General features: G+C 59.7%; 53 protein-coding genes and 1 tRNA gene (1 of these 54 running past the window's edge). 26 read left to right on the forward strand and 28 right to left on the reverse strand.

The genetic code is table 11. The features are described from left to right. The first annotated feature begins 111 nt into the window (after window positions 1-111). Both HB393_RS15920 and HB393_RS15925 read left to right on the forward strand, forming a co-directional pair. A complete protein-coding gene (locus HB393_RS15920; RefSeq protein ID WP_213806347.1) occupies window positions 112-888 on the forward strand; it encodes a slipin family protein in 777 nt (258 codons plus the stop codon). 45 nt (window positions 889-933) lie between these two features. After that, entirely contained in the window at window positions 934-1,545 is a 612-nt protein-coding gene (locus tag HB393_RS15925) for an SPOR domain-containing protein (RefSeq protein ID WP_213806187.1), read from the forward strand. Here the strand turns inward: HB393_RS15925 and HB393_RS15930 are convergent. From HB393_RS15930 to HB393_RS15970, 9 genes are all read right to left on the reverse strand, one after another. Continuing rightward, entirely contained in the window at window positions 1,538-2,266 is a 729-nt protein-coding gene (locus tag HB393_RS15930) for a lysophospholipid acyltransferase family protein (protein WP_213806188.1), read from the reverse strand. The two genes, HB393_RS15925 and HB393_RS15930, sit on opposite strands and share 8 nt — an antisense overlap. Window positions 2,267-2,316: 50 nt before the next feature. After that, a complete protein-coding gene (gene mpl / locus HB393_RS15935) occupies window positions 2,317-3,768 on the reverse strand; it encodes a UDP-N-acetylmuramate:L-alanyl-gamma-D-glutamyl-meso-diaminopimelate ligase (RefSeq protein ID WP_213806189.1) in 1,452 nt (483 codons plus the stop codon). A 14-nt stretch (window positions 3,769-3,782) separates the two neighbouring features. After that, window positions 3,783-4,736: an LD-carboxypeptidase gene (locus HB393_RS15940; protein WP_345945242.1), complete on the reverse strand. Its 954-nt coding sequence runs from the start codon at window positions 4,734-4,736 to the stop codon at window positions 3,783-3,785. Next, window positions 4,733-5,536 carry a diaminopimelate epimerase gene (gene dapF / locus HB393_RS15945; RefSeq protein ID WP_213806190.1) on the reverse strand — a complete coding sequence of 268 codons (804 nt, stop codon included), beginning with the start codon at window positions 5,534-5,536 and terminating at the stop codon, window positions 4,733-4,735. The genes HB393_RS15940 and dapF overlap by 4 nt, the downstream gene beginning before the upstream one ends. A gap of 5 nt (window positions 5,537-5,541) precedes the next feature. Continuing rightward, complete coding sequence (locus HB393_RS15950; protein WP_213806191.1) at window positions 5,542-6,246, reverse strand: MgtC/SapB family protein; 705 nt, start codon at window positions 6,244-6,246, stop codon at window positions 5,542-5,544. 36 nt (window positions 6,247-6,282) lie between these two features. Beyond that, entirely contained in the window at window positions 6,283-8,010 is a 1,728-nt protein-coding gene (locus HB393_RS15955; RefSeq protein ID WP_255551216.1) for a glycosyltransferase family 39 protein, read from the reverse strand. Further along, the gene (locus HB393_RS15960; RefSeq protein ID WP_213806192.1) at window positions 8,003-8,935 is read right to left on the reverse strand and encodes a PfkB family carbohydrate kinase; all 933 of its coding nucleotides are present in this window, start codon (window positions 8,933-8,935) and stop codon (window positions 8,003-8,005) included. Before HB393_RS15960 ends, HB393_RS15955 begins: the two co-directional genes overlap by 8 nt. Before the next feature lie 93 nt (window positions 8,936-9,028). After that, window positions 9,029-9,889, reverse strand: coding sequence for an S-methyl-5'-thioadenosine phosphorylase (gene mtnP / locus HB393_RS15965; protein ID WP_213806193.1), 861 nt, complete (start codon window positions 9,887-9,889; stop codon window positions 9,029-9,031). A gap of 53 nt (window positions 9,890-9,942) precedes the next feature. Next, window positions 9,943-11,535, reverse strand: a complete 1,593-nt coding sequence (locus tag HB393_RS15970) for a hypothetical protein (protein ID WP_213806194.1) — start codon at window positions 11,533-11,535, stop codon at window positions 9,943-9,945. A gap of 61 nt (window positions 11,536-11,596) precedes the next feature. Between HB393_RS15970 and HB393_RS15975 the strand changes: the two genes are divergently transcribed. From HB393_RS15975 to ribF, 4 genes are read left to right on the forward strand one after another with little or no spacing between them, the layout of a single operon-like run. Continuing rightward, entirely contained in the window at window positions 11,597-12,628 is a 1,032-nt protein-coding gene (locus HB393_RS15975) for a folate-binding protein (protein ID WP_213806195.1), read from the forward strand. Between the two features lie 34 nt (window positions 12,629-12,662). Beyond that, window positions 12,663-13,280, forward strand: coding sequence for a DUF1844 domain-containing protein (locus HB393_RS15980; protein WP_213806196.1), 618 nt, complete (start codon window positions 12,663-12,665; stop codon window positions 13,278-13,280). A 3-nt stretch (window positions 13,281-13,283) separates the two neighbouring features. Further along, window positions 13,284-14,102, forward strand: a complete 819-nt coding sequence (locus HB393_RS15985) for an MBL fold metallo-hydrolase (protein ID WP_213806197.1) — start codon at window positions 13,284-13,286, stop codon at window positions 14,100-14,102. Continuing rightward, on the forward strand, window positions 14,099-15,100 hold the full coding sequence (ribF, locus tag HB393_RS15990) for a riboflavin biosynthesis protein RibF (protein WP_213806198.1): 1,002 nt from the start codon (window positions 14,099-14,101) through the stop codon (window positions 15,098-15,100). Before HB393_RS15985 ends, ribF begins: the two co-directional genes overlap by 4 nt. On the opposite strand, the gene HB393_RS15995 is transcribed toward ribF, so the two are convergent. The 3 genes from HB393_RS15995 to HB393_RS16005 form a co-directional block, all read right to left on the reverse strand. Continuing rightward, a complete protein-coding gene (locus tag HB393_RS15995) occupies window positions 15,072-17,534 on the reverse strand; it encodes a PBP1A family penicillin-binding protein (RefSeq protein ID WP_213806199.1) in 2,463 nt (820 codons plus the stop codon). The genes ribF and HB393_RS15995 overlap by 29 nt on opposite strands. Window positions 17,535-17,737: 203 nt before the next feature. Further along, window positions 17,738-18,970: a S41 family peptidase gene (locus tag HB393_RS16000; RefSeq protein ID WP_213806200.1), complete on the reverse strand. Its 1,233-nt coding sequence runs from the start codon at window positions 18,968-18,970 to the stop codon at window positions 17,738-17,740. Between the two features lie 126 nt (window positions 18,971-19,096). Further along, window positions 19,097-19,173 (reverse strand) — tRNA-Met (locus tag HB393_RS16005). 127 nt (window positions 19,174-19,300) lie between these two features. Between HB393_RS16005 and kdsB the strand changes: the two genes are divergently transcribed. Continuing rightward, on the forward strand, window positions 19,301-20,053 hold the full coding sequence (gene kdsB, locus HB393_RS16010) for a 3-deoxy-manno-octulosonate cytidylyltransferase (RefSeq protein WP_213806350.1): 753 nt from the start codon (window positions 19,301-19,303) through the stop codon (window positions 20,051-20,053). A 310-nt stretch (window positions 20,054-20,363) separates the two neighbouring features. On the opposite strand, the gene HB393_RS16015 is transcribed toward kdsB, so the two are convergent. From HB393_RS16015 to coaD, 7 genes are all read right to left on the reverse strand, one after another. Further along, entirely contained in the window at window positions 20,364-21,041 is a 678-nt protein-coding gene (locus HB393_RS16015) for an HAD-IA family hydrolase (protein WP_345945243.1), read from the reverse strand. Beyond that, window positions 21,038-22,501 carry a phosphoglucomutase/phosphomannomutase family protein gene (locus HB393_RS16020; RefSeq protein ID WP_213806201.1) on the reverse strand — a complete coding sequence of 488 codons (1,464 nt, stop codon included), beginning with the start codon at window positions 22,499-22,501 and terminating at the stop codon, window positions 21,038-21,040. Before HB393_RS16020 ends, HB393_RS16015 begins: the two co-directional genes overlap by 4 nt. Window positions 22,502-22,560: 59 nt before the next feature. Continuing rightward, the gene (locus tag HB393_RS16025; protein WP_213806202.1) at window positions 22,561-23,718 is read right to left on the reverse strand and encodes a mannose-1-phosphate guanylyltransferase; all 1,158 of its coding nucleotides are present in this window, start codon (window positions 23,716-23,718) and stop codon (window positions 22,561-22,563) included. Between the two features lie 72 nt (window positions 23,719-23,790). Next, a complete protein-coding gene (locus HB393_RS16030; protein WP_213806203.1) occupies window positions 23,791-24,987 on the reverse strand; it encodes a pyridoxal phosphate-dependent aminotransferase in 1,197 nt (398 codons plus the stop codon). 169 nt (window positions 24,988-25,156) lie between these two features. Then, window positions 25,157-26,245: a RelA/SpoT domain-containing protein gene (locus HB393_RS16035; RefSeq protein WP_213806204.1), complete on the reverse strand. Its 1,089-nt coding sequence runs from the start codon at window positions 26,243-26,245 to the stop codon at window positions 25,157-25,159. 64 nt (window positions 26,246-26,309) lie between these two features. Then, entirely contained in the window at window positions 26,310-26,927 is a 618-nt protein-coding gene (locus tag HB393_RS16040) for a class I SAM-dependent methyltransferase (RefSeq protein ID WP_213806205.1), read from the reverse strand. 131 nt (window positions 26,928-27,058) lie between these two features. Continuing rightward, on the reverse strand, window positions 27,059-27,565 hold the full coding sequence (gene coaD / locus HB393_RS16045) for a pantetheine-phosphate adenylyltransferase (protein ID WP_213806206.1): 507 nt from the start codon (window positions 27,563-27,565) through the stop codon (window positions 27,059-27,061). Window positions 27,566-27,698: 133 nt separating this feature from the next. On the opposite strand from coaD, the gene HB393_RS16050 reads away from it, so the two are divergent. Genes HB393_RS16050 through HB393_RS16060 form a run of 3 tightly spaced genes read left to right on the forward strand, consistent with a single transcriptional unit; the run spans window position 27,699 to window position 29,540 of the window. Beyond that, window positions 27,699-28,289 (forward strand): sigma-70 family RNA polymerase sigma factor, encoded by a 591-nt coding sequence (locus HB393_RS16050; RefSeq protein WP_213806207.1) that lies wholly within the window; start codon window positions 27,699-27,701, stop codon window positions 28,287-28,289. Then, window positions 28,286-28,861, forward strand: a complete 576-nt coding sequence (locus HB393_RS16055; protein ID WP_213806208.1) for a hypothetical protein — start codon at window positions 28,286-28,288, stop codon at window positions 28,859-28,861. Before HB393_RS16050 ends, HB393_RS16055 begins: the two co-directional genes overlap by 4 nt. Window position 28,862: 1 nt before the next feature. Continuing rightward, on the forward strand, window positions 28,863-29,540 hold the full coding sequence (locus HB393_RS16060; protein ID WP_213806209.1) for a Spy/CpxP family protein refolding chaperone: 678 nt from the start codon (window positions 28,863-28,865) through the stop codon (window positions 29,538-29,540). Window positions 29,541-29,612: 72 nt separating this feature from the next. On the opposite strand, the gene HB393_RS16065 is transcribed toward HB393_RS16060, so the two are convergent. Beyond that, a complete protein-coding gene (locus HB393_RS16065) occupies window positions 29,613-31,010 on the reverse strand; it encodes a cation:dicarboxylase symporter family transporter (RefSeq protein ID WP_213806210.1) in 1,398 nt (465 codons plus the stop codon). A 234-nt stretch (window positions 31,011-31,244) separates the two neighbouring features. Here HB393_RS16065 and HB393_RS16070 point away from each other — a divergent pair, with 234 nt between their 5' ends. The 5 genes from HB393_RS16070 to HB393_RS16090 all read left to right on the forward strand — a co-directional run bounded on the left by HB393_RS16070 (window position 31,245) and on the right by HB393_RS16090 (window position 37,914). Further along, the gene (locus HB393_RS16070) at window positions 31,245-32,582 is read left to right on the forward strand and encodes an amino acid permease (protein ID WP_213806211.1); all 1,338 of its coding nucleotides are present in this window, start codon (window positions 31,245-31,247) and stop codon (window positions 32,580-32,582) included. A gap of 144 nt (window positions 32,583-32,726) precedes the next feature. Next, entirely contained in the window at window positions 32,727-33,254 is a 528-nt protein-coding gene (locus tag HB393_RS16075) for a GNAT family N-acetyltransferase (RefSeq protein WP_213806212.1), read from the forward strand. Window positions 33,255-33,522: 268 nt separating this feature from the next. Beyond that, entirely contained in the window at window positions 33,523-34,047 is a 525-nt protein-coding gene (locus HB393_RS16080; protein ID WP_213806213.1) for a GNAT family N-acetyltransferase, read from the forward strand. A gap of 720 nt (window positions 34,048-34,767) precedes the next feature. Further along, window positions 34,768-35,433, forward strand: coding sequence for a nuclear transport factor 2 family protein (locus tag HB393_RS16085; protein WP_255551219.1), 666 nt, complete (start codon window positions 34,768-34,770; stop codon window positions 35,431-35,433). A gap of 87 nt (window positions 35,434-35,520) precedes the next feature. Further along, on the forward strand, window positions 35,521-37,914 hold the full coding sequence (locus HB393_RS16090; protein ID WP_213806214.1) for a PAS domain S-box protein: 2,394 nt from the start codon (window positions 35,521-35,523) through the stop codon (window positions 37,912-37,914). Between the two features lie 302 nt (window positions 37,915-38,216). Here the strand turns inward: HB393_RS16090 and HB393_RS16100 are convergent, their stop codons facing one another. The 3 genes from HB393_RS16100 to HB393_RS16110 all read right to left on the reverse strand — a co-directional run bounded on the left by HB393_RS16100 (window position 38,217) and on the right by HB393_RS16110 (window position 41,837). Then, the gene (locus tag HB393_RS16100) at window positions 38,217-38,486 is read right to left on the reverse strand and encodes a hypothetical protein (protein ID WP_213806216.1); all 270 of its coding nucleotides are present in this window, start codon (window positions 38,484-38,486) and stop codon (window positions 38,217-38,219) included. Window positions 38,487-38,511: 25 nt separating this feature from the next. Beyond that, on the reverse strand, window positions 38,512-40,479 hold the full coding sequence (acs, locus tag HB393_RS16105) for an acetate--CoA ligase (RefSeq protein ID WP_213806217.1): 1,968 nt from the start codon (window positions 40,477-40,479) through the stop codon (window positions 38,512-38,514). Window positions 40,480-40,628: 149 nt separating this feature from the next. Then, window positions 40,629-41,837 (reverse strand): OFA family MFS transporter, encoded by a 1,209-nt coding sequence (locus tag HB393_RS16110; protein ID WP_213806218.1) that lies wholly within the window; start codon window positions 41,835-41,837, stop codon window positions 40,629-40,631. Window positions 41,838-42,169: 332 nt separating this feature from the next. Between HB393_RS16110 and HB393_RS16115 the strand changes: the two genes are divergently transcribed. After that, window positions 42,170-42,376 (forward strand): hypothetical protein, encoded by a 207-nt coding sequence (locus HB393_RS16115; RefSeq protein WP_213806219.1) that lies wholly within the window; start codon window positions 42,170-42,172, stop codon window positions 42,374-42,376. Here HB393_RS16115 and HB393_RS16120 read toward each other — a convergent pair. After that, window positions 42,373-42,963, reverse strand: coding sequence for a YetF domain-containing protein (locus tag HB393_RS16120; RefSeq protein ID WP_213806220.1), 591 nt, complete (start codon window positions 42,961-42,963; stop codon window positions 42,373-42,375). The two genes, HB393_RS16115 and HB393_RS16120, sit on opposite strands and share 4 nt — an antisense overlap. Before the next feature lie 155 nt (window positions 42,964-43,118). Further along, entirely contained in the window at window positions 43,119-44,087 is a 969-nt protein-coding gene (gene galE / locus HB393_RS16125) for a UDP-glucose 4-epimerase GalE (protein ID WP_213806221.1), read from the reverse strand. 380 nt (window positions 44,088-44,467) lie between these two features. Here galE and HB393_RS16130 point away from each other — a divergent pair, with 380 nt between their 5' ends. Together HB393_RS16130 and HB393_RS16135 are read left to right on the forward strand one after the other, a co-directional pair. Beyond that, the gene (locus HB393_RS16130) at window positions 44,468-45,553 is read left to right on the forward strand and encodes an energy transducer TonB (protein WP_213806222.1); all 1,086 of its coding nucleotides are present in this window, start codon (window positions 44,468-44,470) and stop codon (window positions 45,551-45,553) included. Window positions 45,554-45,655: 102 nt separating this feature from the next. Then, a complete protein-coding gene (locus HB393_RS16135; protein ID WP_213806223.1) occupies window positions 45,656-47,575 on the forward strand; it encodes a hypothetical protein in 1,920 nt (639 codons plus the stop codon). A 399-nt stretch (window positions 47,576-47,974) separates the two neighbouring features. Here the strand turns inward: HB393_RS16135 and HB393_RS16140 are convergent, their stop codons facing one another. The 3 genes from HB393_RS16140 to HB393_RS16150 form a co-directional block, all read right to left on the reverse strand. Then, a complete protein-coding gene (locus HB393_RS16140) occupies window positions 47,975-48,568 on the reverse strand; it encodes an outer membrane beta-barrel protein (protein ID WP_213806224.1) in 594 nt (197 codons plus the stop codon). A 237-nt stretch (window positions 48,569-48,805) separates the two neighbouring features. Continuing rightward, entirely contained in the window at window positions 48,806-49,285 is a 480-nt protein-coding gene (locus HB393_RS16145) for a hypothetical protein (RefSeq protein ID WP_213806225.1), read from the reverse strand. 212 nt (window positions 49,286-49,497) lie between these two features. Next, the gene (locus HB393_RS16150) at window positions 49,498-50,421 is read right to left on the reverse strand and encodes a LysR family transcriptional regulator (protein WP_213806226.1); all 924 of its coding nucleotides are present in this window, start codon (window positions 50,419-50,421) and stop codon (window positions 49,498-49,500) included. Between the two features lie 131 nt (window positions 50,422-50,552). Between HB393_RS16150 and HB393_RS16155 the strand changes: the two genes are divergently transcribed. The 8 genes from HB393_RS16155 to HB393_RS16190 form a co-directional block, all read left to right on the forward strand. After that, window positions 50,553-51,806 carry a 2-isopropylmalate synthase gene (locus tag HB393_RS16155; protein ID WP_213806227.1) on the forward strand — a complete coding sequence of 418 codons (1,254 nt, stop codon included), beginning with the start codon at window positions 50,553-50,555 and terminating at the stop codon, window positions 51,804-51,806. A gap of 133 nt (window positions 51,807-51,939) precedes the next feature. Then, complete coding sequence (gene leuB, locus HB393_RS16160; protein ID WP_213806228.1) at window positions 51,940-53,046, forward strand: 3-isopropylmalate dehydrogenase; 1,107 nt, start codon at window positions 51,940-51,942, stop codon at window positions 53,044-53,046. Window positions 53,047-53,280: 234 nt separating this feature from the next. Next, window positions 53,281-54,012, forward strand: coding sequence for a hypothetical protein (locus tag HB393_RS16165; protein WP_213806229.1), 732 nt, complete (start codon window positions 53,281-53,283; stop codon window positions 54,010-54,012). Continuing rightward, window positions 54,009-55,457 carry a 3-isopropylmalate dehydratase large subunit gene (leuC, locus tag HB393_RS16170; protein ID WP_213806230.1) on the forward strand — a complete coding sequence of 483 codons (1,449 nt, stop codon included), beginning with the start codon at window positions 54,009-54,011 and terminating at the stop codon, window positions 55,455-55,457. The genes HB393_RS16165 and leuC overlap by 4 nt, the downstream gene beginning before the upstream one ends. 113 nt (window positions 55,458-55,570) lie before the next feature. Then, window positions 55,571-56,209, forward strand: a complete 639-nt coding sequence (leuD, locus tag HB393_RS16175) for a 3-isopropylmalate dehydratase small subunit (protein ID WP_213806231.1) — start codon at window positions 55,571-55,573, stop codon at window positions 56,207-56,209. Window positions 56,210-56,214: 5 nt separating this feature from the next. Next, window positions 56,215-56,718 (forward strand): hypothetical protein, encoded by a 504-nt coding sequence (locus HB393_RS16180; protein WP_213806232.1) that lies wholly within the window; start codon window positions 56,215-56,217, stop codon window positions 56,716-56,718. A 58-nt stretch (window positions 56,719-56,776) separates the two neighbouring features. Then, window positions 56,777-57,421, forward strand: coding sequence for a hypothetical protein (locus HB393_RS16185; protein ID WP_213806233.1), 645 nt, complete (start codon window positions 56,777-56,779; stop codon window positions 57,419-57,421). A gap of 10 nt (window positions 57,422-57,431) precedes the next feature. After that, window positions 57,432-57,671: the 5' end (the start) of a hypothetical protein gene (locus HB393_RS16190; protein WP_213806234.1), read on the forward strand. Its footprint extends 318 nt past the window's final position; 240 of the gene's 558 nt are visible here — the first part of the coding sequence; it begins with the start codon at window positions 57,432-57,434; its stop codon lies off the right edge, out of view.

Raw genomic sequence — 57,671 nt, forward strand, 5'->3', positions numbered from 1 at the left:
ACCCAGCTCCTATCAGCCGTTATCCCAATAATCACCGTTACGCCGTCCTCCGCACCTCTGCTTTACAATCGCACTGGCCGCGAATCCAGCCGGCCCGAGGTGCAGCATCCCATGTCCATCCCACTTTTATTTGCTGTCGCCATCGTCGCTCTCTACTTCTTCAGCTCCATCAACATCCTCAAAGAGTACGAGCGCGGAGTCATCTTCCGCCTCGGCCACGTCAAACAGACCGCAGCAGGTCCAGGTGTCGTCTTCATCTTCCGCCCCTTGGACCAGATCGTCCGCATCTCCCTCCGTCAGGAGGCCATGGAAGTCCCAGCGCAGGACGTCATCACCCGCGACAACGTCACCCTCAAGGTCAACGCCGTCATCACTCTCCGCGTCGTCGACCCCACCAAGGCCGTCATCGAAGTCGCCAACTACATCTACCAGACCTCGCAGTTCGCCCAGACCACCCTGCGCTCCGTCCTCGGCGAAGTCGACCTCGACGGCCTCCTCGCCCACCGAGAAGCCTTGAACATCCGCATCCAGAACATCATCGACGGCCACACCTCGCCCTTCGGAGTCAAAGTCGTCTCCGTCGAGGTCAAACAGGTCGACATGCCCGAGTCCATGCTCCGCGCCATGGCCAAACAGGCCGAGGCCGAGCGCGAACGCCGCGCCAAGATCATCCACGCGGAAGGCGAGTTCAACGCCGCCGCCAAACTGGTGGAAGCCGCCGCACTCATGGCCACCCAGCCCATGACCCTGCAGCTCCGCTACCTCCAGACCCTCACCGAAATCGGAGTCGAGAAGAACACCACCATCGTCTTCCCCCTCCCCATGGAACTGATGAACTTGCTAAACCGAACCTTGGTACCAAACACCGGCGACACAAAAAAGGACTAAAAATAAGAAAGAGACTTTGGCAGTGAACGAAGAGGCATTGAGATCTTGGACCGCTCTTACAATCCGGACAGCTACGACGACCCCATCGAACACGACCGCGAGATCTCTCTCGGCACCCCGACGATCCTCGGCATCTTCTTCGGCCTCGCCCTCATCTGCGCCCTCTTCTTCGGCCTCGGCTACAGCATGGGTCGTCACTCCGCCCAACCCGTAGTCAGCACCGCCGAACCAGCCACCGAAACTCCCACCACAAGCTCCGCCACCAAGCCACCCTCCGGCCTCCCCGGCGAAACCCCAGCCCACGATCAAGCCGACGTCCCCGAAACCGCCCCCGAGCCCAAGGCCAAGGTAATCCCCGCCGTCGCCTCCATCCCCCCACCCCGCCCATCCGCTCCCGTTGAAAAACCAGCTCCAACGCCAGCAGCCGCACCAGCCTCCACCGGAACCATCATCGTCCAGATCGCCGCTGTCTCTCACCGCGAAGACGCAGACGTCCTTCTCACCACCCTGCAACGACGCGGCTACAACGTAGTCATCCGCCAGGAACCCCAGGACAAGCTCCTGCACGTCCAGGTCGGTCCCTTTCCCACCCGCAAGGATGCGGATGCGATGCGCCAGCGTCTCCTCGCCGACGGCTACAACGCCATCGTCAAGTAGCCTGTGGCTCCAAAGGCTGCATCTCCACCGGCAAAGCCGCCGCAATCGCCGCTCGCACCGCCCGCATCAGATCCTCCCGAGTCGCATACTCCGACGACTCAATCACCGGAAGTAGTTGCACACGCGCCACGCCGATAGTGATCGCCGCACTCCCCTTCCGCATCATCGACTCCGTCCCCGAAACCGCAATCGGAACGATCGGAGCCTGGGTCTCCTGCGCCAGATAAAACGGACCTTTCTTGAACATCGAAAGCCTTCCGTCCAGCGAACGAGTTCCCTCCGGAAATACCAGAATATGCAGCCCGGAACGCAGCGCCTCAGCCGCAGCCTGCACGCTCGCTCGCGCTGCCTCCCGCTTCTGCCCTCGCTCCACCGGCACAAACTGCCCCATCCGCATCGCCCGGCCAAGAATAGGAATGCTCATCAGCTCCTTCTTCAACAGCACCGAACTTCGCCCCGGAAGCGCCGGCAACACCACTGGAGGATCCAGGTTCGACACATGGTTGCACATAAAGATGCAGCTCCGACCCGCCGGAACATGCTCCAACCCACTCACCAGAATACGAATCCCAGCCGCACGCACACCGGCGCGGGCGATCCACATCGCCACCCGATACATCGGGCCGATGTCTCCAGTCAGCAGCGTGTAAGGAATTCCAATCAGACCCGCTATCGGACCCAGCGTAACGTAGACAAAAAGTAGCTTCAGAGTAGCGAACATTCCACTTTGCAGAATACCGCACCGCAAGCAGACCTGCCCGTCTTGGCCATCTAGACTCTGCTTTCCAGTGCGGCGAGCGCCCTCGGAAGTTTCTCGTAGATGCCGCCAAAGCCACCGTTGGACATGATCGCAACAACATCGCCCTCGCGCACCTGCTCCGTCAGCACCGCGACGATAGCATCCGCATCCGCTGCTACGATCGCCGGAGTTCCAGCACCATTCAAGCTCGCTACGATCTCCTCCGGAATCAGCCGCTCCTGCACAGGAATGCTCTCGGACCGGAACACCGCAGCCAGCACAACCCGATCCGCAAGCGCCAGACTCTCCACCAGAGCCGCCGCAAACACATTCCTGCGCAGCGTGTTCGACCGCGGCTCCAAAACCGCCCACAAGAGCCGCCCCGGATACCTCTCCCGCAGCGCCCGCAACGTCTCCCGAATCGCCGTAGGATGATGAGCAAAGTCATCGACGACCGTAACACCCCCGACCTCCGCCCGCACCTCCAACCGCCGCTTCACGCTCTTGAAGCTTGCCAGCGCCTCCTGGATTGCTTCCAGTGGAACTCCCTGCCCCGCCGCCAAAGCCGCCGCGGCAGTCGCATTCAGCGCGTTGTGCTCCCCCGCCATCGGCACCTTTAAATCGGCAAAATGGACTCCACCCCGCGCAAGCTTCCACTGTGTCCCGAACTCATCATGCCGCAGTTCGGAGACATGCCAGTTGGAAGCTGGATCAAATCCATATCGCTCCACCGCACAAAACGCCTTTGCGACACACTCCCCTACATTCGTACTGCCGTCAAAGGCCACGATGCGCCCGCGTCGCGGAATCAGATTTACAAACCGCTTGAACGCTGTCTTCACAGCCTCCAGATCGACATAGATATCCGCATGATCGAACTCGACGTGCGTCAGGATCGCCGCATCCGGAAAGTAGTGGAGAAACTTCGGTCCCTTATCGAAGAAGGCCGTGTCGTACTCGTCTCCCTCAATCAGGAATGGTTGCCGTTTTTTACCATCTCCGATGGCCCTTACCCGGAAGCTATTGCCAAAATTCTCCGCAACCCCGCCGATCAAAAACGAAGGCGCCCATGCCTCGTCCTGCCGCGACGCGACCTCATAGATCCACGCCAGCATGCTCGTCGTTGTCGTCTTCCCATGCGTCCCAGCGACTACCAAAGACTCCCGCCCCATCAGAAATTCATCGTGCAAAATCGCCGCCATGGAACAGAACGGAATCCGCGTATCGAGCACATACTCTAGCTCGACATTGCTCCGCGAGATTGCATTCCCAACCACTACCAGATCGGGCCGCGGTTCGAGATTGATCTCCGCATAGGGCTCATGAACCGGAATTCCAAGCTCCGCAAGCATGTCGCTCATCGGCGGATAAGCTGCGGCATCCGATCCCGTGATCTTATGGCCCTGCAGCTGCAGCATCCCCGCCAACGACGCCATCGCCGTCCCACAGATGCCGATCAGATGAATGTGTTTTGTACTCTGCATCGCCTCTTTCAAACCTACCCCTTAACAGCCGCTTCAAGAAAGTGCAGTTGAGGATTCTCCGCATTCGACAGATCCAGTCTCACCCGTACGTTCAACGGCAGCGTAATATTCGGCGCGCTCACATGCCCGCAGCGCAACCCGATCGCGATCGGGCCTTCGAAGTCTCGCAATGAATGAAGAATCGCACGCTCCAATAGATCCGCCTCCTCAGCCGAGACACACTGCTCCATATTGCCGAAGACAATCCCGCGCACGCTGTCTAATCGCCCCGAGTATCGCAGATGAAGCAGAATCCTATCCCACTGGTAGGGCTTCGTCCCGATATCTTCCAAAAACAATACGCTATTCTCCGTCCGCGCAGCATACGGAGTTCCCAAGCTCTGCGCCAGAATCGAAAGGCAACCGCCGAGCAATAATCCATCCGCAACACCGGGCTGCAGTACTCGCAGTCCATCCGTCGCACCCAGCATCCAATCCGTCGCGCCCTCCAGGCACTGCGTCCAGCTTGGTAGATCGACTCCGTCATCGCGCGCAAAGTCCGCGGCCACCATCGGTCCATAAAACGTAACTAAATTAGCTTCATTTTGCAGCCAGCAATGCAGCGAGGTATGGTCGCTATATCCGATAAATGCCTTCGGATTCGCATGAATCAAATCCGCGTCCAGATACGGCAGCAGCTCAGCCGAACCCCATCCGCCTCGCGTACAAACGATCCCATCGATCTCCGGATCGGCAAACGCCGCATGGAGATCTGCCAGCCGCTCCTCGAGCGTCCCCGCATAGTAGAGCGGACCACGATCCAGAGCATGGCCGCTGAGCACTGTCTGATAGCCAAGCGCCTGCAACCAATCCAATCCGCGCTGCACTCGCTCAGGCTTCGGCGTACTCGCAGGCGATAGCACCGCCAACCTCGCTCCTAATCTCAGAGCCGCTGGCCGCACCGTCTTGCTCCCAGTAGTCTCGCTCACAGCCCAAACACCTCGCCAACACAAACAATCTCCGCCGGTCCAGTCAACTGCATGACTTGATCGTTTGCCGGCCAAACCGTTCGCTGGGCGCCACCCTCTGCCAAAGCAGTTAGGCTTCGGTCAACACCGGCCAGCACCATCGCAGCAGCAGACGAAGCACAAGTCCCCGTACCCGAAGAGGTCGTCGGACCGCATCCGCGCTCGAAGATCCGAAACGCGATCTCTCCGCTCGAGATCACTCGTACAAACTCAACATTCGTTCCATGCGGGAACAACGGGCTCGTACTGATGCGTCCGCCAACCTCCTGCCACGCCTGCCCTTGAACGCTGAAGTCCTCCGTATCTACCAGAATCACAAAATGCGGATTCCCAACGTTCACCATCGCGCCGGCCACGTTCCCCAGCCCATCCACCACGATCGTGCGCGGCATGACACGCGGCACACCCATCTCACTTTCGATCAGATAATTCGGATCGGCAGCCTCAATCACGCGGCAGGTCCTTACTCCCCCATGCGTCCCCAGCGCGACCTCCTTAAGGCCTTCGCTCTTCGCCAGCCACGCAGCGACGCATCGTGTGCCATTGCCGGAGAGCTCCGCCTCGCTTCCGTCTGCATTGAAGAGCCGCAGAAAAAACTCGCCGCCAACCCGATGCTCCAGAAACTCAATACCATCGGCCCCGACGCTGGTGTTACGCGAGCACAACTTCCGCGCCAACTCGGCGTGCCTCCGCCCAGCCAGCGCTTCTTCAATGATCAAAAAATCGTTACCGCACGCGTGCGCTTTTACAAATGGAATCATGCTTCCTATTCTTCCTCAGAGTCGCGATAAACGACTACCTGGTTCGTCATCGCGCTCGCTCGTAGCTCAGAGATAAGCCGTTCGTGCTTCTTTTTGTTACACACTACAGCAAAGGTGACCCTCTGCAGAGTAGCGACCGTAGATCGATCGATAATATTCAAACGGACGCCTGCCCCATCCAGTACATGCAGGATATCCGTATACATCGCCATCTCGTCCTCGCCACGCACCTCATACAACATCGAATACCGCGTCCATCCAGTGAACGCCTCAAGCCAGCCGATGCACAACAGCGAGAACAGAACGATCACCGTCGCCAGAGCCGCTTCAATATAAAGTCCGGCACCGCACGCCATTCCGATCGACGCCACCACAAACACCGTCGCAGCGCTGGTCAGTCCCAGCGTTCGATTCCGCGTATGCAGAATCAACCCCGCGCCGAGAAACCCGATTCCCTGAACGATATTCGAAGCCACCCGGCCTTTATCGGGATTCCCTTCACCCGCCAGCACGGCAGACAACAGTGTAAAAAATGCGCAGCCCATGCAGAGCAGCATGTTCGTCCGCAGGCCCGATGCCTTATGCCGCCACTCCCGCTCCAACCCAATCACTCCGCCCAGCAGACAAGCCATCAGCAGCCGCGTGGCTGTGCCCGTAGAGAGCAGTTCTTGGTCGATCTGGCTGAAATTAAACGAGCTTGGAATGTACATGAGTCTGGAGGAGATACTAGCATTCCAAGCCGCCGCCTAGTGGGTTGGCGACGGCTTATAAACATCCGAGCGATAGATCCGCGCACAAGGCTGCCCGCTCGTACACAACACGGTCAGCTCCGTAAGCCCGTCAGGATGCTCCGTAACAGCGTGCGAGACCGGGTCCCCGGCGATTGCCACAACGTACTCTGAGCGTGCAGCGGGAGCATCCAGCGCCGCCTTCCAACTGTCGTAGTCCCCTTCGTTCAGCGTCTGCCGCAGCGGAATCCCTGCCTGCTGCAACGCCCCGATATGCTCCGAGTTGAACATCAGAATCGGTACACCCGCAGGGAACGACTTCAACTCTCTCGCAACCGCCGCCTCAAACGCGACCCTTGTCACCGCGTTCACTTGTCCCTCTTTTAGAACCAGTGGAATCTTGTACATCATCCCAATCGTGCTCAGCACTACGAGCAACATCGCCACGGGCTGCAGCAGCCTCGCTCCCAGCGGCAGTGTCGTCTTCCACCGTCCATCGAGCCAATCCAAAGCCAGCATCGAGAAGACTACCAGCGCCGGAAGCAGGCCCATCCCGTATCGTGCGTTGTAGAACGAGTGCGGCCAAAGCTGCGGAATGAAGATCGGCACAGAGCCATACGCGATCGAGTAGACATAAAACGGCAGCGGCACCCATAGCAGCGCCGAAGCCCATGCCACGCCGCGCCGCACCATAACCACCAGCCCGGCGAGCGCCGCGACCATCACAGCAAAGCCAGTCTCCCAGACCGCGGTATCAACCTGCGCCGTTCGCGTGTAGAACAGCAGCGCCCACGCGGGATTATGCCAACCACGGTAGTGCCGCGAGCCAGGCGGCGAAGTCTTCTTCTCGATCGCCGCCGCCGAGTAAGGCCCGCGCATAAAGTCGAGCGCATCATGGAAGAAATGCTGGTTGTAGGCAAGCCAGCTCAGCGGCCCCGCGACCGTCAGCACGGTAAACACCGTGAACGAAGGAACCACCCGCCGCCACAAATCCGGGTTGCGCGATAGAGTCCACGTAAGGACACACCATACCGCCGCGCCCATGATCCATCCGTCGTACCGTGTGAAGACCGCCGCCACAATCAGCAGCGCAATCCCCACCAACTGCTTCGCCACCCGAACATCGCGCTCCGCCTGCACAGCGGCGACGCACTCCATCGTCAGGCAGGTCAGCCAAATGATCTCTGCCAGAAACAGCGGCTCCGTCATCGCCGTGGTCGAAAGATAGAGCAGGTTTGGATTCAGCGCGTAGAACATCGTGGCCACCAGCGCCCACCGTTGCGTCATCATCCGGCGCGCAAGCCGATATAGTCCGATCACGCTCAGAATGTAGCAACCCAGTGACGGCCAAGCCCCTGCAAGACCGTTCTGCCACCACTCCATATTCCGCACAAAGGGCAGCATCAGAAGATGCGGCAGCGGCAGCCAGACACCGCCAAGCTGCGCCAGCCCCGGGTTGCGCGAATCGAAGATACGCCGCGCTATCCCCAGATGAGCGACCGCATCGCCATAGAGCAGAACGTAACCACGCGTGTAACACACTACAAACGCGACGAAACTCGCCACCACCGCAGCCAGCGCGATGGGAAACATCTCTTCCCGGGTTGCAGGGTGCAATCCACCTGGCAGCACCTCTACATCGTTCGGCGGTGTTCCCCCGCGGAGCACACCTGCTGCCAGACGACCCCGCCGTCGCCTCCCGCTGGGAGTCCACTTCGGAGTCGTCTTCGGGGCCTGATTACTCAAGGTGCGAGATCTCCCGGAACAACTGGAAGCGCGCCTCGATCTCTTCGCGGCTCACCGACTGGAGCCGTTCCGTACCGAACCTCTCCACCGCAAACGAACCCATCACGCCGCCATAGAACATCGCCGACCGGAACACCGCCGGCGTAAACTCCGGCTGCGAAGCCAGGTACCCGTAGAACCCACCTGCAAACGAATCGCCCGCACCCGTCGGATCGACCACCTCTTCCAGCGGAAGCGCCGGAGCACGGAACGGCATAGAGATGGAGGAAGCACCAAGGAAAGAGCGGTCGCAGAAGAACGCAGTCGCGCCATACTCGCCATGCTTGACAACCAGAATCCTCGGCCCCATCGCCATCACCTTGGACGCGGCCTTCATCAGATTCTGCTCGCCCGAGAGCATCTTCGCCTCGCCATCGTTGATGAGCAGAACGTCCAGGCCCTTCAACACCTTCAGCAGGCTCTCCCGATGATCCGCGATCCAGTAATTCATCGTATCGCCGCAGACCATGCGGACGTCCTTCATCTCGCTCCGTACCCGTGCCTGCAACACCGGATCGATGTTCGCCAGAAACAGGTACTCGCTGTCCGCATACGCCGCCGGAATCTTCGGCTCAAACGTCTCGAAGACGTTCAGGTCGGTGCCCAGCGTCTTTGCCTCGTTCAAGTTCCCCACATAGGAACCCGTCCAGTGAAAACTCAGCCCGGGAGCCCGCTCCAGGCCCTTCGTATCGATGCCACGGTCCGTCAGCACCTTCTCATGCTGCGGAGTGAAGTCCTCCCCCACCACCGCGATCACCCGCACCTGCGTGAAGTAACTCGCAGCCAACGCGAAATGAGTAGCCGCTCCACCCAGGCAGTGATCCACTGAACCGTGCGGCGTCTCAATGCTGTCAAACGCCACCGAACCTACAACGAGAATTGACATAATAAGTTATATTCCTCTTGAAAAAGCCACTCGAATCAGAACAAATCAGCCCGGCACAGCGTACGGCCGGCTATACAAAGATGGAACACAACCCTAGAGATATTTATCCAACAACAGCCCGAGGCGCTTCTTCGTCTCCGCCGGAATCACCTTGGGATCCGTCAGGACGGCATACTTCAGTGCAGATGCACAGGCACAGGTCCGATCCTTCGGCATCGCGGTAATCGCTGCCTTCACAACCTTCGCCGCGTTCTCCGCGTTCTGGTGCAGCACCGCTACGATCTGGTCGACTGTTACGTCATCGTGCCCTTCGCGCCAGCAATCATAGTCCGTGACCATCGCCATGGTCGCGTAGCAGATCTCCGCCTCGCGAGCCAGCTTGGCCTCCTGGAGGTTCGTCATGCCGATAACATCCGCGCCCCAGCTTCTATATAGGTTCGACTCCGCACGCGTAGAGAACTGTGGCCCCTCCATGCAAACATACGTACCGCCGCGTTTGCCCACCACACCCACTGCCTCGCAGGCATCCACAAAGGACTTCAGCACCGTCCCGCAGACCGGATCGCCGAAACCGACATGAGCCACAATCCCGTCACCGAAGAAAGTTCCTACCCTGGCAAACGTACGGTCGATGAACTGGTCCGGCATCACAAAATCCGTCGGCTTGTGCTCCTCTTTCAACGAGCCTACCGCCGACACCGAGAGAATCCGTTCTACTCCCAGCATCTTCATTCCAAAGATATTCGCGCGAAAGTTCAGCTCACTCGGCAGTAGCCGGTGTCCCCGCCCATGTCGCGCCAGAAAAGCCACCTTGCGACCTTCGACCTCGCCCAGCACAAAGGCATCGGAGGGCTCTCCAAACGGTGTCGTAATCCGCTCTTCCCGTACATTCTCCAGCCCAGGCATGGAATACAGACCGCTGCCCCCAATAATCCCAATCTCTGCTTTATTCAATTACCCTGCTCCTATTGCTATAACTTGCGTGAATGTCAGGAGACACCACCGAATCAGTGCCCAGTCGAGTATATCGTTGCTGGAATCGCAGCCTTCATCAATCCAAAACTGGAAAGCCCCTGCACCATTCCCAATGAAAGCTCGTGTCCTGCCGGTCGTCCCACCTGTGGCGCTTGACCGACCCCCACTACCTGCAACGGCCCATCCGACTGCACCGCGGCGATCTTGTCCCGCAGCTTCCGCGCCAACGACAGCTCAAATCCCTCGCCCACAAAGACGCTCGAACCCGAAATGGAGATCAGCACGTCCCCTTCTTCGGTCGAATACACCTGTTCCGAATCATCCGCCTCATCCGCGGACCGGCGTACCAGATGCGCATACTTCCGCGCCAACTTGGCCGAATAGACCCGCATAAACGTCTTCGCCGAATCGCGGTTCCTCCAGTGCGACACATACAACAGCGCCAACGATGCGGTTGACTCCCGCTCCGCCGCCGTCACCGCCGACTTACGCTGCGCAGCAAAGTACACACCGCCGTTCCACGCCGGAGACAGCGCCTCGGCGATCGCCTGTCCACCAAAGAGCTCCGTCAGAATCTGTACATCCAACTCGCCCATCACGCCAAGGTCGTAAGGAAGATACTCCGCCTCCAGCAAGGGGTGGATATCCGGCAGCCGCAGCACCGGAACAGGCGTGTGTGCCAGATACACCTCTGGCGTCATAATCTCGAAGCTCGAGGACGGCGGATTGGTCAGCGTCCCCGCAAAAGCCGCCTCCTTGCCGCCCTTCACCAGCACTGCCTGCTCAAAGCTCAACCCATCGCCATAAGGAAACAAGAGCGACCTCTGCAACAGCAGAGGAGCCCGTGATAACACCGGCGATCCACTCGAGTTCGCCACCGAATCCTTCAACCGCGCCGCCAGCTCCGGAGCATCGACCAGCGACTTGCCCGCCGGACGCAGCGTGTAGTCGATATAGGTCACCATCGCCTGTCCTTCGGCGACCGCGCTCCGCGCCGTCTCTGCTTCATCCGTCTGCAGATGCCGGTTGTCCTCCTCCATAGTCTTCGCAATGCCCTTCTCTTCGACATCCGACCACTTCGTCAGGTCGACCCGCTGATCCTGGAGAGCATGCGTTAGCTCGTGCGCCAGCACCGGCTTCTGTTCCTCCGGCTGAATCCAGTCCAACAGGCTAATCGTCTTCGTCTTATTGTCATAAAAGCCAGCGATCTGCTCCGTCAGCAGAGCCACCAGGAACGGCCGCAGATGGAAGTCCCGGTCCAGCAACCCAAACTTCTTCAGAACGATTTCGGCGTGCTCCAGCTTCCTGGCCCCCTCGTCCTCCGCGAACTTCTTCTCCAGGTACTTGTTCACTTCGCTCCGCGAGATGAGCTTCCGCTTCACCGGATGCACGATAGGCAGCTTCGTATCCTCGCTCACAAAACCTAAAATCTCATCCACCGATTTGAAGAGCTCCTTTGCCTGCTCCTTCGTCATCGGCGTCGAATTGGTCTGATCCCCTGAAGCAGGACCACTCGGCTTGGGTCCCTGCGCAACAGCCCGCAACCCGCAACTCGCCGTCAAAAGCACCAGCGTCCCAATCCACACACTCAGGCCGTTACGCCGGCCGTTACAGGTTTGCTGCAAAGTCACCCCTCCGGAAACACGTATAATCACAGTGTACGCAGAGTTACATACCCCGTCCGCGATGAGCCCAACCATCCAGCCCGAAACCTCGACTCCTCAGGCACCTGCGGTAGATCTCCAACTCGCGGCCCTTCTCGGCGGTTCAGCACTCTCCCCCCTCTTAGACACCGGCTGGATTCGCATCACCGGAGATGATCGCGTCCGCTGGCTCAACGGCATGGTCACCAACTCCATCCAGGAGCTCCAACCCGGCCAGGGCAACTACAGCTTCCTCCTCAACGCCCAGGGCCGCATCCAAGGCGACGCCCATGTCTTCGCCGAACCTGCTGAATTTGAAGCGCTTCTCCTGGAAACCAGCCTCTCCCAGGTCCCAAATCTCATCACCCTCCTCGACCACTTCATCATCATGGACGACGTCGAGCTCACCGACGTCTCCGCCACCCGCTCCGGCCTCCTGGTTGCGGGTCCCCAAGCCCCTGCCCTGCTGGATAGCCTTCTCCTACCCGCCTCGGATCTCCCGCCACTTCAACTGAAGACGATCCTCTGGCGCACGAGTGAAGTCACTATCCTCCACGCCCATAGCCCCCTCGTCCCCCGCTTCGAGCTCTGGGCCGACGCGGCCACCATCTCTGTCCTCACCTCCGCGCTCCAAGAAGCAGGAGCCACCTCCGTTACACAAACCGCCCTCGAAGACCTCAGAGTCCTCGAAGGCACTCCCCGCTACGGCACCGACATCCGCGACCGCGATCTCCCCCAGGAGACCGTTCAAACCCGAGCGCTCCACTTCGCCAAAGGCTGCTACCTCGGTCAGGAGATCGTCGAACGCATCCGCTCCCGCGGCAACGTCCACCGCACCTTTACCGCCTTCCGTCTCGAAGGCGCCCTCCCCGCCGCCGGAACCCTCCTCGAAGCGGAGGGCAAGCAAATCGGCGAACTCACCAGCGTCTGCGCGATCTCGCTCTCCAACCAGCACCTTCAGCTAGCACTCGGATACACCCGCCGCGAGGCGCTCGATCGCAATCTCCCCCTCACCTACCCCGGCGGCATTGCTATCCCGGTTCCTGCCCCGTTTCACATCCCTACAGCCGGCTGACCTGCGCCGCATATGATTCTGAGAGAGTTTAACTATGCCCGAGCAAAATAAGCCCTTTGTCGTCACCGACCGCCGCAAGTTCACCCTCGACGGCGAGCCCCGCCCCGACGCCGATCCGTCGCCCGCCCGCGAGCCTCGCGACGTCACCCCGGAGCCCGCTCCAACACCAGTTCCCGAGCCCCAGCAGGCCGCTGCTCCCTCCCCATCGGACGAAGACATCCCCGCCGGCCCCACGGCTGAGCAGTCCGATCAGGCGCGCATCGCCTACGACGCCACCGCCGACCGCCTCGACACAGCCATCCGCGCCGCCAACCCCGGCATGGACCGTCTGCCCCCCATGAGCTTCGAGCAGCTCGTCCAGTCCGTCTATATGTCCGCCGTTATGCAGCTCGGCGGTTCGACCCCCGAGGGCCAGCAGCCCCAGGTAGACCTCATGGGAGCCCGCCAGAGCATCGACATGCTCTCCATCCTCCAGGAAAAGACCAAGGGCAACCTCGCCACCGACGAAGACCGCCTCCTCGACAGCGCCCTCTTCGAACTCCGTATGGCCTTCCTTGAGATCACGCAGGCGCTCGCCCGCTCCGCGGCAGCCAAGAACCCCGGCCAGGGGCCGCTCCGTCCCGGCCCCGTGGGGCCTAGCATCGTCCGCTAACGAATGGAAGCCACCCTCACCTTTCTCGGCAGCGGCACATCGATGGGCATTCCAACCCTGGGCTGCGACTGCGCCGTCTGCGCCTCCGCCGTCTCCTCCGCACCCGGAGTTCCCCCGGCGGAGCCGCGCAACCGCCGCACCCGGCCCTCCGTGCGCCTCGCCTACAACGACCGCACCGTCCTCATCGACACCGGCCCCGACTTCCACGCCCAAGCCGTCCGCGAGGGCATCCGCCGCGTCGACGCCGTCCTCTACACCCACGGCCACGCCGACCACGTCATGGGCTTCGACGACCTTCGCCCCCTCAGCTTCCACGTCGAGGGAAACCTCCCCATCTACGCCGACGACCCTACCGCCACCGACCTCGAGCGCATCTTCGACTACACCTTTCGCACCGAAGACCGCTACCCCACCAGCGCCCGCGTCGAGATCCACCGCCTCGACCCCACCCCCGGCGCCGGCGTCGAGCTCTTCGGAGCCACCTTCCAGCGCATCCCCGTCACCCACGGCCGCCAGACCATCACCGGATACCGCTTCGGCTCCGCCGCCTACCTCACCGACATGAGCGACATCCCTCCCGAGAGCCTCCTGCTCCTCCAGGACCTCGACATCCTCATCCTCGATGCCCTCCGCCACCAGCCCCACTACAGCCACTCCCACCTCGAGAAATCCATCGGCTTCGTCGACCTCCTCAAGCCCCGCCGCGCCTTCTTCACCCACATGGGACACGACATCGACCACGCCGTCACCGAAGCCGCCCTACCACCCCACATTCGCCTCGCCTACGACGGCCTGCAGGTTCAGTTCGAGATTGCCCCATGAACATCTACCGCGAACTCTCCAGCCTCCCCCGAACCCTTAGCGCCTCCGTCGCCACCATCGGCAACTTCGACGGCGTCCACCGCGGCCACCAGGGCGTCATCGCCGAAGTCGTAGCCCGCGCCCGCCAGCTTGACCACACCTCTCTCGCCGTCACCTTCGATCCCCACCCCGCCCGTGTGCTCCGTCCCGACGCCAGCCACTCCCTCATCACTCCCCTGCCCCAGAAGCTGGAGCTCCTCGCCGCCACCGGCATCGAGAACGTCGCCGTCCTCCCCTTCACCCCTGAGTTCTCAAAGCTCACCGCCCGCGCCTTCGCCTCCGACCTTCTGCGCGACACCCTCCACATCCAGGAGCTCCACGAAGGAGAAAACTTCCGCTTCGGCTATCAGGCCGAGGCCGGCATCGACAGCCTCGAAGCCCTCGGCAAGGAGCTCGGCTTCACCGTCCGCGTCTACTCCCCTCGGCTCCTGCGCGGCGGTCCCATCTCCTCCAGCCGTGTCCGAAACGCCATCGCCAGCGGCAACGTCAGCGAAGCCCGCGCCCTCCTGGGCCGCCCCTTCGCCATCGAAAGCCACCCCGCCTCAGGCCGCGGCTACGGCACCCGCTACACTGTCCCCACCATCAACCTCGCACCCTACCCAGAGCTGCTCCCCGCCAACGGAGTCTACGTCACCGCTCTCACCGTCGGCACCGGCCCCTCAGCCGAGACCTTCGACGCCGTGACCAACGTCGGCAACCGCCCCACCTTCGGAGCCGACTCCTTCACCGTGGAGTCCCACCTCCTCAACTTCCATCCCATCGACCTCGATCAGGACACCCCGCTCAAGCTCAGCTTCCTCAAGCGCCTTCGCCCCGAGATCCGCTGGCCAAGCACCGAGGCCCTCCGCGAACAGATCGGCCGCGACGTCCGTCAGGCCAACCGCTTCTTCAATCTGTGCCGGCTGCTGACTCCGCCACCCCGCTCTGCCTCTACTCCGGAGACTTTGCAGGAGTCGTAGGAGGCGGCGCAACCGGAGCCCGCCGTGTCGGACCACCCTCAGCCCCCGGGACCACAGCAGGCGCACTCACAGTCGGGGCAGGCACAACCTTCTTCACAGGAGCCTCGCCCGTCGGCACATCTGCATCGTCATCCTCAGACTTCGGAGCCTTCGCCGCCGGAGTCAGAGGCACATCCAGCACCTTCTTCGGTGCCCCCGCCGTCGCGAATGCCTCATTCGGCTTGTCCGCAATCGCAGCCTTCATGAACTCCATCCACATCGGGAGCGCGGCCTTCGCCCCGGTCTCTTTCTCTCCCAACGTCTCCCGGTTATCGAATCCGATCCAAGTCCCGCACGTCACCGAAGGCGAAAACCCAATAAACCATGCATCGGTAAAATCATTCGTCGTCCCCGTCTTGCCGCCCAGCGGATGCTTCAACTGCGCCGCGGAGGCTCCCGTCCCGAACTTCACCACCGCCTGCAATAAATCCATCATCGTGCGCGCCGTCTGCACCGACACCACCTCGGTCACCTCGGGAGCATCCTGCGGCATCGGCATCCCATCCGCACGCGTCACCTTGCGAATGTAGTGTGGCTCAATCCGTATGCCGTCATTCGGAAATACGCTGTAAGCTCCGACCTGCTCATAGAGCGTAATATCCGCCGCACCGATCGCCACCGGCAGAAACACCGGGATATTGCTCGTCACCCCGAACCGGTGCGCCATCTCGATCACCTTGCGAATCCCCACCTGGCTCGCCAGCTTTAGCGCTGGAATGTTCCGCGACTCCGCAAACGCATTCAGCAGCGTCATCGCTCCCTTGTAGTCGGCCTCATAGTTATGCGGCGTATACGGCCCATTCGGCGTCGGAAAGGTCGTCGGCCCGTCCACAATAATGTCGCTCGGCTTCGATCCCGCCTCCACCGCCGTCGTGTACACATACGGCTTGAACGAAGATCCCACCTGCCGCTGCGCTTGCGTCGCCCGGTTGAACTGCGACAGCGCGAAGTCTCTGCCGCCCACCATCGCCAGCACCTCGCCGCTCGAATTATCGACGGCCATCATCGAAGCCTGGGCACCCGAGTCCTCTTGTAGCGAGGCATGCACCACCCCATCCGCCCCGATGGCCTCCACCTTCACATAGACCACATCGCCGTTCACCAGGAAGCTGTCCCCATCCACGTACCCTGTCCACTTCCAATCCGCCGGCGTCAGCACCGTCTCCCGCGTACCCAGCTTGACCACCGCCCGCTTGGCATCGACGCTCGTCACCAGCCCATGAATGTAGCTTCCCGGCACGATCGGCTGAGACCAGTCCGGATGCCGGTAGCTCTCCGCGTCGTACCCCTGCAGCACGATATTCGTGAGGTGGCCCTTCCAGCCATGCCGCCGCTCATACGTGGCGACTCCATCCATCACCGCCTTGTTCGCGACCAGTTGCAGATCCAGATCCAGCGTCGTGTACACCCGCAGCCCCGACCCGTGCACCTCTTCGACCCCGAACTCCTTCTCCAACTGGCGTCGCACCTCTTCTACGAAGTACGGAGCCACAGAGTTCGCCGGCGACTCCAGGTGCAGCCCCAGCGGAGCAGCCTTCGCCGCAGCGGCCTGTGCCTTCGTGATCTTTCGGTCGTCCAGCATCTCGCTCAGCACCAGGTTTCGCCGCCGAAGCGCCCGCTCTGGGTACTTCACCGGCGAGTAGTACTCCGGCCCCTTCGGCAACGCCGCCAGCAGCGCCGCCTCCGGCAGCGTTAGATCCCGGACGTGCTTGCTGAAGTAATACTCCGATCCCGCCTCAAACCCGTACGTCCCGCGCCCCAGGTAGATCTGGTTCGCATACAGCCCGAAGATCTGCTGCTTCGTAAACCGCCGCTCGATCTGCAGCGAAAGAAAGACCTCCTGAAACTTGCGCCCATAGGTCTTCTGCGAAGATAGAAAAAGATTCCTCGCCAACTGCATCGTCAGCGTCGAAGCGCCCTGAGCCCGTCCACTCGAATGCAGGTCCCGGTAAGCCGCCCCCACGGCCCGCACCAGGTTGACGCCCCAGTTCCGTTCAAAGCTCTTGTCCTCAATCGAGAGGATCGCCTCCCGCAACACCTGAGGAAAGTCCTCATACGGCACCACCACTCGCCGCTCCAGCGCGAACGAACCAAACGCCTTGCCATGAATGTCGTAGAGTTCCGTCGTCGTATTGGGTCTGTACCGCGCAAGATCCTCCATCTGGGGAAGATCGATCGAGTACACCAGCATCAGCCCGCACAGCGCCCCGAACACCGCCGAGGCAACCAGCAACGCCAAAAATGTGGCCTTTACCGCGATCCGTCGCGTCCGGTAAGCCGGCCCTTGCAGCGTAACCCGCTCGAAGGCTCGCCGCCACCACGGCCGCACCTCAGCCTCAAAACGCCCGGCGCGACGCTCCGACTGCTTCTCTTCGCGGTTAAATAAGCTCTGCACAGCCTCTTCACGATAGCATGCACACTCCCGCTCAGCGCTCTTTCTTCAAGGATTCGCAAAGGGTTTTAGCCCCACGAAACCTCAGAATTAACGCCGAAATAAGCCCAAAGTTTCAGCGGGATAAGGCTTACAAAACAGAATTAGCGCAGGGTTTGCCTGCGCTAATCCCCACCGGTTCGGGAGCTAGCCCCGAGGACTCGCAACTAAGTGGTCTTCCCCTTCAACAACTCCAAAGCCTTGGAGAGCTGTTCATCCACCGACACCCCAGGCTTAGTCACCGGAGCCGCCGCAGGAGTATCCATGCCGTCCTCGTCGCCACCGCCCGCCGCCGCGTCATCAAGAGCCGAAGCCACCAGCGTACCGGGCGTCACACCCTCATCCTGCAGCTTCTTCCCCGAAGGCGACTTGTACTTCGCCACCGAAAGAATCAGCGCTCCACCATCCGGCAGGTCGAACGTCTTCTGCTGCGCTCCCTCACCAAACGTCTTCTCTCCCACCAACTCCGCCCGCTTATTATCGAGCAGCGCCGCAGCCACCAGTTCAGCCGGTCCTGCCGTCCCGCGATTCGTAATCACCACGATCGGAGCCGTCACGTTGATCGACTTGGAAGCCTCAGCCGTAAACGTCTGCTTCTGAACCTTCTGGCCCTCGAGCGTCGCAATCGTTCCGCTGTTCAGGAAGAAGTTTGCAACCCGTGTCGCCTCAGTCATATCTCCCACGGCAACGTCCCGCAGGTCCAACAGAACCTTCTTGTTTCCGGCCTTCGCCATCTGCTTCAGCTTCGTCTCGATCTGCTGAACATGCTCATGATCCAGAACACCCGGCTTCAGATACAGAATCGTCGAATTCTCGTACATCGTCTCCGACACAGGCGCCACAACCGCAGCCAGCCGCGTCATCGAGACCTTCTCCGGCTGCGACTTCCGTGGCCGCACCACCGACACCGTCAGTTCGCTCCCGGGCTGTCCCGCAAGCAGCATCTGGATCATCGCCAGCGAAAGCTCCCGCGTATCCTGCGATCCGATCGCCTCGATAATGTCCCCATCGTTCAGGTTCGCCTTATCCGCCGGACTGCCCGGAACCACCGAGACCACCGTCGCGTAGCCATAGCGCTTGGAGACATTGATCCCTACCTGCGCCTTGCCGCCCTTGTCCGCCTTATAGACCTTGTACTCTTCAGGCGTCAGGTAGCTCGAGTCCGCATCCAGCGACTCCAATAGGCCGCGCAGTGCGCCATTCGTCACCGCTGGAATATTCGGCTCCACCACATAGTCCGTCTGGATATGCCGCAGCACCTCACTGTAGACGTTGATCTGCTTGTACGCTCCATCCTCGTCGGAGGCGGCGCTCACCCCGCTCGCATTCACACCCAGAAACACCGTCAGCACCAGCACAACCGACGCAACAAGAAGCAGGATCTTGGAAAGCTTTGGCATAGGTCGAAGATGACTCCCGGGACAGAATTTAAACTAGAAACAGATCGGCTACTACGGTTAGACGACGACCGCTGCCAAAATGATACTCTCGAACCTGAATTCACGGTCCAACCGCTTATGCGACTTTGGTGGCGGTGGACAGAATCGAACTGTCGACCTACGGGTTATGAGTCCGTCGCTCTAACCATCTGAGCTACACCGCCCCTGGTGTCTGGCAGTACCGGTTCGAAGGCGCATCGCAACCCAGGTAACACCCAGAGCAGGACACAGCACCACTAGGAAAGCCCCACAGGAAAGAAGGATCTCGCCACGGCACCAGCAAGTTCAATCATACTTGATTCCTCCCCTACGGAAAAGCAATCCTCATCCGTCCTCGGAGTCATCCCCGCCCGTCTCGCCTCCACGCGCCTCTCCCGCAAAGTGCTTCGCACCATCGCCGGACGCCCTATGCTCGCCTGGGTCTTCGAAGCCGCCAGCGCCTGCCCCCAGCTCGATCATGTCCTCATCGCCACCGACTCCGACGAGGTCGCCGAGCTCTGCACCCGCCACTCCTGGCCCTTCCAGATGACCTCGCCCGACCTCCCCAGCGGCACCGACCGCCTCCACGCCGTCGCCCAGCTCCTCGACGCCGCCATCTACGTCAACATCCAGGGCGACGAGCCCCTCCTCAAACCCCAGCACCTTACCGCCCTGTTGGCCCCCTTCGCCAACCCCGACGTCGACGTCTCCACCCTAAAAGTCCTCTGCACCCCGGAGAACATCGCCAACCCCAACGCCGTCAAGGTCGTAACCGCCGCCGACGGCCGCGCCCTCTACTTCTCCCGAGCCACCATCCCCTACGACCGCGACGGCACCAACCCACCCTACTGGAAGCACATAGGCCTCTACGCCTACCGCAAAGCCGCACTGAACGTCTTCCCCACCCTGCCCCACCGCACCCTCGAACAGACCGAGCGCCTAGAACAGCTCCGCTTCCTCGAAAACGGCCTCAGCCTCTACGTAGCCCCCACCCACTTCGACACCGTAGGCGTAGACACCGAAGCCGACCTCCAAAAAGTAGAAGCCCTCCTCCTAAACCGCTGACCCACGCACACTAAACCTCAACCCAGACACAAAAGCGGGTGCCCCATCCTTTTTGCAGCTTCATCGCAAATAGGGTGGGGTATCGGGCAAAGCCCGACCGCACTCCTTCCCCAACCTCCAAGGCTCAACCGTCCTCCTCACCCAGCCCTAACCGCCCGGGTGCCCCATCCTTCGCGCCGTTGCCTCTCGCGAAGGGTGGGAAGTAAATCATCCCCCAGCCACGCCGCTGCCCTTCTCCACCCACCCCAAGAGCCCAGAAGCTCCATCCGAGAGCTCCTGACCACCAATGGTTAGGAAACCAAACCCACCATCACCGCACCGGCAAAAACCGCAACTCTAACCCACCAACCCCCGAAACCACCTCAACCACATCCAGCGACTCCGCCACCCAAGTAGCCGCCTTCAACTCCTCCACCGAGTGCGTCCCCAAAACCCCCAGCACCCTGCAACCTGCAGCAATCCCCGCCCCAACCCCCGAAGGAGCATCCTCCACCACCACACAATCCACCGGCGCAAATCCCAACAACTCCGCCCCCCGCCGATACGGCTCCGGATCAGGCTTCCCCCGCTCCACCATATCCGCGCTGATGATCCGTGTCGGAATTGGCAGCCCCGCGATCTTCAGCCGTCCCAGCAACAGCCGTGTCGTCGCCGAAGTCACAATCGCCCATCGCTCCGGCGGCAGACCCTCCAGCAGCGTCTTCACCCCCGGCAGCACCTTCAGGTCTTCGGTATCCTCGATCTCCATATCCTCGATTACCTGCAGCCCCTCCTGAGGGTCGATATCTGGCCGCAGAGACTTCACAATCTCGATCGCCCGCATCCCATGCGGAACCTCGTAGGTATCGGCATTCGGAACCCCATACATCTTCGCCCACCGGCGCCAGCAACGCACCACCGACCCGATCGAACTGATCAGCACCCCATCCATATCGAACAGAATTCCCTGCGTCTCTACCGAAACCAACTCGCTAACCCCCTTGCTCAAGCCGATCTCCCTTGCAACACAAACGTCTCCGCAGCCTTCAAAATCCGCCCCACCGCCTCCACCGAACAGCTCTCGCAATACACCCGCAGCAGCGGCTCCGTCCCCGAAGCCCGCAGCAGCAGCCACGTCTCCGCCGCATTCGGCTTGCTGGCACAGTCCGCGTTCTCCAGGAAGAACTTGATCCCATCCAGCGTCTCCACCCGCAACACCTTCATCCCCGCCATCGCATCGCCGGCCTTCATCGCTCCAGCTCGCGCAATCGCCGACTGCTTCAGCTCCTCATCGATATGCATATCGATGCGCCCATACTGATGCTCGCCAAACTCCGCCTGCAGCGAAGCCACCAGCTCACCCAGCGTCTTGCCCTCATCCGCCATCACATTCGCCAGCAGCAGCGAGTTCAGCAGCCCATCCCGCTCCGGCAGATGCCGGCTGATCCCCACGCCACCCGATTCCTCGCCGCCGATCAAAATGTCATGCTCCAGCATCAGGTCGCACACATACTTGAACCCGATCCCATGCTCATGCAGCCGCCGCCCATACTTCACGCAGATGCGGTCCAGCATCTTCGTCGTATTGAAGGCCCGCGTCACATCCCCCGGCCACTTCTTTCGCTCCAGCAGCCACCGCAGCAGAATCGCAAAGATCTTGTGCGCGTCCACCACATTGCCATGCTCATCGACTGCACCGATACGGTCCGCATCGCCATCCGTGATCAGCCCCGCATCGCAACGCTCCGCCACCACCACCCGCTGCGTCTCTTTGATGTGCGGAAGAATCGGCTCCGGGTTGATCCCTGGAAACGACGGATTGATATCCCCCCGCATCTCCACATGAGGAATACCCGCCTCCGCAAAGATCCCCGCCACCACCCCGCGCCCCGAGCCATACATCGTGTCGATTAAAAACCTGTAGCCCGAGTCCTTGATCTTCTTCAGATCCACAAACGCCTTCAGCGCCTCGACATACTTCGCATGGAAGTCAGCATCCTCGACCGTCCCAGCCTTCGCGGCCTGCGCCAGCGGCTTGCCCAACTGCCCTTCAATCGCAGCCATGATCGACGGCTTACCCGACCCGCCATAGCTCGCCTTGTACTTCACTCCGTTCCACTCCGCCGGATTGTGGCTCGACGTTATCATCACGCCGCCCGCCGCTCCCCGCCGCCGCACCTCATACGACAGAGCCGGCGTAGGAGTCTCCCGCGCCGACATCGTCACCGCGATCCCCGCCTCGGATAGCACCTTCGCCACCACGCCCGCAAAGGACCGCGAACCGAACCGCGTATCCCACCCAATGCACACACCGGCCGCGGCATTCTCATCCGCCAACACATAGTTCGCTATCGCCGCCGCTGCGACCCTTACATTCGCATAGGTGAAGTCGTCCGCGATGATGCCCCGCCAACCATCCGTCCCAAACTTCACAATCTGCTTGGGCGCTGCTGCACTCTGATCCGCCATGAGGTCTCAATCCCTATATGTAACTTTAATAGTATCGAAATCAAAAAGGCACGTTCAACTTAGGTCAACGCAACCCGTCCGGTATCGACCAGCTTCTTCACGACCTTGCCCACATCCTGGCAGCGTTCGCGCGTCGTAATCAGCAGAGCATCTTCCGTCTGCACGATCACCAGATTCTCAACCCCCACCAACGCAACCGCCATACCCGGGGCAAACACATAGTTCCCCTTCGCCTCGATCACTACATCGCTCTCGGCTTCCACCACGTTGGCGTGCTCGTCCTCGCAATACCGCGGACGAGACATATGGTGCTCATGCAGCGCCGACCACGAACCCAGGTCGTTCCAGCCGAAGTCGCCCGGCAGACACACAATCCCCGCCGCCGCCTCGCCCTTCTTCGACCGCGGCTCCAGCACCGCATAGTCCACGCTGATGTTCTCGCACTGCGGATACACCTCCGCGAACACCGCATCGAACTCCGGCGTCCCATACGCCGCCGCAATCTTCTCCATCAACGGAGCCATCGCCGGGCAGTGCTCTCGAATCGCCCCTGCAAACGTCTTCGCCGACCACAGAAAGATCCCGCTGTTCCAGGCAAAGTTCCCCGCCGCCAGAAACTCCTCCGCCCGCTCCTTCTCCGGCTTCTCCGTAAACCGACGCACCCGCCGCGCCTCGATCCCGTTTCCGTTGACCTCGCCCGCAGCTACCGTCGCGCCAACCTCGATATACCCATAGCCCGTCTCAGGCCGGGTCGGCGGAACCCCAAGAACCACGATCGTATCGCCCGAAGCCGCCAGCTTGATCGCTGACCGCAGCACCGCGATAAACCGATCGCCGTCATTGACTACGTGATCCGAAGGAAAGATCCCGATCACTGTATCCGGCGCCGTCCGCTCCAGCAGAAAGGCCGCCAACGCGCACGCCGGCGCAGTGTTCCGCGCCGCCGGCTCGCTCAAAATATGTTCTTCGGAGACCTCAGGAAGCTGAGCCGAAATCTGCCCAGCCAGCAGGTCATTCGTGACCACCCAAACGTCGCTGGCATTCGCCAGAGGTAACAGACGCTCCAGCGTCTGCTGAATCATCGTCCGATCGCCATCCAGGGCCAGCACCTGCTTCGCCCGTGACTTGCGGCTGCGTGGCCAAAACCGTGTTCCGCTGCCACCGGCCAGAATCACCGGCGCAAAACGAGCTCCCAGGTCCAATTGTTCAGGATTCATACATCTCGAATCTAACAGGGAGCACCGCTCGCTCCCTATCAAACTTCCAGCCTAGTAGGTCCATCCCAGTCTTTATCTCAGTCCGGCGAAGTACTCCCGCATCCGTTTCACACCTTCGTCGACCACATCATGCGAGACCGCATACGACAGCCGTATGTGCTCCGCCGTACCAAACGCCTCGCCCGGAACCACCACCACATGCGCCTCGCTCAACAGCTTCGCCGCCAGGTCGGTCGCCGACTTCACGCCGCCCTTGCCGATAAAGTTCTTCACATTTGGATAAACGTAGAACGCACCCTGCGGCACCGTGCACGTCAGCCCCGGAATCGTCTCAAAACCCTTCAGCACCCGGTCACGCAACTTGATGTAGTCCGCCCGCATCTCTGCGACACACTCCTGCGGCCCCGTCAGCGCCGCAATCGAAGCCCGCTGCACCATGCTCGCCGTATTCGACGTGCTTTGCGACTGTAGCTTGCTCATCGCCGCGATAATCGGCTTCGGACCCAGCGCAAATCCTGCACGCCAGCCCGTCATCGCATACGTCTTCGAGAGCGACCCCAGAACGATGACATGCTCCTTGCAGTCCGTGAAAGAACCGCCGCTCACCGCATCGCCGGTAAAGTTCAGGTACACGTAGCACTCATCCAGCAGCACATAAATGCCCCGCGCATGCGCCAGCCGCACGATCGCCTCGAGATCCTCGCCCGAGACCACCGCCCCCGAGGGGTTCGAAGGCGTATTCAAGATAATCGCCTTCGTAGCCGGCGTAATCGCCGCCTCAATCATCTTGGCCGTGATGCGGAAGTTCTCTTCCTCATGGCTCTCGACCAGCACCACCTTGCCGCCCGCATACTGAACGATGTCCTTGAACGAGACCCAGTACGGAACCGGCAGAATCACTTCATCGCCATGGTCCACCAGCACCTGGATCGCATTGAACAGCGCCAGCTTCCCGCCGGTCGTGAACACGCACTCCTCGACCGTATAGTTCGACCCGAAGTCCGCCGCATGGCGGTCCACCACGGCCTTCCGGACCTCCGGAATCCCGGCCACATTCGTGTACCGCGTAAAGTTCTTCTGGATCGCCTCGATCGCCGCGTCCTTGATATGCTGCGGAGTCGCAAAGTGCGGCTCACCAGCCCCAAAGTCCGCCAGATCCACGCCCTCCGACTTCAGCTTCAAAGCTGCCGCCGTGACTGCCATCGTTGCTGAAACTTCAATGCGGCCGATACGGTCCGCAAACACTTTGGTTGCCGTCGCTGTACTCATACCTATAGTGTGTCAGATTTACCCGGCGAGATAAAGCACCCACCCTAAATCCCGCCCCCACAACAACTACTCCTTAGGATCCACGTCAAGTGGAACTTCATCTTGTTTCGAGAACGAAAGGATTTTTTTATTGCCTTGTTGAGATTCTCGCGTTCGCAACTCTCATCTTTCATTTGCTACCTCTTTTGGGTCTACCAGGTTCTGCAAGTGCAGTATTCAAGGCCGCTACAAAAGATGCGGTATCAGCGTAATAGTTGGGGTAAGCGCTCCGAAGTGATCGAATAGAACTAACGCCTACAAGGACCGCATCAAGTTGTGCGGCGTTGTCCGATGTCTCTATGGCTGCGACCGCTTGTACAGCCTTTTTGGGGTCGGTAAACCCTGTGGTTTGAATCGTGTCCTCAGAAACATCAAGCACCAACAGAATCCACTTGGCATCGGCCATTTCGCGTTTCGGCAATCGGTTCAAGGCTTTAGTCCATCCGCGCAGTCGCTGGAGAACCCTTAGAGTTTTCGTAATTTCACGCAGTTCCCTAATGAGCTCGTCATACTCTGTTGGAGTGCCTGGTACTAAGGGAGTAGCTTCTCTTATGGCAAGAGCAGAACCCATAAGAGAGAAAAATCTTCTCCACAAATCGGGGCCACCGCCAAATTTAAGAGGCGATCTGGTGAACGTTGTGACCGTTTCAACCGCAGTTGCGAATGCGTGTTGCAATTTGGTACGCAACTGAATTTCAATGCGGTGCCCATTCCATGGCTCATTTTTTGCTGCTCGCGCCTTATATCGCCCTACAAGATGAATCCCTCTATATCCATCGAGTTTTGGATTTTTGACATAGTTCGAGCACTTCATACCACCGTCAGATTGAAGAAAATCGTCATTTGAATAGCGGTAAAGTGCGAAAAGACTATTTAGCGCTTCTATATCCGAAACAATCGCCCGACATCCTCCCAGATCTTGCATCTGTGAGAGTTTCATGTGGGGCTCGCGGACGAGCTTGTTCATTATTGAAGAGAATCTCTTTAGTCTCTGAGCAATGATTGGTTTTGGATCAATACTTTCCGCTCTTTGCGCGAGATGACCCCTGAAAACCAAAAGTGGCATGGCATGGGAAGAACGCCAGTTCTGTACGATCCCGTAATATTTACCGAGATCATCTGGATGGGTGCTGCTTGGCTGAGTCCACCAAGGAAGGAGTTTAGCGGCGACGCGGTCAATCTCGGACTTGCCATGCTCTCTCTTCGACCACTTTGCCATGCCCTCATCTTCTAGACAATTCTTTGATTCTTCAAGTAGATTGTCGTTTTAGGTCATTCGATATCTATAAACTCTCGTACGGACTCTTCCTCACCACCCAGGTCGTCATACACCGCAAACCCTGCACCACCGAAGTCTTCAGCGGGTCCACCATCTCTCCACCCAGATCCTCAGTCACCTTCATCAGCAACGCCTCATCCACCAGATACCACTGCACTCCGCCCGGCATCAAAAACCGCCGACCCTCGACCCGCTGGAAATCGCCGCCGATCGTCGAAGCCAGCCGGCAGAACAGCATCCCACCCGGACGCAGCACCCGCCACAACTCCCGCGCCATCCCATCAAAATGAGCGTCGTCCCTCGAAAAATGCAGCACCGCATTGCAGATCACCACATCCGCAAACCCATCCGCGAACGACATCCCCTCCACCGCCTCCACCCGAAAGTTCCCCGCATCCAGCCCCGGGGCCAGCCCGGCCGCCATCGACTGCACCGCATCGACCGCCTCCCGGCTTCGATCCACCCCAAACACCTCGTACCCCTCGCGCAGCAGATACACAAGGTTCCGCCCGCCCCCACATCCCGCATCCAGCACCCGCATCCCCAGCGCGACATTTCCCCGCAAAAGCTGATCGAACAGATAAATATCGATATTCCCAAACTGCTCCACCAAGCTCCCCATCAAACCCCCTCCAGCGAACCCACCGCACTTGACAAATCCACCCTCTCAAAGGGGGGGTAGGTTAAAAAAGCCGATCAGAAACCCATTTGCAAAGTCCGCCCCAAGCCACCTCTTTAGAAGACCTTACCCATTTAGACGGGGGGAGGGGTACGTTCCGGAACCTTGGCCTTCAGCCGCTCCACCACCAGCGGAGGAACCAGCGCAGTCACATCTCCGCCCAACTGAAACACACCCTTGATCAGCCGCGAGCTCACATACGTGTACTTCTCCGCAGGCATCATGAACAGCGTCTCCAGCTCCGGATCCAGCTTCCGGTTCATCATCGCCATCTGGAACTCATACTCGTAGTCCGAGATCGCCCGAATCCCCCGCAAAACCGCCTTCGCGCCCTGCTGCCGCGCAAAGTCCACCAGCAATCCATCGAACGTCGTCACCGACACATTCCCAAACCCGCGCGTAGCCTCGTGGATCATCTCCTGCCGCTCCGGAACCGTAAATAGCGGGGTGCCCTTCTCACTGTTCCGCAAAATCGCCACCACCAGCTGGTCGACGATCTTCGCCCCTCGCGCAATCAGGTCGAGATGGCCATTCGTCAGCGGATCGAACGTTCCGGGATAAATCGCCTTGATCGTATGCATTCTAAGGAAGAATACCCTCAAATCCCCGCCACACCATAAACCGCAAAATAAATCCCCCGCCCATGTAGTCTTCCCACCCTCCGCCTCGTCTGTTCCTGTAGCGCCGGAAGTTCCGGCCAAAAGAAACTCATAGATGCCATCACACGCCCTCAGCTCGATCAGTCTCACCGTCTCGCACTCACCGGCGACGCCATTCGACGACATCGACTCCGTAGTCGCCCTCTACGAACAACGCATCTTCCGCTTCCTCCTCGTCTCCACCCGCGACGCCGACCTCGCCCAATCCCTCACCCAGGACACCTTCCTACGCGCCTGGTCCGCTCGCGCCAGCTTCCGCAATGAGTGCGCCGTCTCCACCTGGCTCATGCGCATCGCCGTCAACCTCCTCCGCGACCACACCCGCACCGAGCGCTTCCGCTTCTGGAAGCGCGCCACCACCACCAGCGTCGACGTCTCCGACCCCGCCATCCACCTCATCCACCTCGACAGCTCCGCCGAGACCCGACTCATCGCCAGCGAGCAGCTCGCCATCGTCTGGGACACAGTCGCCCGGCTCTCCGCACGCCAGCGCAGCGTCTTCATCCTCCGCTTCGTCGAGGAGCTAGACCTCACCGAGATCGCCACCGTCACCGGCCTTCCCGTCTCCACCGTCAAGAGCCATCTCTACCGCGCCCTCGCCAACATCCGGGCTCGCCACAGCAAAGCCACCCAGGACGCCCTATGACCCAGCCCGTCGCTCCACCCCTCATCCCCCGCCACCTCACCCACGAGCAGCTCTCCGACCTCCTGCTCGCCACCGAGCCCAACGCAGAGTCCGTCCTCGACGCCAAGCTGGAAGCCCACCAACAGCACCTCCGCGACTGCCTCATCTGCGCCTCCGAGCTCGAGCTCCTGCGCAGCTCCGTCTCCGGCTTCCGCAGCGCCTCCACCACCATCGCGAACCGCGAACTCGCCCGCCGCCCCATCCAGAGCCCCGCGGCCCTCTACGCCGTGCGCAGCTCCCGCTTCATCAGTCCTACCTTCTTCTGGGCGGCGACCGCCCTGGTCTTCGCCGCCGCGCTTCCCCTCGGCTTCCATCAGAGCCTGAACCCCTTCCTAAGGCCCGAAGCCGTCCCCATCTCGGTCTCCGCCCCTTCGACGACCTCCGCCTCGACCCTCGAGGCCGACGAGGCGCTCCTCGAAGGCATCAACCAGGATCTCTCTGCCGCCGTCCCCTCCTCAATGCAGCCACTCACGGGACCCAGCAGCAGCAACACTTCTTCGCCCCAAACAGCCTCAACCCAAAGGACCAACTGACATGACAACCAGGCCAATCTTCACCCTCTTCTCGGTAGCTCTCCTCTCTGCCTCCTGCGCCATCGCCCAACAGCCCGCGCCGCCCTCACCGGACTCCGCACCCGGCGCAACCGCTCCCGCTCCACCCCGCCGCGGCGGTCCCGAGAAGCGCGACATGCGCATGGAAGGCGGCGGTGGTGGCGGCATGAGACCTGGCTCCCGCCTCGGACCTCCCGGCATGTGGTGGAAGAATCCTGACGTCATCCAGAGGCTCACCCTCACCCCCGAGCAACAGACCAGGATGGACGACATCTTCCAGAAGAGCCGTCTTCAGCTCATCGACCTCAAGGCCAACCTCGAGAAGCAGGAGGTCATCCTCGAGCCCATGCTCGACGCCAACCCACCTGACACCAACAAGGTCCTCTCCCAGATCGACCACGTAGCCCAGGCCCGCGCCGAGCTCGAAAAAGCCAACGCCAGAATGCTCCTCGGCATCCGCAGCGTCCTCACCGCCGACCAGTGGACCAAGCTTCAGACCAGCGAGCGCGGCCATCACCGCATGTTCCGAGGCCCCGGCGGCCCCGGAATGCAAGGCGGCGGACCCGAAGGACCGGGCCGGTTTGGAAGCTCAACCAGCGGCGGACACGACTTCCACTTCTCCGCCCCCGAAGAAGACCTCGAGACCGCTCAGGCCCAATAAGCCTTCACCACACCCGAACACAAAAAGAGCATCCGCATCCAGCGGGTGCTCTTTGCATTTCGCTGACTAGCCCTAAACCTCGCTCCCAGAAGCCACACCCTCGAGCGCCACAGCACTCGCCGCTTCACTTCCAAACACACCCTCCCAACGCGCCACCACCACGCTGGCCACACAGTTCCCCGCCAGGTTCATCGCGCTCCGCCCCATATCCATCACCGCATCGATCCCCAGAATTACGAAGATCGGCTCCGGAGGCAGCCGCAGACTCGTCGCCGTCGCCATCAGCACCATCAGCGTCGCCCGCGGAACCCCGCTCACTCCCTTGCTCGCCAGCATCAGGATCAGCACAATCGTGATCTGTTCCCCCAGCCCCAAATGCATCCCCGCCGCCTGCGCCACAAAGATCGCAGCCATCGTCAGATAAACCGCCGCGCCGTCCATGTTGAAGCTGTACCCCGCCGGCATCACGAACGCCACCACCTCACGCGGAACCCCGAAAGCCTCCATCGCCTCCATCGCCCTCGGCAAACCCGCCTCACTCGCACTCGTCGCAAACGCCAGCGAAGCCGGCTCCGCCACCGCCCGCGCAAACCCGCGCACCGAAACCCGGCACAGCAACAGCACCGGAACCAGCACCCCCAGCGCCAACACCCCCAGCGCCGCATAGTACGTCGCCACCAGCTTGCCCAGGTTCAACAGCACCGACACGCCACTCTGCGCCACCGTATAGGCCAGCGCCGCCCCCACCGCCACCGGCGCGAAGTACATCACGATGTTCGTAAACTTGAACATCACCTCGCTCAACCCCTCCGCCAGCCGCAACACCGGAGCGCCCCGCTCCCCCAGCATCGCCAGTGCAATTCCAAACAGCACCGCAAACACTGACACCTGCAGAATCTGCCCCTCCACCAGGCTCTTCGCCAGGTTCTCCGGAAAGATATGCGTCACAAACTCCGTCCAATGAATCATCGGAGCAGCCACCCCACTCGCAGCCGCGGTCGGAATACTCATCCCCACCCCAGCCTTGCTCACATTGATCGCCACCAGCCCAATCACCAACGCCAGCGTCGTCACCACCTCGAAGTACACCAGACTCTTCCACGCCATCCGCCCAACCCGCTTCAGATCCCCATGCCCCGCAATCCCCGAGACCAGCGTGCCCAGAATCAGCGGTCCAACGATCGTCTTAATCAAACGCAAAAAAATATCCGAGAGAAACCGCATCCCCAGCGCGACCTTAGGAGCGTCCAGCCCCAGCTCCACCCCCGCCACCATCGCCACCACGATCCACACCGTAACCGACCGCCTCCGCAGGGCAAAGAACGCCAGCAAGAGCACAGCCGCACACCGCAGAACCTCCGCCACTACCTGCCCCGCAGCTCCATGCTGCAGAGCCCCCACCATCAGCCCTGCCACCAACAACACAGCCGCCGGCCACACCAATCCAAGCCCTATCCGTTCATTTTCCATTTCTGCGCAGAATACCAGCATCCCCCCAACCCTGCAGCGACCCTCTTCTTTGTCCCCCGCAGCGAAGTTTTCCATCCCACATTTTTTTGTCATCGCGGCAAAACGGAGGGCTCTGCTTCTTCTTCCCTTCCAGGCATAAATCCCGCACTCGCGTGTTGCATATTCATGCAATCCCAGACAAGCCCAGAACCCGATCACCTATCGCACAGCCTCAAAAATCGTCATCTCCAATTCATGGGAATCGGATGTGCCATCGGAGCTGGTTTCTTCCTCGGGTCGGGAATAGCGATCAACAAAGCCGGCCCCTCGCTTCTGATCGCCTATGTCCTGGGCGGCGCAGTCATATTTCTTGTCATGCGTGCTCTCGGCGAGTTGGCATTGGCTTATCCCTCCTCCGGGTCCTTTAGCACCTATGCCCATCAGTGGATCAACCCTTTGGCTGGCTTCATCGTGGGTTGGTCCTATTGGATGGCCATCTCCGTGGCATGCATCGCCGAGTCGACCGGCATCGCTCTCCTCGTCCGTCATTGGTATCCAAACACTCCCCAATGGATTCCCGCTCTGGGCGCGGTAGCGGTGCTCTATGTCATCAACATGTCGGGTGTGAGGTCGTTCGGCGAACTTGAGTTCTGGTTAGCCATGATCAAGGTGATCACCATCGTGGGCGTAGTGCTGTGCGGCCTCGCGATCTTGTTCTTCAAGTTCGGCGATCTCGGTCCCACCGCCAGCCTCTCCAATCTTTGGACGCATGGAGGCTTCTTTCCTGCAGGTCTGCCCGGGCTTATCAACGCAATGCCGGTAGTAATCTTCGCCTTCGCTGGTCTGGAAGTCATCGGGCTCGCCGCAGCCGAGGCCGATGATCCGCAACGAACTCTGCCGAAGGCGATCAACGGAGTCTTCTATCGGGTTCTCTTCCTTTACGTGGGCTCCTTCGCCATCATCATGATGGTGCTGCCGTGGAACCAGATCAACCCCCAGGAAAGTCCATTTATCCTCCTGCTGCAGCACGCCGGACTCTCCACCGCTGCCAGTGTCGTTACCTTCGTCGCCATCACGGCACTCTTCTCTTCGTTCAATACCGCCATATTCGCTACGAGCCGCATGCTCCACGGTCTAGCTTCTGCGGGACAGGCTCCAGCAAGACTGCGCCGCTTAAATAAGCAGAACATCCCGTCTTTAGCCGTCACAGTTTCGGGTCTGATCTCTATGATCGGAGTTCTCTTGAACTATCTGATCCCCGATAAAATATTCTCCTATGTCCTGACCATGATCACCTGGCTGATTATGGTCGTCTGGAGCTCCATCGTTCTCTCCCATCTCTTCTACGTTCGTTCCCTCGCAGCAAAAGGCGCCAAACGCGGCGACTTTCAGTTATGGGGTACTCCCTACACCAACTGGGTTCTCCTCTTCGCAATGGTGTTCATCGCGATAACGTTCGCAATAAGCGGCGGCACACGCATCACGCTGTACATCTTGATGGCTTGGTTTGGATTGCTTCTCGTCGGTTACTACGGATTGGCTGCGCGGACCTCTACCGCATACAATCCCGGCGAAGAGGTCAGTATCCGATAACTGCAATTGTCGATGAGATTGGCTCTCACCTGCGAAATGCCGTAAGAAATAAGCCTGAATCTTTACCATCTCCGCGTCCTTCAAGCCGATTGCAAGCGGAATAATCTTCCGTCATAGGTGTCCCTTCTTATAGAAGGAGCTCTTATGACTTACTCCCAGTTAGGCACGACAGCTTCTGTTCCATCGGAACAACTTTATTCTCGGCTCGCGACACAGGCTGATGCGGAAGCGATCGTCAGTCTGATTAATCTTGCCTTTGCCGGGGAAAATCCATTTTTTCGAAAACAACGCACCACGCTCGAACAAATAAGAGCGTATCTCCAAAAGGGCTACTTCCTGCTGATCGAAGAAGAAAAACAGATCATCGGATTGATGTATGTCGAGTTACGTGAAAACAGCCGGGCCTATCTTGGATTTCTGTCGATTCATCCCGAGAAGCAAAAGCACGGAATAGGACGACAGGTCCACGAAGCCGCCGAGCAGTTCTGTCGCGAGAGAGGATATCGCGTTGCGGAAGGTCTGATCATCAATCTAAGAACAGACCTCATAGATAGAAACGAGCGCTTTGGATACAAAGTCGTCGAACATGTCTCTGCAGCCGACAAACTTCCCGAGCTTATCGACCATATCGATGGTCCCTGGCATATCGTTAGAATCGAAAAACACCTTTAGACGCTCTGGGTTCTCACCGCTGTAGAGTCGGACTCTACCAATCTACCGAGACCACAAAAGCGGGTGCCCCATCCTTTTTGCAGCTTCATCGCAACTAGGGTGGGGTATCGGGCGCGAGCCCGACCGCCTTCCTTCCCAAGCCTCAAAGGCTGAGAGATGACATCAGACATAAACCTGAATATTCATCATCTCCAAGTCGTTACAAGTTTTTCTGGGGAATAATCTTCCACAGTAAGTGTTCTCCTCCCTACAAAGGGAGCTCTTATCGATGGCTCATTCCCAGTTAGACACAACACTTTCAGTCCCCTTGGAACAACTGTATTCTCGACTCGGCACACAGGCTGACGCGGAAGCGATCGTCAGTCTGATTAATCTTGCCTTTGCCGGGGAAAATCCCTTTCTCCGGAGGGAACGTGCCACCCTGAAAGACATAAGAGCCTATCTTCAAAAGGGCTACTTCCTGCTGATCGAAGAAGAAAACCAGATCATTGGCCTGAGGTATGTTGAGCTGCGCGAAAATGGCCGGGCCTATATAGGCTTCCTGTCCGTTCATCCTGACAAGCAAAAGCATGGCATAGGACGTCGGCTCCACGAAGCCTCCGAGCAGTTCTGCCGCGAGAGAGGATATTCCGTTCTGGAAGGCATGGTAACGAATCTGAGACCAGACATCATCGAAAGAAACGAACGACTGGGATACAAAGTCGTCGAAAACATCTCAGTCGAAAAGTTTCCCCAATTGGAGGACATCATCGATCGTCCATCGCACCTCATCAAAATAGAAAAGCACCTCTAGACAATCTGGTTCACCGCCGTAAAGTTCGCCTCTACCAATCCCGAAGACCACAAAAGCGGGTGCCCCATCCTTTTTGCAGTCTCATCGCAAATAGGGTGGGGTATCGTGCGCAGCACGACCGCCTTCCTACCCAAACTCAAAGCTCAATAAAAATCGACAGCCTCATTTCCGTGCGGTCAACATGGAATTGCCCTCTTCAACAAGCACGTTTCGGCCCCCAAAAAAACAAGCGACGAGCCCAATCCCTCCAAAATCTTCCTAGACAAACGCCCGTTAAAAACAGACAGACCAGCCAAGTCCATGAAAAAAAGCCTCTTCGCCCACCCATACGGCGAATTTGCCAGCAAAACGCCTTGTCAAGCCCTCAAAACACCTAAGTCTCTGAAAACGCATGAAATAAAAGTGGCACTGTAGTTAAGCTCCATCCCCTAAAATAGAAGCAGAGAGTAAGAAAAGCCCCGCGAGGGGCTTTCCTCCATTAACCCGGAGAAATGGTCCATCTCCGCCAACCGAAGTTGACTCAATATTTTAGCCGCAAGCCGTTTAGTTTCAATCGCTCAGAGTGCATTCACCCTCCCAAGCCATTGAAAATAAACCACTTATACCCAAGATACCGGGGGGGGGTTATCCCCCTTGCCGGGACGAATCCCACGGTGGCCCAACCAACACAACTCGATCACCGTCCAACAGAGCAGACACAAGAGAGAACCAGAAAACAAGATGGATGCGTTAGCGGACTACCCTATGCAAGATCTGCACCTCCTCTCCCGAACGGATCTCAACCGTCGCTGCACCGGGTTGCGAACCCGCCGAGAGTTCTCCACGCGGCTCACAGCGGCAGCACTGTTTGTGATCGGCTCTCTTCCTCTGGCCGCCCAGATCCCGTTTCCCGGAACCGGATCGGACGCACCGAAGTATGAGAGCCTTCGTCCCGCCCCGTCCTCCAACCCGCTCTCGCAACCAACCCTCAGTCCTGGGGTTGCAATGTTGATGGATCTCGAAACCCGCTTCGCCCAATCCGTCTCTACCGGAGGAGGCAAAGCCTTCGTCACCTGGTTTGCCGACGACGCAGTCACCCTCAACAACGGGCGTCCGGCTCTTCTGGGCCGCGCTGCAATCGCTTCGCAGGCCAACTGGGACCCCAAGGTCTACCAACTCACCTGGACCCCTCAGGGAGCCCAAATGGGCCCATCGAACGATATGGGCTTTACCTGGGGACACTACGAAGGACGCTCCACCGACAGGAACGGTCAACCCGTCCTGACCTCCGGCCGATACTTCACCATATGGAAAAAACTTTCAGATGGTAACTGGAAGGTGGCCATGGATGCGAGCGCCGACGAGCCCCCTGCAGCAGCCGAATGCTGCACCCTGCCCAAGCCGTAAGCCTTTTGAAGCCAAACTTTGCGCCGATGCTGCCCCAAAAGTAGCAGTGTGGTGCACCATCCATTTCCCCTACCATCGGAATGCCAGATGAATGCACTTCTTGTAAAAGACGAAGCACTACGACTTGAAGCTCTCGCACACTATGAGGTCCTCAATTCTGCGCCCGATCCCATACTGGATGACATCGCAAAACTGGCCGCTCAGATCTGTGCAACACCTTACGCAGGCGTCTCTCTCATCGGAATCGACCGCCTGTGGCTCAAAGCACGCGTAGGCCTCGACATATCCGAGATGCCGCTTGGTGGAACGCCCTGCGAGACCACCATTCTCGGCGATACCGTCTACGAGATCCGAGACGCACGCAAACACCCCGATTACGCCCCTGAAGGCATCTTGGTCGGAGGTCTCGCCATGCGCTTCTACGCAGGCGCTCCGCTCACAACTCCCTCTGGAGTCAGCATCGGAGCGCTCTTCGTCCTTGATCTTCCCTCTCGAACCCTCACTCCCGAGCAAGCAGCCGCGCTCACAGCGCTCAGCCGCCAGGTCATCAACCGCCTCGAGCTCAACACGCGCATTCGCCAGATCGATCGCGCCGCGCGCGCACGCCAGCGTGTCGAGTCCGCCCTCACCGTCGAGCGCAACTTCGTCTCCGCCGTGCTCGACACCGTCGGCGCTCTAGTCGTCGTCTTCGACACCGCTGGCCGCATCGTTCGCTTCAACCGCGCCTGCGAGACCGCCTCCGGATACGACTTTCCCTCGCTCGTCGGGCGCTACGCCTGGGACAAGCTCATCCCCCGCGAAGACATTCCCCAGGCCGTCGAACAGTTCGACAGCCTCCGCTCCGGAGCCTTCCCAGCGGTCTTCGAGAACCAATGGCTCAACCGCAACGGCACACTCCGCCGCATCGCCTGGTCCGCCACAGCGCTCCGCGACCAGCAGGGACAAGTCGGCTTCATCATCGCCACCGGCATCGACGTAACCACCCAGCGTGCCGCGGAGTCCACGCTCCGCGAGAGCGAAGCCCGCTATCGTCAGCTCGTCGAAGGTTCCCTCGGCATGGTCTGCACCCACGATCTCAACGGCAGACTGCTCTCCATCAACGCCTACGGAGCTCAGAGCCTTGGTCGCACCAACGACGAGATGATCGGCCACTCCATCGCGGAGTTCATCCCCGAAGACCGCCGCCGCTCCGTCCCCATCTACCTCCGCCAGATCGCCGAGACAGGCGAAGCCCAGGGCCTCCTTCACCTCTCCGACAGCGTCGGAGAAATCCGTGTCATCGCCTACCGCAACAAGCTGATCAATCTCCCCGGCCATTCACCCTATGTCCTCGGCATCGGTGTCGACATCAGCGAACAAGTTCGCGTCGAAGGCCGGCTACGAACTCTCACCCGCCAGTCCGATTCCATCCTCGAGTCCGTCGGCGACGGCATCTTCGGCACAGACCTGGACGGCAACATCACCGTCGTCAACCCCGCAGCGGCCCAGATGCTGGGTTACAAGCCCTCCGAGATGCTCGGATGCAACGCACACGCGCTGATCCATCACACCCGCGCCGACGGCTCCGCCTACCCGCCGGAAGACTCCCCCATCCGAAACAGCCTCTCTCACCGCGACACCGTCCGCGTCGCCAACGAGGTGTTCTGGCGCAAAGATGGAACCAGCTTTCCGGTCGAGTACGTCGCTCGCCCGCAGATCGAGTCCAACGGCTCTGACAGTGGAGGACAGGCAGTCGGTGTCGTCGTCGCCTTCGCCGATACCACCGAGCGCCGCGCCCTCGACCGCATGAAGGACGAGTTCATCTCCACCGTCTCGCACGAGCTGCGCACGCCTCTCACCTCCCTGCGCGGCGCCCTTGGCCTACTCGCAGGAGGTGCACTCTCCAACCGCCCCGACAAGTCTCAGCAGATGCTCGAAATCGCCATCAGCAACACCGACCGTCTCGTGCGCCTGGTCAACGACATCCTCGACCTGGAACGCATCGGCTCTGGCAAGGCCGAGCTCCAGCTCACGATGTGCAGCGCGGAAGATCTCCTCCGCCGCGCCGTCACCCAGCAGCAGTCCCGCACCCCCAGGCCCAACATTCGCATCTTCTACGCCGCAAACGGCGTCAGCGTCTGGGCCGACCCCGACCGCATCCTCCAGACCCTCAACAACCTCATCTCGAACGCCATCAAGTTCTCGCCGCCAGGCAGCGAGATTCGCCTCACCGCCAAGAGCATCGACGAGAACGAAGCCCTCATCGAGGTCGAAGACCAGGGACGAGGCATCCCCGCCGACAAGCTCGAAAACATCTTCGACCGCTTTCAGCAGGGCGACGCCTCCGACTCCCGCTCCATGGGTGGAACCGGCCTGGGCCTCGCCATCTGCCGCAGCATCATCGCCCAGCACGGAGGCCGTATCTGGGCCACCAGCGCGCCCAGCAAGGGCACCACCATCCACTTCACCCTACCCACCAAACCGAGCAACTACCTCAACTGACCTCGGTCAGAGCTCCCGCGAAATATCTCGTGCTGTATGAAGAACTCGCACGATTCGAAGTGGAATCCTATCGACAACGTAGACGAGAAAGTACCTACGCCTTGGATTCACCAGCCAAAATCGTAGAGGTTTATCGGTGAATTCCTTCCGCACAGTGCCACCCATAGGATTCCTAGCAGCAACAGAGCAGGCCCGTCGAATCTCATCTAGAATCCGATCCGAAGAGTCTCTACTATCTTGGGCGATATAGCTCCAGATATCGAAGAGGTCCGCTTCAGCCTGCGGGGTGAACTCGTATTCGCTCACTTGCTCTTCGGACTCACCCAGTTCTTCTTTTTCTCTTCCAGACGCTTCCACACCTCATCGCTAGCGATTAAATCTCCTCGCTCTGCCGATGCCCAGCCCTCATCGATCTTCCCGCGGAACTCATCCCGATGCGCGGCGAGCCACTCCTCTCGCTCATGCAATTCGGTCACCGCCTGCTCGACAAACTCGTCGACGCTCCGGTATGGTCCCCGCTCTACATCTCTCCTCACGAGGGCTTCCAGCTCCGAGCTGAGTTGAACTGTCATGGCGATAGCTTACCTCAATAGGGCCTTACTCCTCGCCCTCCCGCAGCTTCGCAATCACTCCAAAGTCCTCAAGCGTAGTCGTATCGCCCTTGACCTCGCCGGTACTCGCCAACTCCCGCAGCAGCCTCCGCATAATCTTCCCGCTGCGCGTCTTGGGCAACGCATCGGTGAACGTGAGATCGTCCGGCCGGGCCAGCGCTCCAATCTCCTTGGCAACCCACTGCCGCAGCTCCTGCCGCAGCTCCTCGCTGGGGCTATGTCCGCCTTCCAGCGTGACAAACGCGGCGATTGCCTGCCCCTTCATCTCGTGGGGCCTGCCGACCACCGCCGCCTCCGCTACCTTCGTATGCGCCACCAGAGCTGACTCGATCTCCATGGTTCCCAGGCGATGTCCGCTCACGTTGATGACGTCATCCACCCTTCCCATCAGCCAGAAATACCCGTCCGCATCCCGCCTAGCTCCGTCGCCGGTAAAGTAGCTTCCGGGAATCTCACTGAAGTAGGCCTGGGCATAGCGGTCCGAGTCGCCATAGATCGTCCGTGCGATCGAGGGCCACGGCTTCCGGATCACCAGAAGTCCGCCCTTGCCGTCCGGGACCGGCTCTCCTTCTTTTGTAACCACCTCCGGAACAATTCCAAAGAACGGCCGCGTCGCCGAGCCCGGCTTCGTCCCTACCGCCCCCGGAATCGGCGCAATAATGATCGCGCCCGTCTCCGTCTGCCAGTACGTATCCACGATCGGGCAGCGCTCCTTGCCGATCTCCCGGTGATACCACATCCAACTCTCCGGATTGATCGGCTCTCCCACCGTCCCCAGCAGCCGCAGACTCGCCAGCGAGTGCTTCCGCACCCAGGAATCTCCCCACTTTGTAAACGCTCGAATCGCCGTCGGAGCCGTATAAAACACCGTCACCTTGTGGTCGTCCACGATCTTCCAGAACCGGTCGTTCTCCGGCCAGTTCGGCGCTCCTTCGTACATCACTACGGTCGCGCCGTTCTGCAGCGGTCCGTACACCACATAGCTGTGGCCCGTCACCCATCCGATGTCCGCGGTACACCAGTACACATCCTCTTCTTGCAGGTCGAACACATACTTGCTGGTCAGATACGTCTGCACCGAGTAGCCACCGGTCGTATGCAGCAGACCCTTCGGCTTGCCTGTCGTCCCTGACGTGTAGAGCAGGTACAGCGGATCCTCCGAGTCCATCCACTCCGCCGGGCACTCTGCGTCAGCCTTCTCCATCAACTCATGCCACCAGAGGTCGCGCCCGGCCTTCATCGCCACATCAGATCCGCTGCGCCGATAGACCACCACATTCTTCACGCACGGGCAGTTCACCAAAGCCTCATCCACGATGGCCTTCAGCTTCACCTCGCTGCCTCTTCGGTAGCTCGTGTCCTGAGTAATGACTGCCACGCACTCCGAATCGTTAACGCGATCCACGATCGCATGCGCCGCAAACCCTCCAAAGATCACCGAATGCACCGCTCCGATCCGGGCGCACGCCAGCAGGGCGATCGCCAGTTCAGGCGTCATTCCCATGTAGATCGCAACCCGGTCCCCGCGCTTCACCCCCAGCCCCTTCAGCACATTGGCAAACCGCTGCACCTGCGCATGCAGCTCGCCGTACGTGATCTTCCTTACCTCACCCGGCTCTCCCTCCCAGAGCAAGGCCACCTTATCCTTGCGCGCACCCAGCGCATGACGATCCACACAATTATGCGAAAGGTTCAGCTTTCCATCGATAAACCACTTGGCCCCCAGGCCAGACCCGTCCGGTCCCATCTCCAGAACGCGCGACCAGGGCTGAAACCACTCCAACTCCGACGCAGCCTCCGCCCAGAACTCCTCAGGCTGCTCCACACTCCGCCGGTACATCGCCTCGTACTCTTCCAGACTCTTGACATTCGCCTTCGCGGCGAACTCCGCGGGTGGCGCGAACAAACGGTTCTCTCTCAGGGTCGAATCTAGATTCGTACCTTCCTCAATCATCTCCACGCGTGATCCTCATCATTCAGCCGGAAAAAAAGTAGCGGCAAAAAAAAGGTACGCGAATCGGTGCCACGACAGCAACCCAGACATTTTGCCTAGGTGAAAAGAATGGAACCACCATCCCGGCGACGCGGTTGAGGAGACCGTTCCTATTTCACCGGAGCAGGCGGTCTGACCAGTAGTGGCAAAACCACCGAGACCGCCATGATCACGGCAATCACATGCAGTCCGCCCGCGTAGGTACCGCTCGACTGGCGCATATGCGCAATCAGCAGCGGACCGAAGGCGCTGGCGAATCCCCAGGCCGTCAGCATTAAGCCGTAGATCGAACCCACGTTCGCTGAACCAAAGTAGTCAGCCGCGAACGCTGGCAGCGTGCCGAACCCACCCCCGTAGCACAAGAGAATGATAAAGCTGACCACCGTCACGCTCGCAGCCGTATGGAGACTGGGAAGGACCCAGAACAGACCGATCTGCAGGATAAACATCACCGCAAACGTGTACCGCCGGCTCAGTGCGTCGGAAGCCCACGCCCAGAAGACACGTCCGACCGCGTTGCCTATGCTCACGATGCCTACCATCCCCGCAGCCACAATCGCCGTGATCTTGGCTAACTCCTGGAACATCGGAGCCTCCTGCGAGATCACCGAAATACCCGCGGAGGTATTCAGAAACAGCAGCAGCCACAACGCCCACCACTGCCATGTCTTCAAGGCATCGCCCAGAGTGAAGTCTTTGGCGCTCTTTTGCACCAGCTCCTTTTGCGTTGGGACCCATCCCTCCGGCTGCCAGCCCTCGGGCGGATTCTGCATGAAGTAGCCCGAGAGGACACAGACGATCAAAAACGCCACCCCCAGATAGGCAAACGTCTGTAATACGCCCACGCTTTGAATCAAATGAGTCGCGATCGGTGCCGTCACCAGCGCCCCTGCTCCAAAGCCTCCCACGGCAATGCCCGTCATCAAGCCCCGGCGATCAGGAAACCACTTCAACAGCACTGAGACCGGCACGATATAAGAGAAGCCCAGCCCGATTCCGCCGATCACACCGTACGTCAGGTAAAGCCACCACAAGCCCACCGACGAGAAGCTTGCCAGGAAGACTCCCAGTCCATAGAGAACCCCGCCCGTCAGCGCAACAACCCGCGGCCCGACACGCTTCAGCCACAATCCGCCGAAGAACGAGGCAAACCCCAGCACCATAATCGCAATCGTGAAGGTGAGAGTGACCTCGGAGATACTCCAATGAAACTGTTTGGCGAGGGGAGCCCGAAACACACTCCACGCATACACCGCTCCCAAAGCCATCTGCAGCAAAACTCCGGCGAAGGCGATCCACCAACGATTCAAGGTATTCATTGTTTCTCCTGAGCGACCTGATATTCAGATGCTTCACACTCCAAGAAGAGAGAACATAATCAACCCGCTAGTCGGAGGATCAAATTTTTTACCAGCATTTGGCCACCTCAACGGCGTTTGCGCTGCCTGAACGAATCATCACGCACTCAACCTACAGAAGTCACCACACGGGTATGCCCTTCGGTCTATCGTCGATACCTCAGTTCACAAACGCCTTCAGTCTAGTCGCAAAAGAGGATTACAGGGAAAACGAAAGAATCAACCTCTAGAACCCGCAAATCCGGACTCCTAACATCGTCGCCGCCTCATCGTCGCGCTAGACTGCAATAACCATGACCTTCTACTGGCCGGCCATTCTCGGGTTCTTCTTTGGCTTCGCCTTCGGTGTAGGCTGCGCGCTGGCTGTCATGTACTCCATCTACCGGGGAGGCTATCGCGCTGCCGTACGCGACTCCCAGCTTCCCAATCCTCCCGAGTCCTATCGAAAAGCCATGGAGAAGATCGCAAAGATCCTCCCCAAGCCAACCGGACCCGCCTAGACCTCTCCCAGCGTCGCTTGCGCGTTCAACTGCGCCTTCAGGCTCCGCACCTCGGCTGTGAGCGCCCGTACAGCCTTCAGCACCTCAGCTCTCTCCGCATCCCCTGCAGAAGGCGTAATCGCCTCCACATAGAACGTCCCGTTCGGCTCGAGCACACATTTTTCGACCTCCTCAAAGCCGTTCAATCCCTGCTTGTGGATGACCGAGAGCAGCTCCAGCTCCGTGAGAGTCTCCTTCTCCATGGCCTTGCGATCCGCCTTGCCATGCAGTATCAGTACCGTCTCCGAGCCCTCCAGCGCCTTGTTCACCTTCGGCAATCGAAACAGCACCCGTGCCAGCGTCCAGTTGATCATCAACAGAGAAAACGCCCCGATCAGCCCGCCCGTAACCGAGTTGTCGTCCCCGATCATCGCGTTCTGCACCGTATTCGAAAGGCTCAACAGCACCACGAGGTCCAGGGGATTTAGCTGCGCCAGCTCTCGCTTCCCGAACAATCTCAGGAAACAGATCAGAAACAGGTAGACCACAATCGGCCGCAGGAACTTCTCCAGCACCGGCAGGTGCAGGTGGAACATACTCTCGATCACTTAGGCCTTCCCTTCTTCCTTGCAGCACTCCCCTTCAGAGCAATTCTCCTGTGGATGTATAGGAGAGACTTCAAATCGAAGGCCGTTTTTATCAAGAAAAACGGCACTTCTAAGTTTCATGCACTCCACAGCAACAGGAGAATTGCTCTAGAAGCCTAGGCATATCGTCTTTGATGCCAATCCCACGCACTCGCGACGATCGCATCCAGCTCGGCGAACTGTGGCTTCCACCCCAGCTCCTGCTTGATCTTCTCCGAGCTCGCCACCAGCACCGCAGGATCGCCCGCCCGCCGGTCACATTCTTCCACCGCAATAGCCTTGCCTGTCACGCGCCGAACCGATTCGATCACCTCCAGCACCGAGAAGCCCTGTCCGTTGCCGATGTTGTAGATCACCCGGCTCTTCTCCGCGAGCGCCCCCAGCGCCAGCAGATGAGCCTCCGCCAGATCTCGCACATGGATGTAATCCCGCACGCAGGTCCCATCCTTTGTGGGATAGTCACGGCCAAAGATCTTGATACTCGCTCTCCGTCCGAGCGCCACATCCAGGATCAATGGAATCAAATGCGACTCCGGCTCATGCGCCTCGCCATAACCCTCAATCGCCCCAGCGACGTTGAAATATCGCAGACTCGCATACCGCAACCCGTGCTGCGAGTTCATCCAGCGCAACATCTGCTCCACCAGGAGCTTGCTCTCTCCATAAGGATTCGTCGGCTGCAGCTTCGCATCCTCCAGAATCGGGGTCTTTTCCGGCTCTCCGTAACAGGCAGCCGTCGAGCTGAAGACCAGCCGGTCATGCCCCGTCGCGATCATCGCCTCCAGTAAAGTAAGCGTAGACGCGGTATTATTACGGAAGTACATCTCCGGCCGCTGCATGCTCTCCCCCGCTTCAATCAGCGCAGCGAAGTGCATTACTCCATCGAAGCGCCCAGCCTCCAGTGTCTTCTTCAATAACTCACTATCTGCCAAATCACCTTCAATGAACTCAGAACCTTGGGCGACAGCGGAACGCTTGCTATGACACAGATTGTCGTACACCGTCACAGTATGACCACCGGACAAAAGAAGCCTGGAAACGGTGCCTCCGATATAGCCGGCGCCGCCTGTTATCAATACCTTCATGGGGTTGTTTCCTCTCGTCTTTCATGCCTACAACCAAAGTATGAGTGTCAATCACTTAGGGTTCCGGCAACATAATTTAAGTATTGCTGTGTGTCAGTTGTGTATCGATTGAGTACGTTTTTCATCGAAGTGCACAATAGTTGCACAGCACCAAAGTAACCTTTTTCATACTACGAAGCGTCTGTCTTACTAAGCTTCTGCATTGAGTGTCGTTATTACGATCCACGACACAGTTCCATCGAGTTGGTTCCGAAACCTCCGGACTCTCGACCCTGTACTCCGGGATTACGGAGTTCATCAGTTACCCGATCGGTTCTGCTGTCGCCGGGCCGCTAACACATTCCAACCTCTTCGCGAGGGGCAACTAAGGATTCAAGATCATGGTCAAACCGCTCCGTACTGAAGATCCAACACCGCAGAATATGCAATTCGCGCACTTTGGCGTCCTCAACGACGGCAGCCAGAGCAAAGCTTCGCTCTTTACCTCTATCACGCTCAACATCATTATCGCTATCGTCGTCGTCATCATTGGTGCAGCCGCCAAACATACGATCGATAACAGCAAGAAGCTCCAGACGCTCTCTCTTGAGCCCATCAAGAAGATTGAGCCCCTGCCCGTCAAGGTTCCCAAGCTCCCCAAGCCACCGGTCGTCAAGCTTGAGCCGCCCAAGATCAAGGTAGCCGAGGTCAAGCTCCCCGACGTCCCCAAACCACCTGAAGTCAAGATGGTGCAGCACGTTCCCATCATCCAGCAGCCCGCTCCGCCAAAGCTCGTTACGCCACCGCCCGCTCCTAAGGTCGTCAGCCTGGCCCAGGCCCAGCCTGCATCGGTCGTCAATAACACTCCCCACCCCACGGCCGTGGCGCTGGGCCAGCAGAACAACCCCATCGCGCTCTCCAACCGTCCTGCCACAGCCTCCATCAACCTCGGGAACAAGGGTATGTCAGGCATGCCCGCATCCAACACCGGCACCGGCCCTGCTGCAACCGCAGTCAGCCTCGGCTCGGGCTCCGCTGGAAGCCAGAACATGGCAGGCCGCGACAACGCAGCCAACGGAGTCCGTGGCGTCAAGCTCGGGGTCACCGGCGGCACCGGTCCTCTCAACTCTCAAACTCGCATCGCCGGCCCAGTCAATCTTGGACAAAACACCGTTCAGGCCATAGCCAGGCCGACCACCGTCGCCGCGCCGGCCAGAAGCGCCCCCAAGGTTCTCTTCAAGCCTCGTCCCGAATACACCGCAGAAGCAACCAAACTTCATATCGAAGGCGTCGTATCTGTACGCATTCATGTTTCGGCTGCTGGCACCGTCCATGTTGTTGGTGTCACTAGCGACCTGGGTCATGGTTTGGGGGAATCGGCTGTCCGCGCTATTCAAGCTACACGCTTTCAGCCTGCGATTGACGCTTCCGGACAACCCATCGATTGGGACGGCGTCGTCAACGTAGCCTTCCAACTCGCGAGCTGATAGGTTCCGCGATTACTACTTCCCGGTTAGTTCCTTTCTGAACTAGCATCAAGAATGAATCGCAAAAGATGGCCAAAACGGCCATCGCAGGAGCCTAAAACAATGATCCTCCGGAAATTCCCTACCGCCGGTCTTCTTCTGGCAGCCATAATTGCTTCAGCTCTTCCTGCCTCGGCGGCTGTTCCGCTCTTTGGTAAGAAGAAGCCGAAGGAGGATCTCCTCCAGTCGAAAAAGCCGACGGCCGCTCAAAACGCGCTCATCGACAAGGCGATCGTCAGGGAAAAAGAGGTCATCAAGACCGTCAAGGACCGTCAGCCGCTCGTCGAAACCTACATCCAGAACATGCGGCCCGACCCCATCCTGGCTCAGGTCCCCGACAGCGACCAACACTTCCTAGGTCGCGTCGAGTTCAACAAGATCATCGGCGACAACGCCTATAAGGTGAACGAGTCGACCTCCAAGGGCACCAGCAACGACGGCAAGCTGGGTTTCCTCAAGCACTCCATGTCCTTCATGGGCGGCCTGGGCAGCGGCCTCAAGCTCACCTTTCATGAAGCGGGCTTCGTCCAGATGCTCCTCATGGACTCCAACGACTTCGATCGCCAGCACTACACCTTCGGCTTCGTCCGCAACGACTTCCTCGGCAACACCCCCACCGCCGTCTTCGACGTAACCCCCATCAGCGGCAAGCGCGACTTCGGCCGCTTCTTCGGCCGCATCTGGATCGAGACCCGCAACGGCAACGTCGTCCGCTTCAACGGAGACTTCTCCGGCTCTGAAGAAGACCACCGCGAGTTCTATCACTTCGATAGCTGGCGCACTAACGTGCAGCCGGATCTCTGGCTCCCCACCTCCTTCTACGTGGAAGAGAGCGATCCTAAGAGCGTCTCCCGCACTCTCAAGTTCAAAGCCATTAATCACGTCTGGGGCTATGTCCTCAAGATTCCCGCCAAAGAGTCCGAGAACACCTCCCTCGACGTCGTCGGAGCCACCGACGTCTCGAACGATGCTCAGGACGTCAGCCCCCTCGGTGCGCAGCGCGCCTGGGTCCAGCAGGCAGAGGACAACGTTGTAGAGCGCCTCTTCCAGGCTGGTCTGATCGACGCCCCCAGTGACTTCGACAAGACCCTCGAAGCTCTCGCCGGCAATATCCTGGCCTATAACAACATCACGCTCTCGCGCCCCATCCGCGTGCGCACCCTGCTCACGGAGCCGCTTGAGTCGCTTGCCATCGGCAATACCATCATCCTCTCCAAGAGCCTCATCGATACGACCGCCGTCGTCACCACCGATGGTGCCCAGCAGATGGGCAATCTCAATGCCGTCCTCGCCTTCCAGATCGCGCACATCATCCTCGCTCACCGCCTCGACACCAAGTACGCCTTCAACGATCGCCTGCTCTTCCCCACCAATGCAGTCTTCAACCGCATTCCCATGCACCACACGGATGCCGACAACACTGCCGCGGCGAAGAAGGCAATCGAGCTTCTCAACGCCAAGGAACTCGCCGACGGTCAGCAGTACTTCGGACTCTACCTGCAGCAGCTTGAAAAGCGCGTGAAGGCCCTCAAGGCCCTCAACGAGCCGATGATTGGCGACGGCCTCGTCAAGAGTGACACCGACCCAACCTTCTGGCTCGCTGCTCTGATGCCCAAAGGCGGCAAGCTCGATATGAACGACCTCAAGCAGCAGGCGGCCATGCCTCTGTCCAGCTTCCTCCGTTACGACCCCTGGACGGATCAGGTCATCACCATGCACGCTGCCTTTGAACCACTTCTCTCGCCGGCCGACAAGATGCCCTTCGAAGTCGAGCCCGTCTACCTGAAACTTGGCTACTACAAACCGCCAGCCGAACCAGCCGCCGCACCTGCACCTGCAGCGGCAGCACCTGGCGATCCGGTGGCTGCGCCCGCAGCCGCTGTACCACCAGCAGCCGATAACACCGTTCCACCCGCAGCCAACGCAGCGCCCGCAGCGGATACCACTGTTCCGCCAGCGCCCGCCGCGGTACCTCAACAATAGAAGACCAAGAAAGACTTTGACCTAAGCGTGAACGGGAAGTCGATCGCTCGACATCCCGTGAATAAATACTGCCGGGACTGCCTCGGCAGTATTTATTCACGGCCAGGATCAGGAGGAACCAAGTTGAAACAGCATATTCTAACAGGCCGCTTCGCTTGCATGTTAGGTCTATCAAGGATGATGGCCGACTAGTAGCCGCAGGCAATCCCACCGCCTTCAGCTCAGGAGCGATGCAGATTGGAGCATCGTAAGTCCGGCTATGGAAGGGAAGATGCCAAGGGTCCCACAATCTCTGGAACCGTAGATTTCACCAGTCTCATTGGAATCGAAGGCGACACACATTGGAAACACAAAAAAGCCCCGGCTCAAAACCGGGGCTTTTTCACATTCGAGTCCAGTTTAGAAGTGGTAAGCCACACCAATCGAGGGCATGGAAACAACCTCATATCGGTTGGTCTTGAAGCTATCCAGGCTGAAGTTCGGCGCCTTAACCACAAATCCGCGATACTCCGCACGAATATCGAAGCTGGGGCTTAGCTCATACGCCACGCCGCCGCCGAACAATGCGCCGATGTTCGTATTCTGCTTGGTATCGAGTGAGGTCGTCTGAAAGTCCTTGATTGGAGTAAAGATCAACGCGCCTACTCCAACCTCGGCAAAGGGGCTGAAGTTCTTGAAGTTCAAATTGAACACATAAGCGCCGGAGAGCTCCTGCTGGCGCTGGTGAATCTGTCCGGTGATAAAGCTGGTGATGTAACTTTGTTGATTCTGAGCGAAGGAGTAGTTCAACTCCAGAGCACTTCTCGGCGTAAGCATATACCGATAGCTCGCCAGAAAACCGTACGTCGAGCTGGTGTTCATCTGAACAGAGTTCCCGTTGACCTGCGGAGCGAACAATCCGATTGCGCTGACGCTCACATCCTGCCGGCTCTCCTGTGCTTGCCCTGCGGCCGCGGATAATATCAGCGCGCCCAACAACATCATCTTCTTCATTCTTCGCTACGCCCCTTCGATTTCGTCCAATGCTTTCGACCTCTGGCCCGCAGAGGCAAGATGCTGCCAATGTTCCCCGGACCAGTCTGAAAACGCCTCAGTCGGTAGCTTTATTGTACCCGTACCGGAGTCCACCGGGACTCACCTCACACAAGAAGGCCGGAGGATCTCTCTCCTCCGGCCCGCTCCGGTCACATCTATGCGCTCAACCACGCGCTTCAAGACACGTTCAAAGCCCTACTGTGGCGGCGGTGGTGGCGCATCTCCGCCTCCTCCACCTCGCTCCTCGCGCCGCTCCTGTCGCTTCGCCAGCATCGCGTCCCACTTCGTCTTCTGGTCGTCCGTAAGCGTCGTACGGATCTTCGCCTGCGCGTCCTTGCGAATCGCCATCATCTTGTCCCGCTTATCCGCCTGCGCAGTGGAAGTATCGTCCCGCAGAGCCATCATCTGCTTCTCGGTATCCGCGTCGATCGCCTTGATCTGCGTCACCTGATCCGGAGTCAGATTCAACTGCTTGGTCATCATCTCCAACTGCCGCTCCTGCATGCGTCCCGGCCCACCACGGCCCATCTGACGTCCGCTGCCGTCTTGCTGCGGAGAGGGTGGTTGAGCGGAGGTATCCTGCGCCATCATCGGCGCCACGCTGGTCGCCGTACAGAGCGCCAACAAAGCCAACCGCATCCCTGCTCGTCCCAACATCGTCTGAATCGGTTTCATCGTAGTTCTCCTTAAGCTGGTATCGCTGTCCGAACAATTTTCATTCCATCGATCCGCCGGCTGATCCCAAGTGCGGCACCAATCTAATCAATACAGACGCACCTTTAAACAAAAGGTTCCGGCTCCAACCTAAATAGTCCTCCCACAAAAAAATTCCACTTTTATCCAAGTCATCCGCGCAAATCGGTGTTAATCCTTCCTTCCAGTCAGCCCTAAAAACTCCGCTCCGCCTGGAAGTAATACGGATCCCCATGCTGCGCCGCATACGCCTCCACCACCTTCAGGAAAGCCACCGCAACATGCGAAAGGCTCGCCTGTCGCCGGTACACCAACCTCAACTTGCGCTCCATCTGCAGCTCCGGCACCTTCACCCGCACCAGCGATCCATTCTCCAGCTCCGTCCTCAGCGTCAGCGCAGGAGCCAGCGCCACCCCATTGCCCATCGCCACAAACCGCTTGATCGCCTCCAGCGAAGGCAGCTCCACCACCATCTGCAGCCTCGTCTTGTGCCGCCGAAACGCCTGAATCACCTTCTGCCGCTGTGGCGAGGTGATGCTGTGCCCGATAAAACTCTGGCTCCCAAGCTGCCGGATCGACACCTCCTCCATCCGCGCCAGCGCATGGTTGGGATTCACTACAAACGCCAGCTCATCCCGATAAACCATCACCGACTTCACCTGCGGATCGTCCGGCCGGAACGACAGCACCCCAATCTCCACCGAGTGCATCAGCACCTCATCCGGAATCCGGCTCGCCAGCGTCCTCTGCACCACCAGCTTGATCCGCGGATTCTGCCGCCGAAACTCATCCATTAATGGCAGCAAATACAGACAGGTGTACTCATTCGCCGCCAGATTCAACCGCCCCCGGTGCAGCTCCCGCAGCTCCGTCAGCGCCCCCGTCGCCTCGGTCCGCAGATTCAGCAACTTGGCGGCATACTCCTTCAGCACCTCCCCAGCATCCGTCAGCGTGCCGTCCCGCGACGACCGCTCGAACAGCACCTCCCCCAGCTCCTGCTCCAATTTTGCGATTGCCTGACTGATCGCCGGTTGAGTACGATGAAGCCGCGCCGCCGCCCGTGAAAAACTCCGTTCCTCCGCAACTGCAAGAAACGTCTCAAGTTGAACCAGCTCCAACACTCACCTCGCGACCGGAACTATCTTCTCATCTAATAAATCTGAATAGTCCGATTAGAACTTCTGATACTTGTTTTAGCCATCATAAGCGTGCGTTATGATAACGTCCAGATTCGAAGGTACTGATTCCTATGCCTGAAAACAACCAAATCGTCTTCTTCGACACCACCCTCCGCGACGGCGAACAGTCCCCCGGTTGCACCATGCATCATGCAGAAAAACTCCGCATGGCCCACCAGATCGCGGCTTTGGGAGTCGACGTTCTGGAGGCAGGATTCGCCATCGCCTCCGACGGCGACTTCAACGCCGTCCACGCCATCGCCCGCGAGGTCCGCGGAACCCGCGTCGCCTCCCTCGCCCGCTGCAAGCGCGAGGACATCGAAGCCGCCGCCCGCGCCGTGGAGCCCGCCCCCTCCAACCGCATCCACGTCTTCCTCGCCTCCTCCGACCTCCACCTCGAATACAAGCTCCGCATCAGCCGCGAACAAGCCCTCGACCATACCGCCGAGTCGGTCCGTCTCGCCCGCTCCTTCGTCGAAGACGTCGAGTTCTCCACCGAGGATGGCACCCGCTCCGACCACGAGTTCCTCATCCAGATGATCACCGTCGCCATCCAGGCCGGCGCCACCACCATCAACATCCCCGACACCGTCGGCTACACCACCCCCGAGGAGTACGCCGCGCTCTTCCGCATGGTAAAAGCCCGCGTCCCCGGCATCGATGACGTCATCCTCTCCACCCACTGCCACAACGACCTCGGCATGGCCGTCGCCAACACCCTCGCCGGAGTCCAGGCTGGAGCCCGCCAGATCGAGTGCACCATCAACGGCATCGGCGAACGCGCCGGCAACGCCGCCCTCGAAGAGATCGCCGCCGCACTCATGGTCCGCCGCGACAAGTTCCCCTACACCCACCACATCGTCATGGACCAGCTCTATCCCACCAGCCAGATGCTCGGGGAGTGCATCAGCTTCGGCGTCTCGCCCAACAAGGCCGTCGTCGGAGCCAACGCCTTCGCCCACGAGTCCGGCATCCACCAGCACGGCATGATGGCCAACCCCCTCACCTACGAGATCATGACCCCCGCCTCCGTCGGAGCCGGCAACACCAACATCGTCCTCGGCAAGCACTCCGGCCGGCGCGCCCTCGCCGACCGCCTCGAAAGACTCGGTCACCTCCTCGACCGCGACCAGCTCGACCAGGTCTACGCCCTCTTCACTGAACTGACCGACCGCAAAAAGCTAATCTACGACCAGGACCTGCTAAGCCTCATGCAATCCGGCAAGGCAATCCCGGTCGCCGTACCGGTACTGGTCGAAGTCCCAGTTCCCGTCGCGGTCCCAGTCGAGATTCCCATTCCGATTGAAGTCCCAATCTCCCGATAGCAAACACCAACAAGAGAAGCAAACACCATCAACCACCACTGCTTTTTATGTCCCTAAATCCGTTCCATCCGCTTTTATCCGTGTTAAGCAGTTTCGGATATCAAGCGTCCAACAAGTTAAAACGAGGTTCAGTATGCGTCTCAAGATTGCAGTCCTCGCCGGCGACGGCATCGGTCCCGAAGTTACCCACGAAGCCACCCAGATCCTCCGCGCTGTAGCCGAGCTCGGCGGCCATGACTTCACCTTCACCTCCGGCCTCATCGGCGGAGTCGCCATCACCGCCCACGACACCCCTCTCCCCCAGGCCACCCTCAACCTCGCGCTCGAGTCCGACGCCGTCCTCCTCGGCGCAGTCGGCGACAACAAGTTCAACGCCCTCCCCCCCGACAAGCGTCCCGAGTCCGGCCTCCTCCAGATCCGCCAGGCCCTCGGCGGCTTCGCCAACCTGCGCCCCTCGCTGGCCTTCAAAGCACTCGCCACCAGCTCTCCGCTCCGTCCCGAGGTCACCGCCGACGTCGATATCCTCTTCGTCCGCGAGCTCCTCGGCGGCCTCTACTTCGGCCAGCCGCGCTGGTGGAACAAAGACACCGGCGAAGCCATCAACACCATGCGTTACACCAAATCCGAAGTCGTCCGTGTCGCCCGCGTAGCCTTCGAGCTCGCCTCCAAGCGCCGCAAAAAGGTTACCTCCGTCGACAAGGCCAACGTCCTCGAGGTCTCGCAGCTCTGGCGCGCCACCGTCACCGAGGTCGCCAAAGATTACCCTGACGTCACCCTCGAGCACCAGCTCGTCGACTCCATGGCCATGCACCTCATGAACATCCCCCGCAACTTCGACGTCGTCCTCACCGAGAACCTCTTCGGCGACATCCTCTCCGACGAGTCCGGCGTCATCACCGGCTCCCTCGGCATGCTCCCCTCCGCCACCATCGGCGGAGCCGTCAACCTCTACGAGCCCGTCCATGGCTCCGCACCCGACATCGCGGGCACCGGCAAGGCCAACCCCCTCGGCGCAATCCTCACCGCCGCCATGATCCTCCGCCACTCCGCCAACCTGGAGACCGACGCCAAGGCCATCGAAACCGCCGTCCACAAAGTCCTCGACGCCGGTTACCGCACCCCAGACATCGCACAAACCGGCTCCACCAGCCAGATCGTCACCACCCCACAGATGGGCAAACTAGTCCACCAAGCCCTCGTAGAAAGCATCGACCGCCGCCAATCCATGCACGCCGTCTAAACCCAATACGCCTGCTAAGAACTAACGAATCATCGCTAGTTCTCAGCAGGTCCCAGCAATAAGTCCAGCAATAAATTGTCATCCTGAGCGCAGGCGAAGCCAAGTCGAAGGACCTGCGGTTGCTTTTGTAGTTGCAGTTGCTTTTGTAGTTGTTAGTTTTACGCCGTCATCCTGAGCGAAGCGAAGGACCCCTGTATTTCGCTTTTGCAGTTGCATTCGCATTACAAAACAAAAATGCGCCGCCACCTCCAACTCGCCACCCTCCTCACCCTCCTAGGCACAACACTGGCCCGCGCCCAGTTCCACATGCCCCAGCTCACCCACAAGCCCAAGGACACCCGCGAAGACCTCTCCTGGCTCGCCCCCTTCGCCGTCCCCGGGCCCGAGGGCCGAGCCTCCGAGCTCGTCCGCGACCCCCGCTTCAAGCCCTTCCTCCGCGACCACCTCACCGCCCCCCAGACCTTCTGGAACGACAACCAGCCCCTCCCCGAGACCGTCCTCGAGTTCCTCGGCACCCCACGTCAGGTCCTCCTCGACGACAACCGCTACCTCGCCGCCGACGGCTGCGTCCGCGCCTTCTGTCCCGCCCGCGGCCTGCTCTTCATCGACCTCGGCACCGCTCACCCCCTCGTCGTCTTCGCCGCCATCGACTGGGTCAAGGAAAACAAGACCACCGACCAGTCCGGCGCCGAGTACACCCTCTGGCTCTTCGCCAACCGCCCGCTCCGCACCGCCGCGGACGAGCCTGCCGCGGACGAATCCAACACCGAAGCCAGCCACATCCCCGCGGCCTTGACCTCTGCCATCACCCGCTGGGCCGCTCAGCCCATTCCCGGCAGCTCTACCCGACAGAACATCACCCACGCGATCCTCGTAGACCCGGACGGCACCCCTCACCAGATCTCGCCCGCCACCATCGGCGCGGCACCCAACACGCAGTCTTCAGAATTAAAGGTCACCCCATGAACACGACACCAAAGACCCTCTTCGAAAAAGTCTGGCAGCAGCACATCGTAGCCGAACCCGCAGGCGAGCCGTCGATCCTCTATATCGACCTCCACCTCGTCCACGAGGTCACCAGTCCGCAGGCCTTCGACGGCCTCCGCATGGCCAATCGCAAGCTCCGCCGTCCCGACCGCACCGTCGCCACCGTCGACCACAACGTCCCCACCAGCAGTGTCGAGGACCGCCTCCACATCATCGACCAGATCGCCTCTAAGCAGATCGAGGCCCTGCGCAAGAACTGCGCAGACTTCGGCGTCGAGCTCTACGACGTCCAATCCCCCAATCAGGGCATCGTCCACATCATCGGACCCGAGCTCGGCCTCACCAAGCCCGGCATGACCATCGTCTGCGGCGACTCCCACACGTCCACCCACGGAGCCTTCGGAGCCCTCGCCTTCGGCATCGGCACCTCCGAAGTCGAACACGTCATGGCCACCCAGACTCTCCCCCAGGACAAGCCCAAGACCTTCCGCATCTCCATCGACGGCGACCTCCCCACCGGCGTCACCGCCAAAGACATCGTCCTCCACATCATCGGCGAGATAGGCACCGCCGGAGCCACCGGCTACGTCGTCGAGTACGCCGGCTCCGCCATCCGCGCCCTCTCCATGGAAGGCCGCATGACCATCTGCAACATGAGCATCGAGGCCGGAGCCCGCGCCGGCATGATCGCCCCCGACGCCACCACCTTCGCCTACCTCATGGGCCGCCGCTTCAGCCCCCAGGGCGAATCCTGGGACCTCGCAGTCCAGCAATGGTCCACCCTCATCACCGACGAAGGCGCCACCTTCGACCGTGAGCTCCACATCAACGCCGCCGACATCACCCCCACCGTCTCCTGGGGCACCTCGCCCGGCATGGTCACCGGAGTCAAATCCACCGTTCCCCTGCCCAATCCAAACGCCAGTGAGGCCGACCAGAAGAACTTCGAGCGCGCCCTCGAGTATATGGACCTCAAAGCCGGCACCCCCATCGAGCAGATCAACATCGATCGTGTCTTCCTCGGCTCCTGCACCAACGGCCGCATCGAAGACCTCCGCGCCGCCGCCCAGGTCGTCCGCGGCTACCACGTCGCCACCACCGTCCGCGCCATGGTCGTCCCCGGCTCCCAACACGTCAAAGCCCAGGCCGAACAAGAGGGCCTCGACCAGGTCTTCAAGACCGCGGGCTTCGACTGGCGCGAACCCGGCTGCAGCATGTGCCTCGGCATGAACCCCGACATCCTCGCCCCCGGCGAGCGCTGCGCCTCCACCAGCAACCGCAACTTCGAAGGCCGCCAGGGACGCGGAGGCCGCACCCATCTCGTCAGTCCCCAGATGGCGGCAGCAGCAGCCATCACCGGGCACTTCACCGACATCCGCAACTGGAAGTTCAACTCCTCCAAAGAGGAGACAGGGAGCCACTAACAGCTTTACGCAGTTGCTTGTTTTACGCCGTCATCCTGAACGAAGCGAAGGACCTCTGTATTTGCACTTGCCGGCTAGCCCCTAATCCTTAGCCCCTAATCCCTGGAGCCCCAATGATCGCGATCAACGTCCTTACCTCCAACGCCGCACCGCTCGATATCTCCAACATCGACACCGACCAGATCATCCCTAAGCAGTTCCTCAAGCGCATCGAGCGCACCGGCTACGGCGAGTTCCTCTTCTTCGACTGGCGCCGCATCCAGGAAGGCCCCAACACCGGCGAGCCCAACACCGACTTCGTCCTCAACCAGCCCCAGTACGCTGGAGCCGAGATCCTCATCGCCGGCAAGAACTTCGGCTGCGGCAGCTCCCGCGAGCACGCCGCCTGGGCCCTCACCGACTTCGGCTTCCTCGCCGTCATCGCCCCTAGCTTCGCCGACATCTTCTACTCCAACGCCGGCAAGAACGGCATGATCCTCGTCCGCCTCTCCGAGTCCGAGGTCGAGACCCTCACCCACCGCAGCACCACCAACCCGGCCCACAAGATCACCATCAACCTCGAAGCCCAGACCGTCACCGACGACCAGGGCTTCAGCGCCCGCTTCGAGATCGATCCATTCCGCAAATACTGCCTCCTCAACGGACTCGACGACATCGGCCTTACCCTCCGCCACGAATCCGAGCTCGACTCCTACGAGTCCAAACACGACACCGAGTTCTGGCTCAAACCCCGTAGCACCGAGGCCGCCTGACCGACATGAACCGCCTCGAGAACATCCGCCGCAGCTTCCGTCCCGACTCCATCACCACGCTCTTCGTGGGCGAGTCGGCACCGCACGGCGGTACGTTCTTCTACACCCAAAACAGCGGACTCTACCGCGAGATGCAGAAAGCATTCCAGGGCACGGAGCACTTCCTCGAAGACTTCAAACAGAACGGCTTCTACCTGGACGACCTGGTCCCCGAACCCGTCAACCAACTCGAAAACAAACCCCGCACAGCTCTCTGCAGAGAATCCATCTCCTCCTTCGTGGAGAGACTGAAAGACTACAAACCACAGGCCATCGTCATCCTGCTCATGTCGATAAAACCAATGGTCCTGAAAGCAATGCACGAAGCAGGCCTCTCCTACGAGCCATACTGCACCCCCTATCCCGGCTTCGGAAATCAGCCCCGCTTTCACCTTGCGATGGCAAAGATCATTCCCCATCTCCCCATCGCAAGCCCAGTAAACAGACACAAGAAGCTCCGAACCGCATAACCCGAATCCGAACACCAGCACCACCTTTGCAAGACCTATCCCAAGGAGATCGGATTCAATGAACGAACCGACGAATAGCAATGGCGAGAAATACAGCATGCCTTCTCGGAAGAATTCGGATAGTTGCCTCCGTACTATCGTCACTTGTACTCAATATTTGTCCCTAACCACGGCACTATCGATGGTACCCCTGCTTGGTGCCCAGACGGTCAGTCCCGCACCTCTACCTGCTCAGCTAAAAACTGCACAAACCATCCTTGTTGCAAATGCGGGAGGGTTTAACAATGACTACAGCAGTCAGGCATACTCTAGCTTTTATCGGTCACTCGAAGCATGGAACCACTACCATCTCACAACAACTCCAAACGAGGCCGAACTTGCTTTGGAGCTCTTTGTCGATAGTCTCAGTGACACGATGAAGGGTGATTCTTGGGACCAGTACTTTTTGCGACTTAACATACGCGATGTAAAAACGCACATCGTCCTCTGGTCCCTCTCTGAACCCGTAGATCGGGCCATGTTAGAAAAGTCTTTCTTTAAAAATATTGATAAATCGGCTGCAGCCCTTACTAAAGATCTTCAGTCACTCGTGGCGGAAACATCGATACCTGCGAGTACTGTTATATCCCCACAACCAAAAACCCCAACGGTTCCGGCAACAACAAATCAGAAAAAGACGCGATTTTCGCAGAAAGTCGAATAACTAGAACGATATGGTTAATCTAAAAGAACCCTTCGGCTCTCATCCCGAGCGCATTAAGCGCGCCGCCATAGGCGTGCTGGGAATCGGACTACTGTTGCTGGCAGCTGATCCGCTTCCCGCGCAAGTACCTGCCGCAGTTCCGCTCCCCACGCAATTTGCTACAGCGCAAACTGCGTTCGTCGTTAACGCTGGTGGCCCGGATAACTTTCTTAGCCAGATCGCATACAAGAGTCTTTGTCAGGCATTCATC

The sequence above is a fragment of the Granulicella sp. dw_53 genome (assembly GCF_018449545.1).
Taxonomy (GTDB): Bacteria; Acidobacteriota; Terriglobia; order Terriglobales; family Acidobacteriaceae; genus Edaphobacter.

What these genes read in the sequence shown, in the direction of transcription:
- HB393_RS16085 (WP_255551219.1), top strand. Translation starts at nt 34,768, where the DNA reads ATGGATGCGTTAGCGGACTACCCTATGCAAGATCTGCACCTCCTCTCC.
- HB393_RS16115 (WP_213806219.1), top strand. Translation starts at nt 42,170, where the DNA reads ATGACCTTCTACTGGCCGGCCATTCTCGGGTTCTTCTTTGGCTTCGCC.
- HB393_RS15960 (WP_213806192.1), bottom strand. Translation starts at nt 8,935, where the DNA reads ATGTCAATTCTCGTTGTAGGTTCGGTGGCGTTTGACAGCATTGAGACG.
- dapF (WP_213806190.1), bottom strand. Translation starts at nt 5,536, where the DNA reads ATGATTCCATTTGTAAAAGCGCACGCGTGCGGTAACGATTTTTTGATC.
- HB393_RS16130 (WP_213806222.1), top strand. Translation starts at nt 44,468, where the DNA reads ATGGTCAAACCGCTCCGTACTGAAGATCCAACACCGCAGAATATGCAA.
- galE (WP_213806221.1), bottom strand. Translation starts at nt 44,087, where the DNA reads ATGAAGGTATTGATAACAGGCGGCGCCGGCTATATCGGAGGCACCGTT.
- acs (WP_213806217.1), bottom strand. Translation starts at nt 40,479, where the DNA reads ATGATTGAGGAAGGTACGAATCTAGATTCGACCCTGAGAGAGAACCGT.
- HB393_RS15985 (WP_213806197.1), top strand. Translation starts at nt 13,284, where the DNA reads ATGGAAGCCACCCTCACCTTTCTCGGCAGCGGCACATCGATGGGCATT.
- HB393_RS16020 (WP_213806201.1), bottom strand. Translation starts at nt 22,501, where the DNA reads ATGGCGGATCAGAGTGCAGCAGCGCCCAAGCAGATTGTGAAGTTTGGG.
- HB393_RS16055 (WP_213806208.1), top strand. Translation starts at nt 28,286, where the DNA reads ATGACCCAGCCCGTCGCTCCACCCCTCATCCCCCGCCACCTCACCCAC.
- HB393_RS15950 (WP_213806191.1), bottom strand. Translation starts at nt 6,246, where the DNA reads ATGTACATTCCAAGCTCGTTTAATTTCAGCCAGATCGACCAAGAACTG.
- HB393_RS15930 (WP_213806188.1), bottom strand. Translation starts at nt 2,266, where the DNA reads ATGTTCGCTACTCTGAAGCTACTTTTTGTCTACGTTACGCTGGGTCCG.
- HB393_RS16135 (WP_213806223.1), top strand. Translation starts at nt 45,656, where the DNA reads ATGATCCTCCGGAAATTCCCTACCGCCGGTCTTCTTCTGGCAGCCATA.
- HB393_RS16030 (WP_213806203.1), bottom strand. Translation starts at nt 24,987, where the DNA reads ATGAGTACAGCGACGGCAACCAAAGTGTTTGCGGACCGTATCGGCCGC.
- HB393_RS16140 (WP_213806224.1), bottom strand. Translation starts at nt 48,568, where the DNA reads ATGAAGAAGATGATGTTGTTGGGCGCGCTGATATTATCCGCGGCCGCA.
- coaD (WP_213806206.1), bottom strand. Translation starts at nt 27,565, where the DNA reads ATGCATACGATCAAGGCGATTTATCCCGGAACGTTCGATCCGCTGACG.
- HB393_RS15980 (WP_213806196.1), top strand. Translation starts at nt 12,663, where the DNA reads ATGCCCGAGCAAAATAAGCCCTTTGTCGTCACCGACCGCCGCAAGTTC.
- leuD (WP_213806231.1), top strand. Translation starts at nt 55,571, where the DNA reads ATGATCGCGATCAACGTCCTTACCTCCAACGCCGCACCGCTCGATATC.
- leuC (WP_213806230.1), top strand. Translation starts at nt 54,009, where the DNA reads ATGAACACGACACCAAAGACCCTCTTCGAAAAAGTCTGGCAGCAGCAC.
- HB393_RS16075 (WP_213806212.1), top strand. Translation starts at nt 32,727, where the DNA reads ATGACTTACTCCCAGTTAGGCACGACAGCTTCTGTTCCATCGGAACAA.
- HB393_RS16025 (WP_213806202.1), bottom strand. Translation starts at nt 23,718, where the DNA reads ATGAATCCTGAACAATTGGACCTGGGAGCTCGTTTTGCGCCGGTGATT.
- HB393_RS16035 (WP_213806204.1), bottom strand. Translation starts at nt 26,245, where the DNA reads ATGGCAAAGTGGTCGAAGAGAGAGCATGGCAAGTCCGAGATTGACCGC.
- HB393_RS16165 (WP_213806229.1), top strand. Translation starts at nt 53,281, where the DNA reads ATGCGCCGCCACCTCCAACTCGCCACCCTCCTCACCCTCCTAGGCACA.
- HB393_RS16090 (WP_213806214.1), top strand. Translation starts at nt 35,521, where the DNA reads ATGAATGCACTTCTTGTAAAAGACGAAGCACTACGACTTGAAGCTCTC.
- HB393_RS16080 (WP_213806213.1), top strand. Translation starts at nt 33,523, where the DNA reads ATGGCTCATTCCCAGTTAGACACAACACTTTCAGTCCCCTTGGAACAA.
- ribF (WP_213806198.1), top strand. Translation starts at nt 14,099, where the DNA reads ATGAACATCTACCGCGAACTCTCCAGCCTCCCCCGAACCCTTAGCGCC.
- HB393_RS16145 (WP_213806225.1), bottom strand. Translation starts at nt 49,285, where the DNA reads ATGAAACCGATTCAGACGATGTTGGGACGAGCAGGGATGCGGTTGGCT.
- mpl (WP_213806189.1), bottom strand. Translation starts at nt 3,768, where the DNA reads ATGCAGAGTACAAAACACATTCATCTGATCGGCATCTGTGGGACGGCG.
- leuB (WP_213806228.1), top strand. Translation starts at nt 51,940, where the DNA reads ATGCGTCTCAAGATTGCAGTCCTCGCCGGCGACGGCATCGGTCCCGAA.
- HB393_RS16155 (WP_213806227.1), top strand. Translation starts at nt 50,553, where the DNA reads ATGCCTGAAAACAACCAAATCGTCTTCTTCGACACCACCCTCCGCGAC.
- HB393_RS16180 (WP_213806232.1), top strand. Translation starts at nt 56,215, where the DNA reads ATGAACCGCCTCGAGAACATCCGCCGCAGCTTCCGTCCCGACTCCATC.
- HB393_RS15920 (WP_213806347.1), top strand. Translation starts at nt 112, where the DNA reads ATGTCCATCCCACTTTTATTTGCTGTCGCCATCGTCGCTCTCTACTTC.
- HB393_RS16050 (WP_213806207.1), top strand. Translation starts at nt 27,699, where the DNA reads ATGCCATCACACGCCCTCAGCTCGATCAGTCTCACCGTCTCGCACTCA.
- HB393_RS16185 (WP_213806233.1), top strand. Translation starts at nt 56,777, where the DNA reads ATGAACGAACCGACGAATAGCAATGGCGAGAAATACAGCATGCCTTCT.
- HB393_RS16070 (WP_213806211.1), top strand. Translation starts at nt 31,245, where the DNA reads ATGGGAATCGGATGTGCCATCGGAGCTGGTTTCTTCCTCGGGTCGGGA.
- HB393_RS16065 (WP_213806210.1), bottom strand. Translation starts at nt 31,010, where the DNA reads ATGGAAAATGAACGGATAGGGCTTGGATTGGTGTGGCCGGCGGCTGTG.
- HB393_RS15975 (WP_213806195.1), top strand. Translation starts at nt 11,597, where the DNA reads ATGAGCCCAACCATCCAGCCCGAAACCTCGACTCCTCAGGCACCTGCG.
- HB393_RS16060 (WP_213806209.1), top strand. Translation starts at nt 28,863, where the DNA reads ATGACAACCAGGCCAATCTTCACCCTCTTCTCGGTAGCTCTCCTCTCT.
- HB393_RS16100 (WP_213806216.1), bottom strand. Translation starts at nt 38,486, where the DNA reads ATGACAGTTCAACTCAGCTCGGAGCTGGAAGCCCTCGTGAGGAGAGAT.
- HB393_RS16040 (WP_213806205.1), bottom strand. Translation starts at nt 26,927, where the DNA reads ATGGGGAGCTTGGTGGAGCAGTTTGGGAATATCGATATTTATCTGTTC.
- HB393_RS16000 (WP_213806200.1), bottom strand. Translation starts at nt 18,970, where the DNA reads ATGCCAAAGCTTTCCAAGATCCTGCTTCTTGTTGCGTCGGTTGTGCTG.
- HB393_RS16110 (WP_213806218.1), bottom strand. Translation starts at nt 41,837, where the DNA reads ATGAATACCTTGAATCGTTGGTGGATCGCCTTCGCCGGAGTTTTGCTG.